The sequence below is a fragment of the Dactylosporangium sucinum genome, from assembly GCF_014647515.1.
GTDB classification, from domain to species: domain Bacteria; phylum Actinomycetota; class Actinomycetes; order Mycobacteriales; family Micromonosporaceae; genus Dactylosporangium; species Dactylosporangium sucinum.
The window spans coordinates 1-44,333 of the sequence record NZ_BMPI01000087.1 but is presented as its reverse complement, the minus strand read 5'-3'; the positions used below and the strand labels follow the sequence as shown (position 1 = coordinate 44,333).

At 71.2% G+C, this 44,333-nt stretch carries 45 protein-coding genes; 23 read left to right on the top strand and 22 right to left on the bottom strand.

The annotated features are described in order from the left end of the window. Positions 1 to 70: 70 nt before the first annotated feature. The 5 genes from IEZ31_RS49300 to hisN form a co-directional block, all read right to left on the bottom strand. Positions 71 to 1,330 (bottom strand): MFS transporter, encoded by a 1,260-nt coding sequence (locus IEZ31_RS49300; protein WP_190257067.1) that lies wholly within the window; start codon positions 1,328 to 1,330, stop codon positions 71 to 73. Continuing rightward, positions 1,331 to 2,590: an aminotransferase class I/II-fold pyridoxal phosphate-dependent enzyme gene (locus IEZ31_RS49295; protein ID WP_190257074.1), complete on the bottom strand. Its 1,260-nt coding sequence runs from the start codon at positions 2,588 to 2,590 to the stop codon at positions 1,331 to 1,333. A 47-nt stretch (positions 2,591 to 2,637) separates the two neighbouring features. Beyond that, the gene (locus IEZ31_RS49290; RefSeq protein ID WP_229837049.1) at positions 2,638 to 5,637 is read right to left on the bottom strand and encodes a putative bifunctional diguanylate cyclase/phosphodiesterase; all 3,000 of its coding nucleotides are present in this window, start codon (positions 5,635 to 5,637) and stop codon (positions 2,638 to 2,640) included. Between the two features lie 153 nt (positions 5,638 to 5,790). After that, the gene (locus IEZ31_RS49285) at positions 5,791 to 6,669 is read right to left on the bottom strand and encodes a hypothetical protein (RefSeq protein WP_229837051.1); all 879 of its coding nucleotides are present in this window, start codon (positions 6,667 to 6,669) and stop codon (positions 5,791 to 5,793) included. 82 nt (positions 6,670 to 6,751) lie between these two features. Continuing rightward, the gene (hisN, locus tag IEZ31_RS49280; protein WP_190257065.1) at positions 6,752 to 7,570 is read right to left on the bottom strand and encodes a histidinol-phosphatase; all 819 of its coding nucleotides are present in this window, start codon (positions 7,568 to 7,570) and stop codon (positions 6,752 to 6,754) included. A gap of 52 nt (positions 7,571 to 7,622) precedes the next feature. Here hisN and IEZ31_RS49275 point away from each other — a divergent pair, with 52 nt between their 5' ends. Then, positions 7,623 to 8,162: a DUF2087 domain-containing protein gene (locus IEZ31_RS49275; RefSeq protein ID WP_229837048.1), complete on the top strand. Its 540-nt coding sequence runs from the start codon at positions 7,623 to 7,625 to the stop codon at positions 8,160 to 8,162. Here the strand turns inward: IEZ31_RS49275 and rsgA are convergent. After that, entirely contained in the window at positions 8,139 to 9,209 is a 1,071-nt protein-coding gene (gene rsgA, locus IEZ31_RS49270; protein ID WP_190257063.1) for a ribosome small subunit-dependent GTPase A, read from the bottom strand. The two genes, IEZ31_RS49275 and rsgA, sit on opposite strands and share 24 nt — an antisense overlap. Further along, a complete protein-coding gene (gene aroA, locus IEZ31_RS49265) occupies positions 9,158 to 10,453 on the bottom strand; it encodes a 3-phosphoshikimate 1-carboxyvinyltransferase (protein WP_190257062.1) in 1,296 nt (431 codons plus the stop codon). The genes rsgA and aroA overlap by 52 nt, the downstream gene beginning before the upstream one ends. 102 nt (positions 10,454 to 10,555) lie before the next feature. Between aroA and IEZ31_RS49260 the strand changes: the two genes are divergently transcribed. From IEZ31_RS49260 to IEZ31_RS49230, 7 genes are all read left to right on the top strand, one after another. Beyond that, complete coding sequence (locus tag IEZ31_RS49260; protein ID WP_190257061.1) at positions 10,556 to 11,272, top strand: SOS response-associated peptidase; 717 nt, start codon at positions 10,556 to 10,558, stop codon at positions 11,270 to 11,272. Between the two features lie 169 nt (positions 11,273 to 11,441). Next, positions 11,442 to 11,867, top strand: coding sequence for a WhiB family transcriptional regulator (locus tag IEZ31_RS49255; RefSeq protein WP_190257060.1), 426 nt, complete (start codon positions 11,442 to 11,444; stop codon positions 11,865 to 11,867). A 149-nt stretch (positions 11,868 to 12,016) separates the two neighbouring features. After that, positions 12,017 to 12,556 carry an alpha/beta hydrolase family protein gene (locus tag IEZ31_RS49250; RefSeq protein WP_373294823.1) on the top strand — a complete coding sequence of 180 codons (540 nt, stop codon included), beginning with the start codon at positions 12,017 to 12,019 and terminating at the stop codon, positions 12,554 to 12,556. 302 nt (positions 12,557 to 12,858) lie between these two features. Continuing rightward, positions 12,859 to 13,659: a sigma-70 family RNA polymerase sigma factor gene (locus IEZ31_RS49245; protein WP_308429525.1), complete on the top strand. Its 801-nt coding sequence runs from the start codon at positions 12,859 to 12,861 to the stop codon at positions 13,657 to 13,659. A 4-nt stretch (positions 13,660 to 13,663) separates the two neighbouring features. After that, complete coding sequence (rsrA, locus tag IEZ31_RS49240) at positions 13,664 to 13,948, top strand: mycothiol system anti-sigma-R factor (protein ID WP_190257058.1); 285 nt, start codon at positions 13,664 to 13,666, stop codon at positions 13,946 to 13,948. Between the two features lie 64 nt (positions 13,949 to 14,012). Beyond that, on the top strand, positions 14,013 to 14,234 hold the full coding sequence (locus IEZ31_RS49235; RefSeq protein WP_190257072.1) for a biotin/lipoyl-binding carrier protein: 222 nt from the start codon (positions 14,013 to 14,015) through the stop codon (positions 14,232 to 14,234). Further along, positions 14,231 to 14,737 (top strand): GNAT family N-acetyltransferase, encoded by a 507-nt coding sequence (locus tag IEZ31_RS49230; protein WP_190257057.1) that lies wholly within the window; start codon positions 14,231 to 14,233, stop codon positions 14,735 to 14,737. The genes IEZ31_RS49235 and IEZ31_RS49230 overlap by 4 nt, the downstream gene beginning before the upstream one ends. Here the strand turns inward: IEZ31_RS49230 and IEZ31_RS49225 are convergent. Then, positions 14,675 to 15,370, bottom strand: coding sequence for a TetR/AcrR family transcriptional regulator (locus IEZ31_RS49225; RefSeq protein ID WP_190257056.1), 696 nt, complete (start codon positions 15,368 to 15,370; stop codon positions 14,675 to 14,677). The genes IEZ31_RS49230 and IEZ31_RS49225 overlap by 63 nt on opposite strands. Positions 15,371 to 15,459: 89 nt before the next feature. Here IEZ31_RS49225 and IEZ31_RS49220 point away from each other — a divergent pair, with 89 nt between their 5' ends. Beyond that, positions 15,460 to 16,983, top strand: coding sequence for an MDR family MFS transporter (locus IEZ31_RS49220; RefSeq protein ID WP_190257055.1), 1,524 nt, complete (start codon positions 15,460 to 15,462; stop codon positions 16,981 to 16,983). A 128-nt stretch (positions 16,984 to 17,111) separates the two neighbouring features. After that, positions 17,112 to 18,146, top strand: coding sequence for an SIS domain-containing protein (locus tag IEZ31_RS49215; protein WP_190257071.1), 1,035 nt, complete (start codon positions 17,112 to 17,114; stop codon positions 18,144 to 18,146). Here IEZ31_RS49215 and IEZ31_RS49210 read toward each other — a convergent pair. Continuing rightward, a complete protein-coding gene (locus IEZ31_RS49210; protein ID WP_190257054.1) occupies positions 18,130 to 18,573 on the bottom strand; it encodes a hypothetical protein in 444 nt (147 codons plus the stop codon). The two genes, IEZ31_RS49215 and IEZ31_RS49210, sit on opposite strands and share 17 nt — an antisense overlap. A 23-nt stretch (positions 18,574 to 18,596) precedes the next feature. Here IEZ31_RS49210 and IEZ31_RS49205 point away from each other — a divergent pair, with 23 nt between their 5' ends. The 5 genes from IEZ31_RS49205 to IEZ31_RS49185 all read left to right on the top strand — a co-directional run bounded on the left by IEZ31_RS49205 (position 18,597) and on the right by IEZ31_RS49185 (position 24,224). Next, a complete protein-coding gene (locus IEZ31_RS49205; RefSeq protein ID WP_190257053.1) occupies positions 18,597 to 20,096 on the top strand; it encodes a sensor histidine kinase in 1,500 nt (499 codons plus the stop codon). A 390-nt stretch (positions 20,097 to 20,486) separates the two neighbouring features. Then, a complete protein-coding gene (locus IEZ31_RS49200; RefSeq protein ID WP_190257052.1) occupies positions 20,487 to 22,214 on the top strand; it encodes a nitrite/sulfite reductase in 1,728 nt (575 codons plus the stop codon). Positions 22,215 to 22,407: 193 nt separating this feature from the next. Further along, positions 22,408 to 23,127 carry a phosphoadenylyl-sulfate reductase gene (locus IEZ31_RS49195; protein WP_190257051.1) on the top strand — a complete coding sequence of 240 codons (720 nt, stop codon included), beginning with the start codon at positions 22,408 to 22,410 and terminating at the stop codon, positions 23,125 to 23,127. After that, entirely contained in the window at positions 23,106 to 23,861 is a 756-nt protein-coding gene (locus IEZ31_RS49190) for a sirohydrochlorin chelatase (RefSeq protein ID WP_373294822.1), read from the top strand. Before IEZ31_RS49195 ends, IEZ31_RS49190 begins: the two co-directional genes overlap by 22 nt. A 36-nt stretch (positions 23,862 to 23,897) precedes the next feature. After that, positions 23,898 to 24,224: a TFIIB-type zinc ribbon-containing protein gene (locus tag IEZ31_RS49185; protein WP_190257049.1), complete on the top strand. Its 327-nt coding sequence runs from the start codon at positions 23,898 to 23,900 to the stop codon at positions 24,222 to 24,224. A gap of 501 nt (positions 24,225 to 24,725) precedes the next feature. On the opposite strand, the gene IEZ31_RS49180 is transcribed toward IEZ31_RS49185, so the two are convergent. Both IEZ31_RS49180 and IEZ31_RS49175 read right to left on the bottom strand, forming a co-directional pair. Further along, positions 24,726 to 24,983, bottom strand: coding sequence for a WhiB family transcriptional regulator (locus tag IEZ31_RS49180; protein WP_190257048.1), 258 nt, complete (start codon positions 24,981 to 24,983; stop codon positions 24,726 to 24,728). Between the two features lie 379 nt (positions 24,984 to 25,362). Then, positions 25,363 to 26,301 carry a diacylglycerol/lipid kinase family protein gene (locus IEZ31_RS49175; protein WP_190257070.1) on the bottom strand — a complete coding sequence of 313 codons (939 nt, stop codon included), beginning with the start codon at positions 26,299 to 26,301 and terminating at the stop codon, positions 25,363 to 25,365. An 85-nt stretch (positions 26,302 to 26,386) separates the two neighbouring features. Here IEZ31_RS49175 and IEZ31_RS49170 point away from each other — a divergent pair, with 85 nt between their 5' ends. Both IEZ31_RS49170 and IEZ31_RS49165 read left to right on the top strand, forming a co-directional pair. Further along, entirely contained in the window at positions 26,387 to 26,770 is a 384-nt protein-coding gene (locus tag IEZ31_RS49170; protein WP_190257047.1) for a hypothetical protein, read from the top strand. Positions 26,771 to 26,807: 37 nt separating this feature from the next. Beyond that, positions 26,808 to 27,533 carry a FadR/GntR family transcriptional regulator gene (locus tag IEZ31_RS49165; protein WP_229837047.1) on the top strand — a complete coding sequence of 242 codons (726 nt, stop codon included), beginning with the start codon at positions 26,808 to 26,810 and terminating at the stop codon, positions 27,531 to 27,533. A gap of 3 nt (positions 27,534 to 27,536) precedes the next feature. On the opposite strand, the gene IEZ31_RS49160 is transcribed toward IEZ31_RS49165, so the two are convergent. The 3 genes from IEZ31_RS49160 to sodN all read right to left on the bottom strand — a co-directional run bounded on the left by IEZ31_RS49160 (position 27,537) and on the right by sodN (position 28,951). Further along, positions 27,537 to 27,953, bottom strand: coding sequence for an ATP-binding protein (locus IEZ31_RS49160; RefSeq protein WP_190257046.1), 417 nt, complete (start codon positions 27,951 to 27,953; stop codon positions 27,537 to 27,539). A 38-nt stretch (positions 27,954 to 27,991) separates the two neighbouring features. After that, entirely contained in the window at positions 27,992 to 28,483 is a 492-nt protein-coding gene (locus tag IEZ31_RS49155; protein ID WP_444542480.1) for a GNAT family N-acetyltransferase, read from the bottom strand. Positions 28,484 to 28,546: 63 nt separating this feature from the next. Then, positions 28,547 to 28,951, bottom strand: coding sequence for a superoxide dismutase, Ni (gene sodN, locus IEZ31_RS49150; protein ID WP_190257045.1), 405 nt, complete (start codon positions 28,949 to 28,951; stop codon positions 28,547 to 28,549). A 69-nt stretch (positions 28,952 to 29,020) separates the two neighbouring features. Here sodN and IEZ31_RS49145 point away from each other — a divergent pair, with 69 nt between their 5' ends. The 3 genes from IEZ31_RS49145 to IEZ31_RS49135 all read left to right on the top strand — a co-directional run bounded on the left by IEZ31_RS49145 (position 29,021) and on the right by IEZ31_RS49135 (position 31,570). Beyond that, positions 29,021 to 29,335, top strand: a complete 315-nt coding sequence (locus IEZ31_RS49145) for a S24/S26 family peptidase (RefSeq protein ID WP_190257044.1) — start codon at positions 29,021 to 29,023, stop codon at positions 29,333 to 29,335. Positions 29,336 to 29,446: 111 nt separating this feature from the next. Then, positions 29,447 to 30,616 carry an NAD(P)-dependent malic enzyme gene (locus IEZ31_RS49140; protein WP_190257043.1) on the top strand — a complete coding sequence of 390 codons (1,170 nt, stop codon included), beginning with the start codon at positions 29,447 to 29,449 and terminating at the stop codon, positions 30,614 to 30,616. 9 nt (positions 30,617 to 30,625) lie between these two features. Continuing rightward, positions 30,626 to 31,570 (top strand): zinc-binding dehydrogenase, encoded by a 945-nt coding sequence (locus IEZ31_RS49135; protein ID WP_190257042.1) that lies wholly within the window; start codon positions 30,626 to 30,628, stop codon positions 31,568 to 31,570. Between the two features lie 89 nt (positions 31,571 to 31,659). Here IEZ31_RS49135 and IEZ31_RS49130 read toward each other — a convergent pair whose 3' ends face one another. Continuing rightward, a complete protein-coding gene (locus IEZ31_RS49130) occupies positions 31,660 to 32,538 on the bottom strand; it encodes an alpha/beta hydrolase family protein (protein ID WP_229837044.1) in 879 nt (292 codons plus the stop codon). Positions 32,539 to 32,611: 73 nt separating this feature from the next. On the opposite strand from IEZ31_RS49130, the gene IEZ31_RS49125 reads away from it, so the two are divergent. Next, on the top strand, positions 32,612 to 33,244 hold the full coding sequence (locus IEZ31_RS49125) for a Pr6Pr family membrane protein (RefSeq protein WP_190257040.1): 633 nt from the start codon (positions 32,612 to 32,614) through the stop codon (positions 33,242 to 33,244). Here the strand turns inward: IEZ31_RS49125 and IEZ31_RS49120 are convergent. The 7 genes from IEZ31_RS49120 to IEZ31_RS49090 form a co-directional block, all read right to left on the bottom strand. Beyond that, positions 33,200 to 34,738 (bottom strand): FAD-binding oxidoreductase, encoded by a 1,539-nt coding sequence (locus IEZ31_RS49120; protein ID WP_190257039.1) that lies wholly within the window; start codon positions 34,736 to 34,738, stop codon positions 33,200 to 33,202. The two genes, IEZ31_RS49125 and IEZ31_RS49120, sit on opposite strands and share 45 nt — an antisense overlap. A 134-nt stretch (positions 34,739 to 34,872) precedes the next feature. After that, positions 34,873 to 35,883 carry an alpha/beta hydrolase family protein gene (locus tag IEZ31_RS49115; RefSeq protein WP_190257038.1) on the bottom strand — a complete coding sequence of 337 codons (1,011 nt, stop codon included), beginning with the start codon at positions 35,881 to 35,883 and terminating at the stop codon, positions 34,873 to 34,875. 307 nt (positions 35,884 to 36,190) lie between these two features. Beyond that, positions 36,191 to 36,370 (bottom strand): DUF6104 family protein, encoded by a 180-nt coding sequence (locus IEZ31_RS49110; RefSeq protein WP_190257037.1) that lies wholly within the window; start codon positions 36,368 to 36,370, stop codon positions 36,191 to 36,193. 64 nt (positions 36,371 to 36,434) lie between these two features. Further along, complete coding sequence (locus IEZ31_RS49105; RefSeq protein WP_190257036.1) at positions 36,435 to 40,109, bottom strand: multifunctional oxoglutarate decarboxylase/oxoglutarate dehydrogenase thiamine pyrophosphate-binding subunit/dihydrolipoyllysine-residue succinyltransferase subunit; 3,675 nt, start codon at positions 40,107 to 40,109, stop codon at positions 36,435 to 36,437. A 192-nt stretch (positions 40,110 to 40,301) separates the two neighbouring features. Continuing rightward, positions 40,302 to 41,204 carry a DUF2705 family protein gene (locus IEZ31_RS49100; RefSeq protein ID WP_190257035.1) on the bottom strand — a complete coding sequence of 301 codons (903 nt, stop codon included), beginning with the start codon at positions 41,202 to 41,204 and terminating at the stop codon, positions 40,302 to 40,304. Then, on the bottom strand, positions 41,201 to 42,115 hold the full coding sequence (locus IEZ31_RS49095; RefSeq protein ID WP_190257034.1) for an ABC transporter ATP-binding protein: 915 nt from the start codon (positions 42,113 to 42,115) through the stop codon (positions 41,201 to 41,203). The genes IEZ31_RS49100 and IEZ31_RS49095 overlap by 4 nt, the downstream gene beginning before the upstream one ends. 80 nt (positions 42,116 to 42,195) lie before the next feature. Then, the gene (locus tag IEZ31_RS49090; RefSeq protein WP_190257033.1) at positions 42,196 to 42,597 is read right to left on the bottom strand and encodes a DUF3052 domain-containing protein; all 402 of its coding nucleotides are present in this window, start codon (positions 42,595 to 42,597) and stop codon (positions 42,196 to 42,198) included. Between the two features lie 92 nt (positions 42,598 to 42,689). Here IEZ31_RS49090 and IEZ31_RS49085 point away from each other — a divergent pair, with 92 nt between their 5' ends. Further along, positions 42,690 to 43,454 (top strand): GNAT family N-acetyltransferase, encoded by a 765-nt coding sequence (locus tag IEZ31_RS49085; protein ID WP_190257032.1) that lies wholly within the window; start codon positions 42,690 to 42,692, stop codon positions 43,452 to 43,454. A 4-nt stretch (positions 43,455 to 43,458) separates the two neighbouring features. Beyond that, entirely contained in the window at positions 43,459 to 44,265 is an 807-nt protein-coding gene (locus IEZ31_RS49080; protein ID WP_190257031.1) for a lysophospholipid acyltransferase family protein, read from the top strand. Positions 44,266 to 44,333: the final 68 nt, after the last annotated feature.

Here is a 44,333-nt window from a genome sequence, read left to right as displayed (position 1 = left end):
CTGCGCTCCGGACGCCTGAGCGTTCAACTGAGCCCATGATTCGCGGCCTCTCCGCTTCGCTCCGAGCCGCTCATGCGGACCGGGTCGTCAGGCCGCGGGGAGTGCGCATGCCCGGGAGGTAGAGGAACGCCAGCGTCACGGCGGCGCCCAGCACGCCGGCGCCGATCAGGGTCTCGCGCACGCCGATCGCCGTCGCCACCGGGGCCGCCAGCGCGTACGACAGCGGTACCAATGCGATCGAGATGAACCAGTCGACCGAGCTCACCCGGCCCATCAGCTCCTCCGGGACCAGTCGCTGTTTCGCCGTGGCCCAGGCGATCGTGCCCGCCGCCTCCAGGCCGTTGACGAGGGCGCACGCGATCGCCAGGTGCCACGAGGCCGTGGCCACGCCGTAGCCCGCCACCGCCAGCGTCGCGAGGGTCCACGTGAGGTAGATGAACACCATGTACTGCCGTGGGACGCCCCGCTGGCCGACGACCAGGGCCGCGGCGATGGCGCCGATGCCGCCGCTCGCCAGTACCAACCCTAGATCACCGGCGGTGCCGTGGAGCTCGTTCTTCACCACGAAGGGCAGGAGAACCTCGGTCGGGCCGATGAAGAGGAGGTACGCGAAGGTCGCCGCGACGAACGTGCCCCACAGCCAGACGTTGCGCCGGACGAAGCTCATGCCCTCCTTGAAGTCCGCCCAGACGGAGGACGGCTCATCCTCCGGAATGGAAGGCACGGAACGCATCAGGAGCAGGCACAGCGCGGACACCGCGAAGGTCACCGCGTCCACGGCGAACGCCAGGCCGCTGCCGCCGACCGCGATCAGGATGCCGCCGAGCGACGGCCCGGCCATCTGCATCGCCGCCGGGCGCACGAACTGGTCGAGGGCGTTGGCCTGGACGAGATCCTTCGCGGGGACGATCTGCGGTACCAGCGAGTCGAACGCCGGCCCGAAGAAGCCCGACGCCGCCCCGTAGACCGCCACCAGCCCGACGACGTGCCAGAGCTGCAGCCCGCCGGTCAGGCTCAGCGCCGCCAGGACGGTGAGCACCGCGCCCCGCACGAGGTCCGTGCCGAGCATGATCTTCCGCCGGTCGAACCGGTCACTGACCACGCCGCCGAAGAGCAGCGTCACGACCTGGGGCAGCGAGAGGGCGAACCCGACGACGGACATCGCCGCCGGGGCGCCCGACAGCGCGTACACCTGCCAGGCCAGGGCGACGAGCAGGATGCCGTCGCCGATGAGCGAGGTGCTCATCCCCGTCCACAGCAGGCGGAAGTCCCGCCCGCGGAGGGGGATGAGCAGCGCCGGAAGCTCGCGAGGGGCGCGGTGCCGTCCCATCTACGCGGCGTCGCGCAGGCGCAGGCCGGACGCGAGCTCGGAGAGCACCGCGTTGAGCTGGTCCAGCTCGGCGTCGGTGTTCGCCGCCGTCACCTGCACGCGGAAGCCGACCTGGTCGCGGGGGACCAGCGGGTACGCGGCCAGGGTGACGTAGATGCCCCGGTCCCACAGGAACTGGCCGACCTCCTGGATGTCCTCGCCCTGCGCGAGCGGCAGCTCGATGATCGGCGTGGTGCCGGTGTTCGGCGTGTAGAGGCCGAGCGCGCGCACGTGGTTGAGCACTTTCATCGTTTTGCGGTACAGGTCTGCGCGAATGGCGTCGCCGCGCTGTTCGTTTACGTCCATTCCGGCCATCACCGTGGCGAGTGAGGCGGTCGGGGACGGGCCGGAGTAGAGGTACGGCGGGGCCGCCACCTTGAGGTGGTTCTTCAGCCAGGTCGGCAGGGCCAGGAACGCCATGAGCGAGGAGTACGACTTGGAGAAGCCGCCGACGAGCACGATGTTGTCGTACGTTTCGCCGGCGTAGCGCACGATCGCGTTGCCGCGGGAGCCGTAGGGCGACGTCTCGTGCTCGGAACGCTCACCGATGACGCCGAAGCCGTGCGCCTCGTCGACGTACAGCAGCGCGTTGTTCTCCCGGCAGACCTGGGCAAATCGGGCGATGTCCGGGGCGAGGCCGGTCATGCTGTTGACGCCGTCCATCGCGACCAGGCGGGTCACCCCGGCCGGCGCGGCCTTGAGCAGCTCCTCCAGGTGGTCCGGGTCGTTGGCGCGGAAGCGCTGGACGGTCGCGCCGAGGCCCTTGGCGTTCATGCAGCCGTCGTAGATCGTCTTGTGCGACTGCGAGTCGAGGAAGATCATGCCCTTGCCGGCCAGGATCGGGATCACCGACATGTGGATGTGCGTGATCGTCGGCAGCAGCAGCGTGTCGGGCGCGCCGAGCAGCTCGGTCAGCCGCTCCTCGATCTCGATGTACGGCTTCGGGTTGCCGAGCAGCCGCGACCAGCTCGGGTGGGTGCCCCACGTGCGGATGTACGGGTCGACCGCGTCCATGATCTGCGGATCGAGGTCGAAGCCGAGGTAGTTGCACGAGGCGAAGTCGGACAGCCAGTGGTCGCCCACCCGGATCCGGCGTCCGTCGATCTCCTCGATCGTGGCGTCGTACATCGGGCTGCTCGTGCGCAGCCGCTCCAGGTCGTCCCAGCGCCCGTCGCGACGGACGTAGGCGGCCTTCGTGCTGTGCAGGGGGTGGACGGTCATCCAGGTGCCTTTCATGCGCGAATTTCGAGTACTTCGGACGTAACTGGTCAGGCCATCGCCGCGAACGGCGACGCCTTCGGGATGAGTGCGAACGCGTCCGGCTCGGACAGCGGGCGGGCGAACAGGTACCCCTGGCCGTACGGGCAGCCGACCTGCCGCAGGGCCTCCCGCTGCCCCGGCTCCTCGACGCCCTCGGCGACGACGGAGAGGTTGAACGTCTGCGCGAGCTGCACGATCGCGTTCACGACCGCCCGCTGCTGCGACGACGACAGCATGTCGTCGATGAAGGACTTGTCGATCTTCAGCACGTCGATCGGCATGTGCTGCAGGTAGGACAGCGACGAGTACCCCGTGCCGAAGTCGTCGATGGCGAGCCGCACGCCCATGGCGCGCAGCGCGTCGAGGTCGGCCCGGACCTGGTCGTCGTTGCGCAGCAGGAGGCTCTCGGTGATCTCCAGCAGCAGCGTGCCCGGCTCCACCCCCGAGGCGTGCAGCATCTGCCGCACCTCCTCGACGAACCCCGGCGTGCGGAACTGCCGCGCCGACACGTTCACGCTGATGTACCGCAACGCCCCCGGCGCCGTCGCCCGCTGCCACCGGCCGGCGGTGTTCAGCGCCTGCTGCAGCACCATCCGCCCCATCGGCACGATCAGGCCGCTCTCCTCCGCGACCTCGATGAAGTGCCCGGGCGCGATCATGCCGCGCGTCGGGTGGTTCCACCGCACCAGCGCCTCGAAGCCGAGCGGCACGCCGGTGTCGAGGTCGACGATCGGCTGGTACTGCAGCATGAACTGCTGCTCCTTGACCGCCTGGTCGAGGGCGGCGCGCAGCTCCAGCCGCTCCAGCACCGCCGTGTGCACGTCGGACTGGTACCGCCGCCACTGCCCCTTGCCCGCGCCCTTGGCGACGTACAGCGCGAGGTCGGCCTGCCGCATGAGCTCCTCGGCGGTGCTCGCGTCGACCGTCGTGGACAGCCCGACGCTGCTGATCCCGTTGACCGTCTCGCCGGCCACGGTGAACTGCTCGCCGAGCGCGATCACGATCCGCTCCGCCGCGAGCTCCAGGTCGGCCATCGAGTCGCTCTCGATGAGCGCGGCGAACTCGTCGCCGCCGAGGCGGGCGACCGTGTCGGTGTCGCGCAGCTCGCCGCTGATCCGCTCGCCGACCGCCTTGAGCAGCGCGTCGCCGACGGCGTGCCCGAGCGTGTCGTTGACGATCTTGAAGTCGTCGAGGTCGACGAAGACGACGCCGACCAGGCTGCCGTCGCGCGTGGCGCGGGCGACGGACTGCTCGACCCGGTCCTGGAAGAGCACCCGGTTGGCCAGCCCGGTGAGCGAGTCGTGGAACGCCTGCCGGATGAGCTGCTCCTCCAGCCGGCGGCGCTCGGTCACGTCGCGGACCGTCAGCACGAGGCCGCCGACCGTCGGGTCGGCGCGCAGGTCCCGGCAGTCCACCTCGACCACCAGCCCGGTGCCGTCGACCCGCTCGGCGCGGGCGTCGGCCGTGACGTGGGCCTGGCTGCCGCCGCGCACCTGGGCCAGCAGTCCGGCGAGCCGCACGTGCTCGTCGCGGGCGATGAACTCCCACAGCTCGTAGCCGGCCAGGCGCTCGTCGCCGAAGACCGGGCCCGCGGAGGGGCTCGCGTACTGGATGACGTCGTTGTCGTCGACGATGAGGATCACGTCGGCGGTGTTGTGGATCAGCGTGCGGAAGTACGCCTCGCTGCTGCGCCGGCTGACCTCCGCGCTCAGCGTGATCCGCTCCAGCGCCATGGCGGCCTGCGCGCCGAGCACCTCGAACGTCGGCTGGAGCGCCTGGAGCGCCTCGGTGGGGCCGGCGAGGTACAGGACGTCGTTCTCGATGCCGAGCGGGTGGCGCAGCACCGAGCTGAACTCGCGCAGCTGCGCGCGCAGCTCCGGGCCGAGCCCGGAGACCCGGATCAGGCCCGGCTCGTCGGCGCGCTCGGCGCGGACGACCACGACCTTGTGCGGGGTGCCGGCCGGCAGCAGCCGGGCCAGCGAGTGGCGGACCGCCGAGACCGCCTCGCCGGCGTCGGCCGCCGACACGAGCGTCGCCGTGGCCTCGCGCAGCTCGCGCTCGCGCGCCAGCGACTGCCGGTGGTCGCCCATGACGCCGGCCAGGCGGGTCAGGACGAGCACGAACATGACGGCCGACGCGGTGCCGATGACGGCCGCGTCGCGGAACGCCTTGCCGATCGAGGCCTCGACGAGCAGCAGGCTGGGTGCGATCAGCGATGCGGCGCCGAGCAGCGCGATCCGGCGGACGCTCAGGTCGCCCGACGTCGAGCGGGTCGGCTCGGTCATCCGCACCATCGACGGGTGCAGGGCGGCGGCCGCCCAGCCGAAGTAGCAGAGCACCCAGCCGAGGTCGGTCGGCCCGCCGACGTGCCAGTTGCCGTTGAGCTGGATGAGGCCGTAGATCACGTCGGCGATCAGGAGGCCCGCGGTACCGAGGCCGAGGAAGTTGATCGAGCCGAAGGGCTTGACGCCGCCGGTGAGCAGGCGGGCGAAGACGGCCAGCGTGAGCACGTCACCGAGCGGGTACGCGACCGAGACCAGCTTCTGCAGCAGCGTCAGCTCGTCGTTGCGGACGTACGGGTCGATCAGGAACAGCCAGGACAGCAGGGCCAGGCCGATGGTCAGGGTGGCCGCGTCGAGCAGGCTCTCCCGGTTGTTGCGGCCGGTCCGGGAGCGGATGAAGCCGAGCAGGCCGGCGGCGACGAGCGGGTACATCGCCAGGTAGAGCGCGTCGGGGAAGGACGGGAAGGGGTTCTCCAGCCCGAACACGTCGGTGGCCACGTTGTACAGGAAGTCGCCGGCCCCGAACATGAACAGCGCGGTGGCCAGCATGAACCACGGCCAGCGGCGGCGCGGCCGGTGCACGAGCACGCCGACGACGACGCCGGCGGTGCTGGAGAGCCCGATCGCCCCCCACCACAGCATGTGCATCCCGGGCCACCGGTAGAACGCCACGGTGAGCAGCCCCATCCAGACCGCGAACCAAGCGCTGAGGGTGCGTGCCAGCACGGTGCCCGCCTCCTTCCGCTCCGACCCGATCTGCGACATGCCAGATCGGCCCGGCGGGCGGGCGCTGTACGAGAATGGGGGTGCCAGTCGGGTCCACCGAGTTGCCGGAGGGGTCCTCCGGACGGTCGACGCGGGCTGTCCGCCCGGTTGCCGCTACCGTCGGTGACTGGCGGGCAGGATCTCCAGGTGCTTCGGCGTGTGGGCGCGGTGCGCCGGCTCGGGCTGAAGCTGGTGATGATGCTGCGGCTCGGCATAGAAGCTCAGCCCGATCACGCTGCCCAGCGTCACCACGAAGCCCAGGGCCACCAGCCACTCGCGGCCCGGCCAGACGCCGTCACCGAGCACCAGCAGGCCGATGAGGGCGGCCGGGACCGCGCCGGCCGCGTCCATGGCGGCGACCGCGGCCGTCGTCGAGCCCCGCTGCATCGCCAGCCCCAGCAGGAGCTGGCCGACCAGGGAGTGGGCGATCAGAAGGTACGAGAGGGGATCCATGACGAACTCGGTGATCGAGTGCGCCGAGGCGAGCGGCCGGGACGCGACCGCCGCCGCGCCGAACGCCACCCCGGACAGCGATCCGAGGACGACGGATCCGGGCGCGCCGTGCAGGCGGCCGGCGAAGAAGCCCACGACGCCGATGGCGACCAGCACGAACGCCAGGCCGGCCACGCCCTCCATGCCGAGCTGCCGGGACGGCGACGGCTTGGCGGCCAGCACGAGCGCGGCGATGCCGACCGTCAGCATCAGCAGCAGCAGGACCTCGGTGCGCGGCAGCTTCCACTTGAGGATCAGCACGCCCAGCACGGTGGTCACGCCCAGGCCGGCGGCCATCGCCGACTGCACGAGGAACAGTGGCAGGTCGCGGCGGGCGAAGAAGGCGAGGGCGAATCCGGCGAACTGGCAGCCGACGCCCATGAGATACGACTTGTGGCGGCCGAGGCGCAGCAGCAGCATCGGGTGGAAGCCCTGATGCAGGTCAGTCCGTGCGGCGGCCACGGATTGCAGCAGGTTGGCCACGCCGTAGGCCGCGATCATCGCGCCGAGGAACAGCCAACTCCAAGATGCCACCCGTGGAGGATAGACCCCGCCGGGTGCCCGGGCATGCGGACGCTTCGGTTTACCCTGACAATCCGGACAATCTGCTGCTCCCCAAACGGGTGAGCACGTCCTCGTGCAGGTGACCGTTTGTGGCAATGGCGCTGCCGCCGCCCGGCCCGGGGTTGGCCTGCAGGTCGGTGAACGTGCCGCCGGCCTCGGTGACGATCGGCACCAGCGCCGCCAGGTCCCACAGCGACAGCTCCGGCTCGACCATGATGTCGACCGCGCCCTCGGCGAGCAGCATGTAGCCGTAGAAGTCGCCGTACGCCCGCTGGCGCCACGTGCGGCGCATGAGGTCGAGCATGCCGTTGAGCCGCCCGGCCTCCTCCCAGCCGCCGAGGTCCGAGTAGCAGAACGAGGCGTCGGCCAGGCGCCGGACGCCGCTCGTGCGGATCGGGGTGGCCGCCGCGGTGTGCCGCCCCGCGTACGCCCCGTGGCCGAGCGCGCCCCACCAGCGTCGCCCCAGGGCCGGCGCCGACACCAGGCCGACGACCGGCTGGTCGCCCTCCATGAGCGCGATGAGCGTGGCCCAGATCGGCACGCCCCGGACGAAGTTCTTCGTGCCGTCGATCGGGTCGATGACCCACTGCCGGCTGCCCGGCCCGGCCGCCGCCTCGGTCGCGCCGTACTCCTCGCCGAGCACGCCGTCGCGCGGGCGGGCCCGGCCGAGCGTGGCCCGCAGCGCCTTCTCGACCGCGGTGTCGGCGTCGGTGACCGGGGTCAGATCGGGCTTGGTGGAGACGTGCAGATCCTGTGCGCGGAAGCGGGGGACGGCGATCGCGTCCGCGGTGTCGGCGAGGAGATGAGCGAGGGCCAGATCGTCCGCGTAGCGCGCCATGCGCGGAAACTTAGCCGACGATCGCCACCTCTTGGCAGTACTGTCGCCGTTTGTGATCCCGACCCCCGCCGCCCTGTGCGGTCTGCTGGCCGAACCGGAACGCCTGCGCGTCTTCGCCGCCGTGGTGCTCGGCGCGTCCACGCCCACCGCGGTCGTCACCGCGTCCGGGCTGCCGGCCCGGTCGGTCGAGGCCGCGATCCGCCGGCTCCAGCAGGGTGGCCTGCTGGCCGTCACCGACGGCACGCTCGTGCCGCTCGCCGAGGCGTTCAAGGACTCGGTGCGGTCCTCCGTCCCGGTCGAGGACGTTGTTCCGCTCGGCCCGGACCGGCAACGCGACCAGGTGCTGCGCACGTTCATCGTCGACGGGCGGCTGAGCCAGATCCCGGCCGCGCACGGCAAGCGGCTGGTGGTGCTGGAGCACATCGCGTCGTCGTTCGAGCCCGGCGTGCGGTATCCGGAGCGGGAGGTCAACGCGATCCTGCGGGCCTGGCACGACGACCACGCCGCCCTGCGCCGCTACCTCGTCGACTCCGGCTACCTGACCCGGGCCGACAACGTCTACTGGCGCTCAGGCGGCCCCGTCGACGTCTAGGACGCCCTCCTTCGAGGCCAGCAGCCGCCGGAACGACTCCAGCCGGCGCGGGTCGGCGCCGCCCTCGGCGACCAGCCGGTCGAGCCCGCATTCGCCGCCGGCCCCGGTGTGGTCGCAGTTCGGCGGGCAGCGGGTCGAGGCCTCGACCAGGTCGGGGAAGCCGTGCAGCAGGCTGTCGGCCGACACGTGGGCCAGCCCGAACGACCGGATCCCGGGTGTGTCGACGATCCAGCCCCGGTCGTCCGGCAGCCGGAGGGCCAGTGCGCTGGTCGACGTGTGCCGGCCCTTGCCGACGGCGCTGACCCGCCCGACCGCCCGGTCGGTGCCCGGCACCAGCCGGTTCACCAGCGTCGACTTGCCCACCCCGGAGTGCCCGATCATGACCGACACCTTGCCGCTCAGCTCGGCGACGAGCGCGTCGAGCGGCTGGTCCGGCCGGCACAGCACGTGCGGCAGGTCGAGGTCGGCGTAGTAGCCGAGGATCGCCTCCGGGCTGGCCAGGTCGTTCTTGGTCAGGCACAGCAGCGGGTCGATCTCCGCGTCGTACGCGGCGACGAGGCAGCGGTCGATGAACCCTGTCCGTGGCGGGGGATCCTGCAGCGAGCTGACGATGACCAGCTGCTCGGCGTTGGCGACCACGACGCGCTCGAAGCGACCCTCGGTGCCGCCCTCCTCGTCGTCGGCCGTCCGCATCAGCACCGACTCGCGCTCGTCGATGCGGACGATCCGCGCGAGCGTGTCGGGCCGGCCGGACACGTCTCCCACGATCTGCACGTGGTCGCCGACCACCACCCCGTGGCGGCCCAGCTCACGGGCCCGCATGGCGGTGACGGTGGTGCCCGTGCCGCGGATGTGGCAGGTGTACCGCCCGCGGTCGACCGCGACCACGAGCCCCTCGACGGCGTCGCTGTGCTTGGGCCGCTGGCGCGTGCGCGGACGCGAGGAACGGCCCGGTCGCACCCGGACGTCGTCCTCGTCGTACTCGCGTTTGCGCGTCAGTCCGCCCCTCCACTGCCACCGTTGCCGCCGTGCACCATGGTCGACCATAGCCGGGGAAAGTCCGGCAGCGTCTTCGCGGTGCATGCCACGTCGTCGAGCCGCACGTCGCTGACGGCGAGCCCGATGACCGCGCCGGCGTGGGCGAGGCGGTGGTCGTCGTTCGTCCGGAAGGTGGCTCCCCGCAGCGGCCGGGGCCGGATCCGCAGGCCGTCGGCCTCGGGGGTTACGTCGGCGCCCAGCCCGCCCAGCGCCTCGGCGAGGGCGGTCGTCCGATCGGGGCTGCCGCGCAGGCCGTACAGATGCGACGGAGAGTCGGCGACGGTGGCGAGCGCCGCCAGCACCGGCGTGGCCTCCGTCACCCGGGAGACGTCCGCGACGAGCCCGTGCACCGCGCCCGAGCCGCGCATGACCAGCCCGTGGGTGGTCAGGGCGGCGGCCCCGCCCATCAGCTCGAACATCTCCAGCAGGGGCCCGCCCGGCTGGCGGCTCGCCGCCGGCCAGCCCTCGATCGTCACCGCCCCGCCGGTGACCAGCGCGGCGGCCAGGAACGGCGCCGCACCCGACAGGTCCGGCTCGATATCCCAGGCCCGTCCGTTGAGCCGCCCCGGTTCGACGGCCCAGACGTCCCGGCGGCTGTCGTCCACCCCGGCCCCGGCGGCGCGCAGCATATGCACGGTCAGGTCCAGATGCGGCTTGCGGACCGGCGGGCCGACGTGTCGCACCACCACCCCCCGGTCGAACTCGGGCGCGGCCAGCAGCAGCCCGGACACCAGCTGACTCGACGCCGAGGCGTCGATCGTCACGTGCCCGCCGGCGACCCGTCCGATTCCGTGCACGCTGAGCGGCAGCCGGTCGTGCTCGGCGTCGATCCGCACCCCGAGCGTCCGCAGCGCGTTGACCAGGGGCGCGAGGGCCTTCTTGCGGGCGCGCGGCTCGCCGTCGAACCGCACGGTGCCATCGGCCAGCGCCGCGATCGGGGGCAGGAATCGCATCACTGTGCCGGCGAGGCCGACGTTCACACGCGCCGGCCCACCTAATGGACGCGGCCGGAGGACCCAAAGGTTGTCATCCACGGTCGAGACGTGGCCGCCCATGGCCCGCAGTCCGGTGGCCAGGAGTTCGGTGTCGCGCGCCCGCAGCGGCGCGCGGAGGGTGCTGGCCCCGAGGGAGAGGGCGCCGAGCACGAGCGCCCGCGCCGTCATGGACTTCGATCCGGGCAGCCGGACAGCGGCACGGATCGGCCCGGGTGCTGTGGGCGCGATCCAGGGGATATAGGCGCTCGCGTATGGCACGCGTACAGTGTGCAGGCCGGTCCTTACGGTCAGCGACTGGGTGGTCCGCCGTGTGTCGAAGACCCTCCCGTTTTTGTCGGTGGGCGTCGGTACGGTGGCGGCATGTGTGGGAGGTATGCGACCAGCCGCAGCAGCGTCGACCTGAGCGCGCTGTTCGAGGCGGCCGACGAGACCGACGGGCTCGAGCCCGACTACAACGTGGCCCCGACCGACCCCGTGCCGATGGTGCGGATCTCGTCGTCGGCCGGCGGCCGGGTGCTGAGCTCGGCGCGCTGGGGGCTGGTGCCCTCCTGGGCCAAGGACCCCAAGGCGGGCGCCCGCATGATCAACGCGCGCGTCGAGACGGTCACCACGTCGAACGCGTTCGCCCAGTCCTTCGCCCGCCGCCGGTGCCTGGTGCCGGCGGACGGCTGGTTCGAGTGGGTGCGCGACGGCAAGGCCAAGCAGGCGTATTTCATGACGCTCGGTGACGCCGAGCCGTGCGTCTTCGCCGGGATCTGGACCGTCTGGGGCCAGGGCGACGACCGCCTCCTGACCTGCAGCATCGTGACGGCGCCGGCCGTCGGCGACCTCGCGCTCGTCCACGACCGGATGCCCCTGCTCCTGCCGTCCGACCGCTGGGACGCCTGGCTGGGCGCCCCGGCCGGCGAGGAGCTGCTCGCCCCGACGCCGTCCTCGCACGTCGCGAGGCTGGAGTTACGGCCCGTAGGCGCGCGGGTCGGTGACGTCCGCAACGACGGCCCCGACCTCGTCGATCGGGTGGCCGCCCCGCCGCTGCGGCCGAGTGACGTGCAGCCGATCGATCTGACCCTGTTTTAGGAAGGATGTCCGGAAACAGATCCGGCAGGTTTTGTCGATCGGCGTGAAAACTCTTGTATTTACGGTCGTTTGTGCGATACAACACAGCGCCGGTGGGTCTATGTCGGATGGGGGCATCCCGACGTACACCCGCCCCGCTGTTGTTTGACCCACGGGGGAGGTGGGTGTAATGACCCGGGCGCGGATGCCACGCCCGCACGAAGTCGCGGCCGCTCGACGAGACCCGCGACTGTTGCGAGCCTTCAATGAACAACAGGGCGACGGAGCCTGGCGCATGAGGGGTGCCTGCCAGACGGTCGACCCGGAGACCTTCTTCCCGGCACCGAGCGAGCCCGCGGACGCCGCGGTCGCGCTGTGCCGGACCTGCGACGTCCAGGGCGCCTGCCTGGCCTGGGCGCTGGAGGTCGGCGACTGCCACGGTGTGTGGGGAGCCACAACTCCTCGTGAGCGGCGTGCGATGCTCGTGGCATGGCGCAGCGAGGTGGCGGGGCAGGTCCTGCCGGGCACGGTGGCCAGCCTGCCGTTCCTGCCGATCCCGCGGCCCCGCCGCATGGAGGCCGAGCAGCCCGACCCGGTCGGCGCGGCGAGCGGCTGACGCCCGCCGCGTCACCCTCGGGTGGTGTCGCGGGTGGTAGTGCGCGGCCGCTCAAGGTCTCCAAGGCGGCGATCGGCCGCGCCCGGGGGCTGAGCGCCGTCCGGGAGGCGGTCGAGACCGCGTTCGGGACGGCGCTGTACGACCTCGACGTGCCCCGGGCCTTCGACGGCACCCTGCTGGTGCTCGGGCACGGGGCCGGCGGGGACGTCGACGCCGCCGACCTCGTCGCCGTCCGCGATGCGGTGCTGGGCGCCGGGGGAGCCGTGGCCTTGGTCACCCAGCCGTATCGGGTGGCCGGGCGACGCGCGCCCGCGCCCGCCCGGCAGCTCGACGTGGCCTGGCTCGCGGTGCTCGCCGCGCTGCGGGAGCGCGTGCCGGTGCGCACGCTCGTGGTGGGCGGGCGGTCGAGCGGGGCCCGGGTCGCCTGCCGGACGGCGCGGGAGGGCGGCGCCGACCGCATCCTCGCGCTCGCCTTTCCGCTGCACCCGCCGGGGAAGCCGGAGAAGTCGCGGGCCGAGGAGCTGCGGACCGGGGTGCCGACCCTGGTGATCAACGGCGACCGGGACGCGTTCGGGGTGCCCGACGGCGGCCCGGCCGTGATCGTCGAGGTGCTGCCCGGCGAGACCCACGCGCTGTCGAAGCGCCCGGAGGCGGTGGCGGCCCTCGCCGCACCGTTCGTGACCGCCTGACACATTCGCCCGTCCGAGATCGTGACGGCCGCTGAGCTGCGTCGTTTGAGGAGTGTGACCGGCGCTGGCCGGCACGACTCCACACCGCAGATCGCTCAGATCCGCAACCTCCCAGGCCCTTCCTGTTCCCGGCGGCCTGACCGGTCCCAAGGCTCCACGTGGTCCGGCCGCCGGGACAGGCCGGGTTGGGCCCGGCCACCGGGCCGGCGCCCCGTAGCCGGAATGACGGGCGTGTCTGCGTTGTTGCACGGGGGGTGCGGCGCCCGCCGAAGGCGCCGAACGGTGGAGGGAAGACGAACAGCGTGGCGACACTTGAGCGTTCTGACCGGCGCGCCCGGGATCTGCTCTTCAGCCCGGCGTGGCCCGCGGTCACCGATGCGGAGCCCGATCCGGACTGGCAGCCCGTCACACGGGAGCGGTTGACGGGCGCCACAAACTCAGAACTCGCACAGCAACTCGGCGTATCCTCGGCGGGACGGTCGAGGGTGGGAGTCGCGCGAGTGGTCAGCAGCGAGAGCACGGAGCAGCAGCGCGTGCGGTTCGAGCGCGACGCGTTGCCGTTCATCGACCAGTTGTATGCGGCCGCGCTGCGGATGACGCGCAACCCGTCGGACGCCGAGGACCTCGTCCAGGAGACGTTCCTCAAGGCCTTCGCGGCGTTCCACCAGTTCGAGACCGGCACCAACCTCAAGGCCTGGCTCTACCGGATCCTCACGAACACCTACATCAACTCCTACCGGCGGCGGCAGCGGCAGCCCGTGCAGGCGCCCACCGAGGAGATCACCGACTGGCAGCTCGCCGAGGCCGAGAGCCACACGTCCAGCGGCCTGCGTTCGGCCGAGACCGAGGCGCTCGACCGGCTGCCCGACTCCGACGTGAAGGAGGCGCTGCAGTCGCTGCCCGAGGAGTTCCGTCTGGCCGTCTACCTGGCCGACGTCGAGGGCTTCTCGTACAAGGAGATCGCCGACATCATGAACACGCCCATCGGCACCGTGATGTCGCGACTGCACCGCGGGCGGCGCAACCTGCGCCGGTCGCTCGAGGCTTATGCTGCCGACCGGGGATTCACCCGCACCCCGTCCGCTGAGCCGAGCGAGGTCTGAACCGATGAGTTGTGGAGACCCGCACGAGACCGACTGCAGTGATGTGCTCGCCGAGGTGTATCTGTATCTCGATCTCGAGTGCGCCGACGACCGCCGGGCGGTGATCCGCGAGCACCTCGACGAGTGCTCGCCCTGCTTGCGCGAGTTCGGCATCGAGCAGGAGGTCAAGGCTCTGGTGGCCCGCTGCTGCGGCTCGGAGCTGGCCCCGGTCGAGCTCAAGCAGCGCCTCCGCTCGAAGCTCAGCGAGCTGGTGGTCAACGCCGAGGCCCGCGAGCTGCGCCCGGACTAGAAGACATCCCGATATGCTGCGGGGCGCGGAGCGCATGCACCCGCCCCGACGTGACCCGGAGGAGATCGGGATGGCCGACGAAGTCCGCGCCGAGATGGTGGCCAACGTCTGGAAGATCACGACGCAGGTCGGCGCCGAGGTCAACGAGGGCGACACGCTCGTGATCCTCGAGTCGATGAAGATGGAGATCCCGGTCGTGGCCGAGTCCGAGGGCACCGTCAGCCAGATCTCCGTCCACGAGGGCGACGTGGTGCAGGAGGGCGACCTGATCGCGGTGATCGGGTGACGATCGTTGTCCGGCCCGTCGAGCCGGACGACTTCGCCGAGGTCTCGCGCCTGACCGTCGAGGCCTACCGGGCCGACGGCCAGCTGGAGGACGACGCCGGCGGCTATGCGGTGGCGCTCGCCGACGTGGCCGCCCGGGCGGCGTCGGCCGAGATCCTGGTGGCGGCCGACGGCCAGCAGCTGCTCGGCTCGGTGACCTTCGCGCTGCCCGGCTCGCCCTACGCCGAGGTCTCGCGCACCGGCGAGGCCGAGTTCCGGATGCTCGCCGTCGATCCGGCGGCCCAGCGCCGCGGCGCCGCCCGCCGGCTGGTCCAGGCCTGCATCGACCGCGCCGAGGCCCTGGGCTGCACGTCGCTGGTCATCTGCACCCGCGACGTCAACCGGGCCGCGTTCGCGCTCTACGACACGTTCGGCTTCACGCGCGACCCGAGCCTCGACTGGTCACCCGTGCCCGGCGTCCGCCTGCTCGGCCTCCGGCTCCCACTGCAGGTGCTCGCGCACTAGGACGTCCACGAGCTCGTGAGCGACCGAAGAGGCGCCGCTCATGAGCTCGAGCGCGACCTCCAGCGCAGCCTCGCGCCGCTCCCGCTCGGTGCCGGGGCGCTCGCGCAGGATGAAGGTGCTCGCGTGGATGGTGAAGACCGCCATCGCGCGGCGCAGCTGCTGGGCGAGCGGCTCGGCCGGGTCGACCAGGAACTCGAAGACGCGCATCATCTGCTCGCGCATCTGCTTGCCGGCGGCCATCGTGTTGATCAGCGTCTGGTTGCGCTCGAAGAAGCGGATGACGTTCTCGTTGGGCATCCGCTCGTGCAGCTGCGCGTAGCGCCGCAAGAACTCCAGCCGCATCCGCTCGTCGCGCGACTGCGTCGCGGCCCACTCCAGCAGCTCGTCGACGGCCGCGATGCGCCGCTCGATCAGGCTGCGGACGATGTCGTCCTTGGTCGGGAAGTGGTAATAGAGCGCCGCCTTGGTCACCCCGAGCTTCTCGGCGATCTCCCGCAGCGAGGTCTTGTCGTATCCCTCTTCGATGAACATCTCGAGCGCCACCTGCTGAATGTGGGCGCGCACGTCCGCGGCGTCGTCGTCGCCGAGCCGGATCCGGTTGCGACCCCGGACCACCCGCACGTTCTCGTCCATCGTCCCAATCCTACTTGACGGCCGGTCAGTAGCAAGCTTACCGTGCGGCTAGTAAGTTAACTGACCGGCCGACTAGTAAGCGGGGAACGATGTCCGACAAGACCATCCGGGTCGTGCTGCCCGGGCTGCTCATGGCGATGCTGCTGGCGATGCTCGACAACGTGATCGTGGGCACGGCGATGCCGCGCATCGTGGGTGAGCTCGGCGGCGTCGACCACCTCTCCTGGGTGGTGACCGCCTACGTGCTCGGCACGACCGTCTCCACCCCCATCTGGGGCAAGCTCGGCGACCTCTACGGCCGCAAGACGGTCTTCCTCACCTCGATCGTGCTGTTCCTGGCCGGCTCGGCGCTGTGCGGCATCGCGCAGAACATGCCGGAGCTGATCGGGTTCCGGGCGTTCCAGGGTCTCGGCGCCGGCGGCCTGATGGTCGGCGCGATGTCGGTGCTCGGCGACCTGGTCCCGCCCCGCGAGCGCGGCAAGTACCAGGGACAGTTCGCGGCCGTCATGGCCGTGGCCATGGTCGGCGGCCCGCTCGTGGGCGGCTTCATCACCGACCACGCGAACTGGCGCTGGGCGTTCTTCGTGAACCTGCCGCTGGGCGGCGCGGCGCTGGCCCTGCTCGCGCTGCGGCTCGACCTGCCGAAGCGGCGGACCGAGCACCGCATCGACTGGATCGGCGCGTCGCTGCTGTCCGTGGGCGTGACGGCGCTGGTGCTGATCACCACCTGGGGCGGCAACCAGTACGCGTGGGCCTCGGCCCAGATCCTCGGCCTGGCCGCGCTGGCCGTCCTGACGCTGGCCGCGTTCCTGCTGGTGGAGCGGCGCCACCCGGAGCCGATCCTGCCGCTGTCGATCTTCGCCAACCGCAACTTCACGATGGTCGCCGGCATCGGGTTCCTGGTCGGCTTCGCGATGTTCGGCGCGATCACGTTCCTCCCGCTGTACCAGCAGATCGTCCAGGGCGCCTCGGCCACCAACTCGGGCCTGCTCCTGCTGCCGATGATGGCCGGCCTGCTGGTCACCTCGCTGGTGGTCGGGCGGGTCATCACCAAGACCGGGCGGTACCGCGCGTTCCCGATCATCGGCGGCGTCGTCATGGTCGGCGCCATGGTGCTCCTCGCCCAGCTCGACTCGGACACCTCCAAGGTCATGTCCGGCGTCTACATGACCGTGCTCGGCCTGGGCATGGGCTTCCTCATGCAGACGTCGATGCTCATCGCGCAGAACAGCGTCGAGCTCAAGGATCTGGGCGTGGCCAGCAGTACCGCCACCTTCGCCCGGTCCATCGGCGGTGCGTTCGGCGTGGCGGCCTTCGGCGCGGTGTTCAACCACCGGCTGCACGACGTGCTCGGCGAGCGGCTCGGCAGCCAGGCGGCCGACCGGCTGGCCAGCGGCAGCGGCGGCGCGACGATCGACCCGTCGACCCTCGCGCAGCTGCCGGCGCCGGTGCGCTCGGCGGTCATCGACGCGATCTCCGGCGGAGTGTCGAGCGTGTTCCTGTGGTCGATCGCGGCGGCCGTGCTGATCCCCGTCCTCGCGCTGTTCATCCGCGAGGTCACGCTGCGCGGCTCGGAGACGCCCGAGCGCACGCTGGTTGCGCAGGAAGGGTAGTTTCGCGCACAGTCTGCGCGAAGTTGGCGGTGAAACTGGCGTCTGGTGCGCGAAACTGCGAGACTATGCGCAGGATCGCGCATCAGACGAAATGGAGTTCCACCGTGACCGAGCAGCCCGGTGCCGGTATGAAGGCCGACATCGCCGACCAGCCCGAGGTCTTCGCTCGCCTGCTCGACGAAGGCGAGCGGGTCGCCCAGATCGCCGGCGTCGCCGCGAAGATCGCCGAGTGGCGGCCGCGCAGCGTCGTCTTCACCGCCCGCGGCACCTCGGACCACGCCGCCCTCTACGCGGCGTACCTGACCGAGATCCGCCTCGGCATCCCGGCCGGGCTGGCCTCGCCGTCCGCGATGACCGTCTACGGCGCCCGCCCCGACCTGCGCGACACGCTCGTCGTCGGGGTCAGCCAGAGCGGCGGCTCGCCCGACCTGCACGAGGTGCTGCGGGTCGCCAAGGAGCAGGGCGCGCACACCCTCGCCGTGACCAACAACCCCGGGTCGCCGCTGGCCGGCGTGGCCGAGCTGCACGTCGACGTCGCCGCCGGCCACGAGGTCGCCGTCGCCGCCACCAAGACGTACACGGCCGAGCTGCTCGCGCTGCTCCTGCTCGTCGAGAGCGTGCGGGGCGGCGGCGCGCTACCCGCCGAGGAGGCCGCCGAGCTGCGCCGGCTCCCCGGGCTGGCGGCCGAGCTGCTGGCTGACGACACCGCGACCCACCTCGCCGCGCGATACCGCTTCGCCGACCGCCTGGTCACCACCGGCCGCGGCTACGCCTACCCGACGGCCCGCGAGACGGCGCTCAAGCTCATGGAGACCTCCTACGTGGCCGGCCTGGCGTTCTCCGGCGCCGACCTGCTCCACGGGCCGCTCGCGATGACCCAGCCCGACGTGCCGGTGCTCGCGGTCGTCGGCGGCGGCCCCGCCGGCACCTCGATGCGCGACGTGGTCGGCCGGCTCAGCGAGCGCCGCGCCGACGTGGTCGTCGTCGGCCCGGAGGCGGTCGCGGGGGCCACCGCGCACATCCCGACGCCGGCCGTCGACGAGCGCTACGCGCCGCTGCTCGACATCCTCCCGCTGCAGCGCCTGGCGCTGGCCCTCGCGCTGCACCGCGGGGAGAACCCGGACGCGCCGCGCGGCCTGAAGAAGGTCACGACGACGCTGTGACGGTGACGACCGCGGGCTTGCCCTCGGTCAGCTCCCGGGTCTGGAACGTCTGCGCCGGCCGGTCGCCCACCAGGATCTGGTAGGACGGCCGGCTGCCGGACAGGTTCTTCATCCGGAACGCGAAGTTGCAGCGGAACCCGTCGGACGCCTGCGCCAGCACGCCGCTGTCCAGCGAGCTGACCGCGATGACCTTGCCGTCGGCGTCGGCGGCGCGCACCGTGGCGCCCGCCACGACGTCGGGCACCGAGGTGGGCGCGAGGCAGGGCGTGCCGGGAACGCCGCTCGCCGCTCCGCCGACGCTCACGTACCCCTGGAGCTGGAACACGTCGGGTTTGCTCGTCTCGGCGTGGCGGCCCGCCCAGCCACATCCGCCGAGACTTCCGCCGACCGAGAGCACCAACACCAGGGGAACCAGGAGACGCCGCACGCGGCAACCTTAGTCTTGTTCCCGTGTCGACCCTGCGTGATCTCGTCGAGGAGCACACCTCCCTCGAACCCGAGGACATCGAGCACCTGCACCGCCTCGCCGGCGACTGGCAGATCGTGTCCGACCTCTCGTTCGCCGACCTGCTCATGTGGGTGCCGACCGGCGACCGGGGGGAGTACCTCTGCGTCGCGCAGGTGCGCCCCACGACGGCGCCGACCGCCTACCAGGACGACCAGGTCGGCCGGCGAGCCGGCGGCCCCGAGGTCGCGCACCTGGCCATCGTGCGGGCCCAGGGGCGCATCTGGCGGGAGGGGGATCCGGTCTGGTATGGCGACATGCCCGCCCGCCACGAGGCGATCCCCGTGCGCCGACGCGGCCAGGCGAGGGTCATCGCCGTCATCGGCCGCGACACCAACCTCAGCACCGCGCGGACCCCCGCCCAGCTGGAGCTCAACTACCTGACCACGGCCGACGACCTGGCCCAGATGATCGCCGACGGCAGCTGGCCGCCGCCGCGGCACCCGGGCGAGACCACCAGCGCGCCGCGCATCGGCGACGGGCTGGTCCGCCTCGACGCCTCCGGCAAGGTCACCTACGCCAGCCCGAACGCGCAGTCGGCGTACCGGCGGCTGGGACTCGCCGCCCACCTGGTGGGCGAGAGCCTGGCCGAGCTGACCGGCCGGCTCGTCGACGACCCGCTGGAGGGCGCCGACGCGACCGAGCGCGTGCACGCCGCGCTGCGGGGCGACGCGCCGGCCCGCAAGGAGCTGGAGGCCCGCGGGGCCACGGTGCTCATGCGCGCGCTGCCGCTGATCCCGGCCGGCGTGCCGATCGGGGCGCTGGTGCTGGTGCGGGACATCACCGAGGTACGGCGGCGCGACCGGCAGCTGATGACCAAGGACGCGACGATCCGCGAGATCCACCACCGCGTCAAGAACAACCTGCAGACCGTCGCCGCGCTGCTCCGCCTGCAGGCCCGCCGGGTCGGGGTGCCGGCCGCCCGGCATGCCTTGGAGGAGTCGGTACGGCGGGTGGCCTCCATCGCGCTGGTGCACGAGACCCTCTCGATGTCGTCCGAGTCCTCCGACGAGGCGGTCGAGTTCGACGGCATCGTGGAGCGGGTCGCCGCGGCCGCGGTCGAGGTCGGCGCGACCAGCTTCAAGGTGAGCCTGCGCCGCGAGGGCGACTTCGGGGTCCTGCCGGCCGAGATCGCCACCCCGCTGGTGATGGTCCTCAACGAGCTGCTGCAGAACGCCGTCGAGCACGCCTTCGACCCCGTGCCCCGGGGCGCGGCCCCCGAGGTGGTGCTGTCGGTGCACCGGTTCCGCAGGCAGCTGCACGTGACCGTCGCCGACAACGGGGTGGGCCTGCCCGACGACTTCGACCTGGACTCCAGCGAGCGGCTCGGGCTCCAGATCGTCCGGACCCTCGCCACGGGCGAGCTGCGGGGCACGATCGAGCTGCGCCAGCGGGCCGGCGGCGGGACGGAGGCCGTCATGGTCGTTCCGATGACGAAACGGTGAAACCTACCGCAGTGTGAGACAGGGGCGAATCGGACGGCGCCGGAGCGGGCGATACTCCTCCGCAATTCCTATCGAGTGAGTCGGTTGTTTGTTACCTCCCGATGAACTCGCCCTGAGAGAACCCTCACGTCGACGTGGCGTAAGGACCGGTCGACGTGGAAGACTGCACGTCATGCACGCTGCTTCTCTGCGGCTCGTCTGCCGCCGACACGTCGACTACGGTCGCGTGCGCAGCGCCATCTGTCCGGCTTGCTGAACGCCGCCCGCCTTTTTTCCCGGGTGCGCGACTTCGCGCCGGAATTTCTCATGACATCGACGTCATCCATCTCGGCTCAGCCGATGATCGGCCGGCGCTCCGTCGCGTGCTCTCAAACCTGAGAGGACGCCGCCATGACGGTGGACACCGTCCCGGCAGACAACGCCACTCCCGCCGCCCGTCCCGCCCGTGGACGCGGTGCCGCTGGTGGGCGCCCTCGTGGTGAAGGCCAGTGGGCCCTCGGTCACCGCGAGCCGCTCAACCCGAACGAGCGCAGCAAGAAGGACGACAACCCGCTCAACGTCCGCGCCCGCATCGAGAACATCTACGCGCACCGGGGCTTCGACTCGATCGACCCCGCCGACCTGCGCGGACGGTTCCGCTGGTACGGGCTGTACACCCAGCGCCGCCCCGGCATCGACGGCGGCCGGACCGCGATCCTGGAGCCGGAGGAGCTCGACGACCGCTACTTCATGCTGCGCATCCGCAGCGACGGCGGCCAGCTCGACCTCGCCCAGCTGCGCACGATCGCCTCGATCGCCCAGCGCTTCGCCCGCGACACCGCCGACATCACCGACCGGCAGAACATCCAGCTGCACTGGATCGAGATCGAGAACGTGCCGCGGATCTGGCAGGAGCTGGAGGCCGTCGGCCTGTCCACCACGGAGGCCTGCGGCGACACCCCGCGGGTGATCCTGGGCAGCCCGATCGCCGGCGTCGCCGAGACCGAGGTGCTCGACCCGACCGAGGCGATCACCGAGATCAATCGGCGCTTCGTGGGCGACCCGTCGCTGTCGAACCTGCCGCGGAAGTTCAAGTCGTCGATCTCCTGGCTCGCCGACACGCCGTACGAGGCCAATGACGTCTCGTTTGTCGGCGTGATCCACCCCGAGCACGGACCCGGCTTCGACCTGTGGGTCGGCGGCGGCCTCTCGACCAACCCGATGCTCGCCCAGCGCCTCGGCGTCTGGGTGCCGCTGCACGAGGTCGCCGACGTCTGGCACGGCGTCGTCCAGGTCTTCCGCGACTACGGCTACCGCCGCCTGCGCTCCCGCGCGCGGCTCAAGTTCCTGCTGGCCGACTGGGGTGCGGCGAAGTTCCGGGAGATCCTGGAGCAGGAGTACCTCAAGCGCGCGCTCGTCGACGGACCCGCGCCGGACCTGCCGGAGAAGCCGGTCGACCACGTCGGCGTCCACAAGCAGTGGGACGGCAACTACTTCGTCGGTGCCGCCCCGATCGCCGGGCGCAGCTCCGGCACGCAGCTCGGCCGGGTCGCCGACCTGGCCGAGGAGCACGGATCGGGCCGGGTGCGGCTCACGCCGTACCAGAAGATCCTCGTCCTCGACGTGGCCGAGGATCGCACCGAGTCCCTGGTCAAGGGGCTGCAGTCGATCGGCCTGGAGCCCCGCCCGTCCGCCTGGCGCCGCAGCACCATGGCGTGCACCGGCATCGAGTTCTGCAAGCTCGCGATCGTCGAGACCAAGGCCCGCGCCGCCGAGCTGGTGGAGCACCTGGAGCGCAAGGTCGCCGAGCTCGACGCGGACATCTCGATCCACCTCAACGGCTGCCCCAACGCCTGCGCCCGCACGCAGGTCGCGGACATCGGCCTCAAGGGGATGCTGGTCCGCGACGACGCCACCGGCGAGATGGTCGAGGGCTTCCAGATCCACCTGGGCGGCGGCCTCGGCATGGCGGCCGGGCAGACGGCCGGCTTCGGCCGGAAGCTGCGTGGCCTCAAGACCACCGCCGTCGACCTGCCCGCGTACGTCGAGCGGGTCGCCCGGCACTACCTGGCCGGCCGCGAGGCCGGCGAGTCCTTCGCACGCTGGGTGATGCGCGCACCGGAGGAAGAGCTCCGATGAGTGAGCGCATGGCGCCGCTGTACTGCCCGTACTGCGGCGACGAGGATCTCCGGCCACACGAGGACACCCATGGCGCGTGGGACTGCCGCAGCTGCGCGCGGGTTTTCAGCTTGAAGTTCCTGGGATTGGCGGCATCTGCCCTGTCGGCCGCACAGCCGGCGGCATCAGCGGCATCGGCTTTGGAGGCGAAGCGATGAGCACAGCCACGACCACGAGTTCCCGTTCGCGTGAAGAGATGATGGCGCTGGCCAAGGACGCGTCGGCGCGTCTGGAGAACCAGCCCGCGGAGAAGATCGTCGAGTGGGCCGCCGGCGAGTTCGGCGACCGGTTCTGTGTGACCAGCTCGTTCGCCGACGCCGTGCTCGCCCACGTGGTGTCGCGCGTCGTGCCCGGCGTCCCGGTGATCTTCCTCGACACCGGCCTGCACTTCGCCGAGACGCTGCGCGTGCGCGAGGTCGTCCAGCGGACGCTCCCGGTGACCGTGCGGTCGATCCGCCCGCGGCAGACCGTCGCCGAGCAGGACGCCGAGTTCGGCCCGCGGCTCTACGCCCGCGACCCCGACGAGTGCTGCTTCCTGCGCAAGATCGAGCCGCTGGAGCGGGCCCTGAACGACTACGACGCCTGGGCCGCCGGCCTGCGCCGCGACGAGTCGCCGAGCCGCGCCAACACGCCGATCGTGAGCTTCGAGCAGGCCCGCGGCAAGATCAAGGTGTCGCCGATGGCGCAGTGGACGCAGGCGGACGTCGACGCGTACATCTCCCGCCACAACGTCCCTGTGAACGCGCTGATGCGGCAGGGCTACGCGTCGGTCGGCTGCTGGCCGTGCACCCGGCGGACCCCTCCGGGCGGCGACCCGCGCGGCGGACGCTGGCCGATGTTCGACAAGACCGAGTGCGGCCTGCACGCCGGATGAGCTCCGCTGTTCTGCTCGTTGCACACGGCTCGTCCGATCCGCGAGCGGCGGCGACCACGCGGGCCCTGGCCCGCGCCGTCGCCGCCCAGCGGCCCGGCCTCGACGTCCGCAGCTCCTTCCTCGACCACGCCGGCCCGCGACCGGGCCACGTGCTGGTCGACCTCGAACGGATCGGCCACCGCTCGGCCGTCGTGGTACCGCTGCTGCTGACCTCCGCCTACCACGGCCGCGTCGACCTGCCGGCCGTCCTCGACGAGGCCCGCGCCGACGGCCTGCGCCTCGACCTCGCCGTCACCGACGTGCTCGGCCCCACGGCCGGCCGCGTCCCGCCGCTGCTGCTGTCGGCCCTGCGCCGTAACCTGCCCGCCGTCGACCACGACGGCGTCGTCCTCGTCGCCGCCGGCACCCGCGACGACCTGGCCCGCCACTCGGTCGACGTCGCCGCGTCGGCGCTGGGCGCGCTGCTGGGCGTGCCGTGCCGCGCGGGCTTCGCGTCGGGCTCCCCGGTGACGCCGGCGGTCGCGGTCTCGTCGCTGCGCTCGGCCGGCTGCGCTCGCGTGGCGATAGCGTCGTACTTCCTGGCCCCCGGCCGCCTCCACGACCAGGCCGTGGCCTCGGCGCTGTCGGCGGGCGCCCTCGCCCCGGCGTCCGCACCCCTGGGCGACAATCTGGACGTGGCCCGCCTGGTGGCCTCCCGGATCGGCTACGCGGCCCCGGTGCGCACGGCGGCGTGACACCCGCACGTGGTGCGTGACGGTTACCGTAGACAAATGCAGATGACATGCCCGAAGTGCCGTGGCGAGATGCGACAGTACGAGCGCAGCGGCGTCACGGTCGACCAGTGCCTGGAGTGCCGGGGCATCTTCCTCGACCGGGGCGAGCTGGAGCGCGTGATGGACGCCGAGGCCGCCTGGAACCGCAACCGGCAGCCCGCCACCCCGCCGCCACCGCAGCCGAGCTACCCGCCCGCGCAGCCGTACCAGCCCCAGTCCCACGGCTACAGCAGCCACGGCAGCCACGGCTACGGCCACTACGGCCACCACAAGCGCCACAAGCGCCACCACCGGGACAGCTTCTTCGGCGAGCTCTTCGACTGAGCGCCCGGACGACGGGCGGGCGCCCGTGGCCGGCACCCGCCCGCTCCGTTCCGCCGCGGCCCTTCCGCGCGGCGGCCCTTCCCGCCGCACCCTTCCGCACCGCCCCGCCTTCCGCGATCTTGGACTTGTGGTCCCGGATTTGTCCGAAATAAAGGATATTTCGGGGACCGCAACTCCAAGATCGCGGAAGGCGGCGCGCGTGGGAGCGGCGCGGGCGGGAGGGGCGTGGACGGGCGAGGTGGGAGCGCCGTGCGGGCAAGCGGCGCCAGGTGGCAGTGCAGTCGGAGAGAGTGACGCCAGGTGGCAGTGCGGTCGGGAAGTGGCGCTGTGTGGCCGCTCAGGGCTCACGCCGACCCGAGCCCATGATCGTGGGAAGTATCTGGCTGCCGGGACAGCCATTTCCCTTGATCATGGGCGTGCGCAGCGCCAGTGCGGGGGTGTCGCGGGACGCAAAACGCCCCGGCCGGGTACCCGGCCGGGGCGGTTCGTCTTGGAAGGGTCTTATGCGGAGTGAGCGCGGACCCGGAGGCCACCGCGGCGCTTCATCAAGCGGCGCTCGTCCTCGCTCATTCCGCCCCAGACGCCTGCGTCCTGACCGGAGTCGAGGGCCCACTGCAGGCACTCGCTGGTCACGGAGCAGCGCTGGCAGACTGCCTTCGCCTGCTCAACCTGCAGCAACGCGGGGCCGGAAGTCCCAATGGGGAAGAACAGCTCCGGGTCCTCGTCGCGGCAGAGGGCATGGTGGCGCCAGTCCGACATGGCGGCAACACTCCTTGTTTTTCGCGGATCGTTGTTGGTGATTCCCTATATGCATCTCGTGTGACGGTTCGGCTAGGCGGAGCCTGAAGATCCGTAACACGTGTGCGGGCAACGCTCAGTGGTCGTTTCGCTTGTGAATGCTTTCACGAACTATCACGATGTCAAGGGGTCCAAACCAAAAAAATCCAAGTGGGTGAGCAAGCTCACGCACTGTTTGTCCGGGTTTGTGGCGATTGAGGACCCTGGATCGCAACAGTCAGTGACCAATGTAGTACGGTTCGGTCAACGACCGAAGGGCTTTTGGAGATGCGGTCGCGGTGTCTCTCTCGCGACTCTCTGCAACTTTCTCCCCCTTCGGTGGTAACACGCCGGGGGTGACTCAACACACTACGCGTAACGCCCCGGCGACGGACGCGAAATCCAACTTGTCGCACTCTCCGATGTACTCTCCGTCGACCTGGAAAGCGATCGGCCTGGCTGCAGTCAGCGTGAAGCCGGCGAGATCATGCAGCCGCAGGACCTGCTTTCCCTTCGCCTCCCGGCGGTTCGACAGGATCTGCGCCACAGCACGTGTGGTGCTCCCGACCTGCAGTTCCCGAAGGCCCAGCACATCCAGCCCCGTGTCGAACGAGGCGCGCGGATTCGGATCCACCGGCCGTTCGCCGATGTATGTCCATGGTGCCGTGTTCTGCACCAGCATCCACGTTAGCCCGGTCTGCGCCGTTTCGCCGGGGAGGTCGAGTGTCAGCAGCGGCACACGGCGATTCGTGGCGATGAACTGCGCCATGATGGCCCGGAAGTACAGCCACGGCGTCGACGTCGAGCCCTTGTGCCGGGCCTGGTCCACCCGCCGTACCACTTCCGCGTCGATCCCGAGGCCCGCGCAGAACGTGAAGTAGCGGTCGTCCGCCCGGCCGAGGCCGATGATCCGTTCGCGGCGGTCGCGCAGCGCCTCCAGGATGGCGCCGGTGCCCTCGGCCCAGTCGCTCGGCAGCCCCAGGGCGCGGGCGAAGACGTTGGTGGAGCCGCCGGGCACGACGGCGAGCGCCGGACGGTCCTGGGCCCGCTGCGCCGCCGGCCCCGAGTCGAAGGTCATCAGGCCGTTGACGGCCTCGTTGACGGTACCGTCGCCGCCCAGCGTCACCACGAGGTCCATGCCGTCGCGGGCGGCCTCCCGCGCCAGGTCGGCGGCGTGGCCCCGGCGCTGCGTGTAGGCGACGTCGAGCTTGACCTGGCTGCGCAGCGCCCGCACGAGGATGTCGCGGCCGCGTTCGGTGGTGGTCGTCGCATTGGGGTTGACCACCAAGAGCGCTCGCATGGGCGGCACTGTACCCCTTTCACTGCGCGATAAGGTTGGACCCGCACCGGCCGTGACACGGACCTCCACCAGGAAGGATGCCTCAGTGAACGACGAGCAGACCCCGGCGACGCTGCGGTGGGCGGTCCGGCTGCTGCTGCTGGAGGGCGCGGGGCTCGCCGTGCTGACGCTCCTGTTTGTGTACTGGGACCTGACCGCCGACTTCGCCGCGATCGAGATGGCGCTGTCGTCGACGGGCTACGTCGGGCTGATGGCCGCAATTTTCATCGGCGTGGGCATCGCGCTGCACCGGCGCAAGCGCTGGGCGCGCGGGCCGGGGATCGTCGTGCAGATGCTGCAGATGCCGATCGGGTGGACCATGCTCACCCACGGTCAGCCGTATGTCGGCGCCCCGCTGTTCGCCCTCGGCCTGACCGGGGCCATCCTGCTGTTCGCACCCTCGACGCGGGTCGCCCTCGGGGTCAGATGAACCCGCGGGATCGCCGCGTGTTCTACGCTCGGTGGTCGTGACGGTCGCTCCCGCATACCAGCTCCTCGCCGACCGCATCCGCGACGAGATCATGTCCGGCCAGCTGCGCCCCGGTGAGCGCCTGCCTACCGAGCCACAGCTGTGCGAGCAGTCGGGCCTGAGCCGCTCCACGGTGCGTGAGGCCCTGCGCCTGCTCAGCAGCCAGCACCTCATCGTCACCACGCGCGGCGTCAACGGCGGCAGCTTCGTGGCCGAGCCCGACGCCCTGGCGCTGGGCGACTCGCTGTCGGACGGAGTCGGGCTGCTGCTGGCCAACGGGGCCGTGCGGGGCGACGAGTTCCTGGAGGTGCGGCGGATGCTGGAGGTGCCGGCCGCCGGCCTGGCCGCCGCCCGCCGGCAGCCGCACCACCTGGCCGAGCTGGAGCGGGCGATGTTCGACCCGGACGTCGACGACCTCGACCGCCGCATCGAGGCGCACGCCGCGTTCCACCTGGCCGTGGCGGCGGCCTCGGGCAACGCGCTGCTGGGGCTGGTGGTGCGGCCGCTCTACACGGTCGCCGACCGGCGGGCCGTGGAGGCCGCGGCCCCGCTGCCGATGTGGCGCGAGATCGACCGCGACCACCGCGCGCTGCTGGAGGCCATCCGGGCCGGCGACGTGGACCGGGCGATGTCGATCGCCCGGGATCACATCGATCACGTCCGTCCGGCGGAGCTCGCCACGGAGCGCCGCAACGACCCGGTCCCGGGGGTCGACCGCCTCTAAGGCCTAGGTCGGGCGGCGCTTGGTCAGGCGGATGCTCGCCTGGTGCCCGTCGACGGTGGCCGAGACCTCGTCGGCGAGCGCGCTGAGCACCTGCCAGGCGAAGGACTCGCCGCCCGGGAGCCGCTCCTCGGGTGATCCCAGGGGGACGGTCGTCTCCACCGTGAGGGCGTCGGGGGTGACCGTGAAGCGGCAGGCGAGTTCGACCGTGTCACCCAGTTGGGGGGTCTCGCTCGCGACCGCGAGCAGCATCGCGCACGCCTCGTCGACCGCGATGCGCAGGTCTTCGATCTCGTCCAGCGTGAACTGCAGGCGCGCGGCCAGGCCCGCGGTGGCCGTGCGCAGCACGCCGAGATATGCGGGTGACGCCGGCACGGCGAGCAGCACGACGTCGTCGCCGTCGGCGCCGGACCTCTTCGACACAACCTGAGTCAACGCGATGAACCCCCTCGCACGCGACTCTACGGCGTTGCCGCACCCAGTGACGCGGCGAGTGCGGTCAGCGGGGCTCCCGCCAGCCGATAGGGGACCCAGTCGGACTTCGGGCCGGCGCCCAGGGCGTCGTAGAACTGCCGGGCCGGGTTCCAGTCGAGGACCGCCCACTCCAGCCGCGGGTAGCCGCGCTCCACGCAGACCTGGGCCAGCGCGGCGACCAGGGCCTTGCCGGCGCCGGTACCGCGGGCGGCCGGCCGCACGTACAGGTCCTCCAGGTACACGCCGTGGGTGCCCTCCCACGTGGAGTACGTGAGGAACCACAGCGCCATCCCGATCGGGAGGTCATCCGATGACACGGCGACGTGGCAGAAGACCCGCGGGTCGGGGCCGAACAGCGCGGCGGTCAACTGCTCCTCCGTGAGGTGGCACTTGTCGAGCTCGCGCTCGAACTCGGCCAGCTCGTAGACCATGGCGACGACGGCGGGCACGTCGGCGGGAGTGACGGGACGAATCAACACGGCTCCAAAGAAACGCCCCCACCCGGCGCGGGCGCCGGATGGGGGATGAAAGGTCGAGCAGGCTCAGGCCTGCTTGGTCTCCCAGAAGATCTTCGCAATCTCGTCGATCTTCGCGAGGAGCTGCTCGCCGACGGCCGGGTCGACGGAGCCCTTGGCGCCCGAGGCGCCGGCCAGCTTGGTGGCCTCGTTGAAGAGCGAGTGCAGCTGCGGGTACTTCTCGAAGTGCGGCGGCTTGAAGTAGTCGGTCCACAGCACCCACAGGTGGTGCTTGACCAACTCGGCGCGCTGCTCCTTGATGATCAGTGCCCGGGTGCGGAACTCGGGGTCACTGCTGGCCTGATACTTCTCGGCAATGGCTTTGACGGACTCGGCCTCGATCCGGGCCTGCGCCGGGTCGTAGACGCCACACGGCAGGTCGCAGTGGGCGCTGACCACGGTGCGCGGCGTGAAAATCCGCGACAGTCGCATCGAACCCTCCAGGGTGATTTGCGATGATCCTCAGTGCTGACCCTACTCCTATCCACGTTCGGGGATTTCATGCGGCTGCCGTGGTTTGCGGCACTAGTGAGCGGCCCCTCCATGGCTCCCGCTTTGCGTCACGGCGACCGTGTCCTTATCGTGCGGACGGCACACGCTCGCCCGGGTGACATCGTGGTGGCACGGTTCCGGAGCCGTCCCGACCTGCTGGTGGTGAAGCGTGTGCAGCGTGCGGATGGCGACGGGTGGTGGGTCGTGGGAGACAACCCGTTCGCCAGTGACGATTCCGAGCGGTATGGTCGCGCCGACATCATCGGACGTGTGACATTTCGCTGGTGGCCACAACCGGTGCGCTTCCGGCGAGCCCGGGCGTAAAGTGTTGCGGATACGGGAGACCCCCGCCGCAGCCTCTGTTCCCGCGCTTTCCACCCGCGCCGCGCGTCATCTCTGCACAGTCAGCCTGGCAACCGTGGCAAAGGAGCCCCCGTGCCTACTTCCGTGTCCGATCCTGTCTTCGATCTGCATCACGGCGGCAAACTGGCCGTTCAGTCGACCGTCCCGCTGTCCACTCGCGAGGACCTCTCGCTGGCCTACACGCCGGGTGTGGCCCGGGTCTGCGAGGCGATCGCCGCCGACGAGTCGCTCGTCCACCGGCTCACGTGGGTGGGCAAGGCGGTCGCGGTGGTGACCGACGGCTCCGCGGTCCTCGGCCTGGGCAACATCGGCCCGCGCGCCGCGATGCCGGTCATGGAGGGCAAGGCCGTGCTGTTCAAGCAGTTCGGCGGGGTCGACGCCGTGCCGATCTGCCTCGACACGCAGGACCCGGACGAGATCGTGCGGATCGTGACCGCACTGGCGCCGTCGTTCGGCGGCATCAACCTGGAGGACATCTCGGCGCCGCGCTGCTTCGAGATCGAGCGGCGGCTGGAGGAGGCGCTGCCGATCCCGGTGTTCCACGACGACCAGCACGGCACCGCGATCGTCGTGCTCGCCGCGCTGCGCAACGCGGCCAAGGTGCTCGACCGCAAGCTCAGCGACCTGCGGGTCGTGGTGAGCGGCGCGGGCGCGGCCGGCGTGGCGGTCACCCGGATGCTGATCAGCGGCGGCGTCGCGGCCGGCGACATCATCGTGCTCGACTCGCGCGGCTGCATCCACAGTGGACGGACCGACCTCAACGCGGCCAAGGCGGCGCTGGCCGCCGACACCAACTCCGGCGGGGTGACCGGCGACATCGCGGCCGCGCTGCGCGGCGCCGACGTGCTCGTCGGCGTCTCCGGCGGCACGATCCCGGAGGCGGCGCTGGCCGGCATGGCGCCGGGCGGGGCGATCTTCGCGCTGGCCAACCCGACGCCCGAGGTGCACCCGGAGATCGCGACGCGCTACGCGAGCGTGGTCGCCACCGGCCGCAGCGACTTCCCCAACCAGATCAACAACGTGCTCGCGTTCCCCGGCATCTTCCGCGGCGCGCTCGACGCCGGGGCGACCCGGATCAGCGACGGCATGAAGGTGGCCGCGGCGACCGCGATCGCCGAGGTGCTCGCGCCCGAGGAGCTGTCGACCGGCTCCATCGTGCCGAGTGCGCTCGACCCGCGGGTGGCACCGGCGGTCGCCACGGCTGTGGCGGATGCCGCTTTGCGCGACGGCGTCCTGCGTTAGGGTCGCGGCATGCGTGCCGCCTTCGCGACCGGCTTCGATGATGCCGACCCGCTCGCCGTGCTCACCATCGGCGACGCTCCCGAACCGACGCCGCTCGACGGCTGGGCCGTGGTGGAGGTGCGCGCGAGCGCCCTCAACCACCACGACCTGTGGTCGCTGCGCGGCGTCGGGCTCCGGAAGGAGCAACTGCCGATGATCCTCGGGTGCGACGCCGCCGGGATCGGGCCCGACGGCAGCGACGTGGTGGTGTACCCGGTCGTCTACACCGAGAAGGGCAGCTTCTCGATCCTGTCGGAGCACTACCAGGGCACGATCGCCGAGCGGGTGACCGTGCCGGCGTACAACCTGGTGCCGAAGCCGGCCGAGCTGTCCTTCGCGGAGGCGGCCTGCCTGCCCACGGCGTGGCTCACGGCGTACCGCATGCTGACCACCCGCGGCCGCCTGGAGACCGACGGCGCGGTCCTCGTGCAGGGGGCGGGCGGCGGCGTCGCCACCGCCGCCGTGCTCATCGGCCGGGCCCTCGGCGCGCGGGTGTATGCCACCAGCCGCGACGCCGAGAAGCGCGAGAAGATCGCGGCGCTGGGCGCCACCGCGCTGGAGCCCGGCGCGCGGCTCCCCGAGCGGGTCGACGTGGTGATCGAGACGGTCGGCGAGGCCACCTTCGAGCACTCGATGAAGGCGGCCAAGACGGGCGGCCGGATCGTCGTCTCCGGCGCGACCAGCGGTCACCTGCCGAGGGTGGACCTGCGCCGGGTGTTCGCGCTCCAGCTGGAGATCCTCGGCACGAGCATGGGCACGCCGGACGAGCTGGCCGACCTCATGGCGCTCATGGCGCGCACCGGGGTCCGCCCGGTCATCGACTCGGTCGTGCCGTTCAGCGACGTGCGGAAGGCGTTCGAGCACCTGCACTCGGGCGACATCTTCGGCAAGGTCGTCATCGATCACACCGCCTAACCCCTTCGCGTCGATCTTGCAGTTGTGGTGCCTGACAAACCCGGGCATTCAGGGAGTGTCCTGGCACCACGACTGCAAGATCGACGCGTTCAGAGGTGGGAGTCCAGGTCGACCGTCGGTTCCAGGGACTGGCGGGCGGCCTGGTCGCCGTACAGCTCGAGGCGCAGGAACGCCAGCGTGCTCGTCGCGACCGTCTGGTAGGACGCCGAGCCGGGGGTGAGGTACGGGTTGTTGTGGTCGCCGCCGGGGACCGTGAGCATCGCCTTGGACCACGGGACCGCGTCGTAGGCCGCCTTGCCGGAGGCGTAGGACACCAGCGGGTCAGCCGTGCCATGGACGAAGAGCATCGCAGCGGGTGTACCGCTGAAGTCCAGGCCCACGCCCAGCCCGCTGCCGGCCAGGACGATCCCGGCCCGCAGCCGCGGGTCGCGGTCGACCGCGAACAGGCCGACCGTGGTGATCGCCCCCGCCGAGTGACCGGCCGCCGCCAGCCGGTGGGCGTCGATGCGCTTGCCGAGCGGACCGGCGAGCACCTGCCTGAGCACGTAGCTCGCGTCGGCCGGTTGGTTCAGCACGTCGTAGGCGTCGAGCTTGGCGCCCTTGGTCGTGTTCGGGTACGCGGGCGCGATGACCACGAAGCCGGCCGACGCCCACTGCCGCAGCAGCGAGGCGAAGTGCTCCGGCGCGCCGTTGAGGCCGTGGCTGAAGAGCACCGCGGGAGCCTTTGCCGGCCGGTCCGGCAGCCAGATCACCGTCCGTAGCGTGCGGCCGGCCCTGGAGTACGTCACCTCCTGCTGCGTCACCGAGACGCTCCCGGTCGGCTCGGCCAGCGGCGCCGGCAACTGGACGGCGGCGAGCTTCGGCGCCGTCGCGGTGGCCGTGGGGGAGGAGTCGACCCAGTGCGAGGAGGGCTCGCCGGTGCAGCCGGCGAGGAGGGACACCGCCAGCAGTGCCGCGACTAGGCGCATGGGACCAACGGTACGAGCAGCCGTGGCGATCACCGTCTTTCCCACCGGGCGAATTCCGGCTAGGTTCCCGCCCATGACCGTCGTCTTCCGCGCGCTCACCGCCCTGAGTGCCGTGGCCGGGATCGTCGCCCTGTTGCTCTACACCCACGACGGCACCGTGTTCGTCTACTTCACGGTGCAGAGCAGCGTCATCATCGCCGCGGTGTGCGCGCTGGCCACGGCCCGGCCGGTCCCCGCCTGGGTGCGCGGCGGGGCGACGCTGTTCAGCTGCATCACCGGCAGCGTGTACCACACGCTCCTGGCCAACCCGTCCAGCCCGTTCTTCATGGCGGACAACGGCCGGAACACGGTGCACAACCTGCTCCTCCACACGGTCACCCCGCTGCTGGCCGCGGTCACCTGGCTGCTGGTCGACCGCGCGCCCGTCCGCTGGTGGTACGCGGGGGTCTGGCTGGGTTATCCGCTCGCGTACCTCGTGTTCGCGCTGATCCGGGGCCTGTTCGTGCACGAGTACCCGTACCCGTTCCTCGACGTCGACGAGCTCGGCTACGGCGGCGTGACGATCACCTCGCTCGGCTTCACCGTCGCGTTCTTCCTGCTCGGGTTGTTGTTGATCGGCCTCGGCGCGCTGGTGCGGCGGTTCCTGCCGTGGGCCGAGGTTTCAGACCAGCACGCCCGGGTTGAGGATCCCGCGGGGGTCCAGTGACCGTTTCGCGGCCCGCAGCGCGCCGGCGAACAGCGGCGAGCGCTCGCCGTCGTACCACGGCCGGTGGTCGCGCCCGACCGCGTGATGGTGGGTGATGGTGCCGCCGCTGGCCGCGATCGCGTCGCTCACCGCCGTCTTGATCTCGTCCCAGATCTCCACCTCGGCACCGCGGCGGGCCGGGGTGATGACGGTGAAGTAGGGCGCCGGCCCGTCGGGGTAGACGTGGGTGAATCGGCAGGTGACCACGGCGACGCGGGTCGGAGCGGCGGCCTGGACGGCGGCCACGACGGCCGCGTGCAGCTGCTCGAACCGGCTCCACGTGCACGCCGTCTCCACGGTCTCGACGACGAGGCCGAGGCGGATCAGAGCGTCGCGGGTGTACGGCGCGCGCAGGAACGCGGCCCGGAAGGTGTCCCCGGCCGGGTCGTGCTCGCGCTCGGTGCCGCCGTGCGCCCGGCAGATCTCCAGCGCGACGGGCAGCAGGGCCGCGGACGGGCCCTCGAAGCCCAGCAGCAGGCGGGCCCCGCCGTCGCGCGCGCCGGCGTTCAGCATCGCCTCGGCGGGGTCGAGCAGGCGGCAGTTGCTGGGGCGCAGGCCGGCCTGCACGAGGTCCCTCACGGCGGCCACGGCTTCGAGGTACACCGGGAATCCCAGGCTCGCGGAGACCTTCCGCTCCGGTCGCCGGGTCACCCGCAGCCACGCCTCCACGATCACGCCCAGGGCGCCCTCGGAGCCGAGGAACAGGCCGGTGGCCGCCGGGCCGGCGCCGCTGGAGGGCACGCGCGGCGACTCGACCGACCCGAGCGGGGTGATCACGCGCAGCGCCTCGACGAAGTCGTCGATGCGGGTGGGGCCGGTCGCGTAGTGCCCGCCGGCACGCGTCGCCAGCCAGCCGCCGACCGTGGAGAACTCGAAGCTCTGCGGGAAGTGCCGCAGCGTCAGGCCGTGCGGGCGCAGCGCGTCCTCCAGCGCCGGGCCGAAGACGCCGGCCTGGACCCGCACCGCCTGGTTGACCTCGTCGATCTCGGCGATCCGGTTGAGCCGGCCGAGATCGAGGGAGATCCACGGGCCGTCGCCGCGGTACTCCACGCCGCCGACCACCGACGTGCCTCCGCCGTACGGCACCACCGCGGCGCCGACCGCCTCCGCCCAGTCGAGGACGGCCACGACGTCGTGCGCCGTGCGGGGGTAGCAGACCAGGTCGGGCGCGTGCTCAAGCTCGCCGTGCAGGGCGCGGACGACGTCGCGGAAGGCCTTGCCGTAGGCGTGCGCGGCCCGCGCCATCGAGTCGGACGCGAACGCCTCCTCCATCATGGACGGCGGCACGAGCCGCGGCGGGCCGAGCAGCGGGTCGAAGGGGATCGGCAGGACCGAGCCGTCGATCGGCATCCAGGGCCGTAATGCCTGCTCCGCCAGCTTGCGGCAGGCGGCGTCGTCCAGCGCCTCGTCGGCCCAGCCCCAGCCCCACCACGACTTCTCGCGCCAGCGGCTCACGTGGGGGACTGTGCCACAATCCGACACTGTTCGGCCACTGTCGGCAGTCGCGACCTCGGTATTCTGTCGGCCATGTCTGATGACCGCATGGATCCGAGTCAGAACACCCAGGCCTTCCAGGCGTGGGTCGACAATCAACCGGCGGCAGAACCCGCCCGCTCCAAGGTCTTACCGGTCGCGCTCGCCGTCGCCGCCGCCGCGGTGGTGGTCGTGGTGCTCGTCGTCGTGTTCGCGCTGTAGATCCCGACCTGCTCGAACTGCGTCACGCCCGCAAGGGTGGCGTCCTTCTCCAGCCGTTGCCGGGCCGCGTCGTCTCCGTTGAGGCCCCACAGCAGGAAGTCGAGGATCGTCGCCATCGCCTGGGTGTGGCCCCGCTCGGCGTCGCCGGTGCCGGCGCCGTGCTCGCCGCCCTTGATGGTCAGGAACGCCTTCGGCCACGGGTCCTTGCCGTACGATTCGCGGCCCTGGCTGTAGGCCACCACCGGGTCCTTGTCACCGTGCACGAACAGCAGCGGCACCGGTTCGCCCTGGTACGTGGAGGTGGGCCGGCCCGCCAGCAGCACGCCGACCCTGAGCCGCGGGTCGCGCTTGCCGGTGAACAGCCAGTTGGTGGTGGTGCCGCCACCCGAGTGCCCGATCGCCCCCATGCGCTCGGGGTCGATGCTGTTCGCCAGCGGATTGCCCGGCAGGAGCATCTGGCTGATCACGTACGAGGCGTCCGTGGCCTGGTTGGGGACGTCGAGCTTGTTGAACTTGGGCCCGTCCTTCTTCGTGAACGGATACGCCGGCGCGACGACCACGTAGCCGGACTCGGCGAGGAAGCGGGTCACCGACTCCTGCATCTGCGGGTTGCTGTAGAAGCCGTGGCTCCACAGCAGCAGCGGGAACGCGCCGCCGGCCGGGGTCGCGTCGGCCTGCGCCTTGCCCTTGCTCCGCCGGCCCTTGGCCGGATACCAGACCATCGTCGGCAGTGGACGGTCCTTGCCGCGCGCGAAGCTGAACTTGCGCAGGCCGACGGGGTAAGCGCCGGGCGCGGCGGCCATCTGCGCCGCCCCCACGGCCGTCGTTGCGGGCGCCTCGGTGGCGGCGCCGGAACCGACGAAGACGCCGCCCGCGACGAGCAGGGCGGCGGTCAGGAGCGACACGGTTGCAGTTCGATTGCGACGCGGGGGCACGTAAGGAATGTAGGTGTGACCTGCGGTATTCCGTTATCGCCCGTGTGGTGACATTCGATTACCTTCATGGGCTACATCGCTCTCACGCTCGAATGACCCATTTGGCCGACACGAATGAGACAGCCGGGCGATGCGCGGGCATTGTTACGCATTTATCCGAAATTTCGGACATGGCGCGGACGTGGTGGTCCGGGACGCTCATGATCGATGGAGAGTCCTGGTTGCTATGACAGCCGGAACTCTCCATCGATCATGAGACTGCGCGGTGCGGGCGGCCTCAGTCGTCGTCCTCGTCGTCGAGGCGGGCCAAGTAGACGGCCAGGCGCTCGATCGGGGTCTCGAACTCCGGGTTCTGGTCCACGAAGTCGCGAAGGCGTTCGGCCAGCCACTCGAGGGTGACCTCCTCCTCGCCCCGGCGGGTGGCCAGTTCCTCGATGCCGCGGTCGGTGAAGTACACGATGGGTCTCCGGAAAAAACGGGGGAGGGCACGGCATGCCGTGCCCTCCCAGAAGAACTGCAGGTCAGCGCTTCGGCAGGGCGGCCTCGATCAGGGCCTGCTGCTCGGCGTCGTGGAGCTTGGTCGAGCCGACGGCCGGCGCGGCCGCGGCCGGGCGGGAGATCCGGCGCAGGCCGACGCCCTGCAGGTGCTCCAGCAGGTTGAGGGCGATGAACGTCCAGGCGCCCTGGTTGGCCGGCTCCTCCTGGACCCAGGCGAAGTCCTCCGCGTTCGGGTACTGCTCGAGCGCGGCGCGCAGCTCGTCGACCGGCATGGGGTACAGCTGCTCGACCCGGATGATCGCGGTGTCCGTGATGTCGCGGTCGGCGCGGGCCTGGAGCAGGTCGTAGAAGACCTTGCCCGAGCAGAGCAGGACGCGCTTCACGGCGTTCGGGTCGAGGGAGGTGCCCTTGATGCCGGGGTCGGCGACAACCGTCTGGAAGGTGCCGTTGGTGAAGTCCTCGACCGGCGAGACGCAGAGCCGGTGCCGGAGCAGCGACTTCGGCGTGAAGACCACCAGCGGCTTCTTCTTCGGCGACAGGGCCTGGCGGCGCAGCAGGTGGAAGTGGTTCGCCGGGGTGGTCGGCACGGCCACGCGCATGTTGTCCTCGGCGCACAGCTGCAGGTACCGCTCCAGGCGGCCGGACGTGTGGTCCGGGCCCTGGCCCTCGTGCGAGTGCGGCAGGAGCAGCGTCACGGCGGTGCGCTGGCCCCACTTGACCTCGCCGGAGGAGATGAACTCGTCGACGATCGACTGGGCGCCGTTGACGAAGTCGCCGAACTGGGCCTCCCACATGACCAGCGCCTCGGGGTTCTCGACCGAGTAGCCGTACTCGAAGCCCATCGCCGCGAACTCCGACAGCAGGGAGTCGTAGACGAACAGCTTGCCGCCATTGTCGATCAGGGCCGACATCGGCATGTAGTCGGCGCCCGTCTCGGCGTCGACGATGCCGGCGTGCCGCTGGACGAAGGTGCCGCGGCGCGAGTCCTGGCCGGACAGGCGCACGGTGACGCCGTCCCTGACCAGCGAGCCGAACGCGATGACCTCGCCGAAGCCCCAGTCGATGTCGCCCTCGACGGCCATCTTGGCCCGCCGGTCGAGCAGCTGCTGGACGCGCTTGTGCGGGGTGAAGCCGTCGGGCAGCTTCACGTGCGCCTCGCCGATCGCGCGCAGGACGCTCTCCTCGATCGCGGTCTCGAGCTGCGGCTCGGGCTCCGGCTCGCGCAGCCGGGTGAGCCGGGCGGCCGGGCTGGAGGACGCGTCGCGGGTCGCCTTGAAGACCGTCTCCAGCTGCTCGTGGTAGTCCTTGAGCAGGGCCTCGGCCTCGGTGATCGGGATGTCGCCGCGACCGATGAGCTCCTCGGTGTAGATCTTCCGGACCGAGCGCTTCTGGTCGATGATCGCGTACATCAGCGGGTTGGTCATCGACGGGTCGTCGCCCTCGTTGTGTCCCCGGCGGCGGTAGCAGACCAGGTCGATGACGACGTCCTTGTTGAACGCCTGGCGATACTCGAACGCGAGCCGCGCGACGCGGACGACGGCCTCGGGGTCGTCGCCGTTGACGTGGAAGATCGGCGCCTGGATCATCCGGGCGACGTCGGTCGAGTACAGCGACGAGCGCGAGTACTCCGGGGCGGTGGTGAAGCCGACCTGGTTGTTGACGACGACGTGGACGGTGCCGCCGGTGCGGTAGCCGCGCAGCTGCGACAGGTTCAGCGTCTCCGCCACGACCCCCTGGCCGGCGAACGCGGCGTCACCGTGCACGAGCAGCGGCAGGACCGTGTAGCCCTCGAGCTTGAGGTCGATCTTGTCCTGCTTGGCCCGCACGATGCCTTCCAGCACCGGGTTGACCGCCTCCAGGTGCGACGGGTTGGCCACCACGGAGACCGTCGTGGCGTGCTCGCCGTCGGGGGTGGTGAACTTCCCGGTCATGCCCAGGTGGTACTTCACGTCGCCGGAGCCGTGCGCCGACTTGAGGTCGAGGTGGCCCTCGAACTCGGAGAAGATCTTCTCGTAGGGCTTGCCGACGATGTTGGCCAGCACGTTGAGCCGGCCCCGGTGCGCCATGCCGATGACGACCTCGTCGAGGCCGCTGACCGCGGAGTTCTGCAGGATCTCGTCCAGCAGCGGGATCAGCGACTCGCCGCCCTCCAGCGAGAAGCGCCGCTGACCGACGTACTTCGTCTGCAGGAAGGTCTCGAAGGCCTCGGCGGCGTTGAGCCGGTTGAGGATGTGCTTCTGCTCGTCGGTGTCGGGCTTCTGGTACGGCTTCTCGACCCGCTCGGCGATCCAGCGCCGCTCCTCCGGGTCCATGATGTGCATGTACTCGACGCCGACCCGGCGGCAGTAGGAGTCGCGCAGCACGCCGAGCACGGCCCGCAGCTTCATCTTCTGCTTGCCCGCGAACCCGCCGACCGGGAAGACGCGGTCGAGGTCCCACAGCGTGAGCCCGTGCTCGAGCACGTCGAGGTCGGGGTGGCGGCGGATGCGGAACTCCAGCGGGTCGGTGTCGGCCATCAGGTGGCCGCGCACGCGATACGCATGGATGAGCTCGATGACCCGGGCGGCCTTGTCGATCTGGCCCTCGGAGGTGCGGGCCACGTCGCGGACCCAGCGCACCGGCTCGTAGGGGATGCGCAGCGCGGTGAAGATCTGGTCGTAGAACCCGTGCTCGCCGAGCAGCAGCTCGTGCATGACCTTCAGGAACTCGCCGGACTGCGCGCCCTGGATGATGCGGTGGTCGTACGTGCTGGTCAGCGTGATGATCTTGGAGATGCCCAGGTCGGCCAGCGTGTCGTCGGACATGCCGGCGTAGGGCGCCGGGTACTCCATGGCGCCGACGCCGATGATCGTGCCCTGCCCGGTCATCAGCCGCGGCATCGAGTGCACGGTGCCGATGCCGCCCGGGTTGGTCAGCGAGATCGTGGTGCCGGCGTAGTCGTCCATGGTCAGCTCGTTGCGCCGGGCGCGGCGGACGACGTCCTCGTAGGCCGACCAGAACTGGCGGAAGTCCATGGTGTCGGCGGCCTTGATGCTCGGGACGACGAGCGCGCGGGAGCCGTCCGGCTTGGCCAGGTCGATGGCGATGCCGAGGTTGACGTGCTCGGGCTGGACCAGGTTGGGCTTGCCGTCGACCTCGGCGAACGAGTTGTTCATCTCGGGGTGCTCGGCGAGGGCCCGGACCAGCGCGTAGCCGATCAGGTGGGTGAAGCTGACCTTGCCGCCGCGGCCGCGGGCCAGGTGATTGTTGATCACGATGCGGTTGTCGGACAGCAGCTTCGCCGGGACCGCCCGCACGCTCGTCGCGGTCGGCACCTCCAGCGAGGCGTCCATGTTCTGCACGATGCGAGCCGCGACGCCGCGCAGCGGGGTCGTCCTGGCGCCGCCGACCGGTGCGGGGGCCTCCTTGGTCGGCGCCGGCTTGGTGGCCGGCTTCGGCTTGACCTCCGCCTGCACTGCCGCCTTGACCTCCGCCTTGGCGGGGGCGGGTTTCACTGACGCCGGCTTAGCCGCGACGGCGGGCGCCGCCTCGGCGGCGGCGTCCGGGCTGGGCTTGTAGTCGGCGAAGAAGTCGTGCCACGCGGAGTCCACGCTGGCCGGGTCGGCGAGGTACCGCTGGTACATGTCCTCGACGATCCACTCGTTCGGGCCAAAACCCGCCAGCGGGTTCTCCTGCGAGTTGGTCGCTTGGGTCGACACGGCTCTTGATCGCCTCTTCCAAACGCGAGTTCTAGGGGTTTCCGATGTCCGGGTCAAGGCTACGCGCTGCCTAACGCTCGTTCGTCGCCGACGCCGCCGGAGTGACCATGTAGACGAGGGCCCGGTGTCTTCCCATACAACTGTGGCCGCCGGATGGCGGCCACAGCTGTCCTAGATCTTGCGCAAAACTTGCTAGGCGACGTCTCGCTTGCGGGTGATCAGCGTGCCGATGGTGCCGAGGATGACCGCCCAGGCGATCAGCACGACGGCGCCCGCCCAGCGCGGCGGCAGTTCGGTGTCGCCCAGCTGCGACGCCAGCGAACCGACCACATGCTGGGACGCGAGCGGCGGGATGTACACGGCGCTCTCGAAGACCCAGTCCTCCTTGATGACGTACTCGCGGATCAGCGCGAGCACGATCAGCGCCGCGTAGGTGCCGATGGTGTACAGGGCGGTGGCCGTGATCGTGGCGCCGATCTGGCTGCGGATGAGCACGCCGATGCCGATGCCGAAGATCGCCCACAACATGTACACGAGCAGGTTGAGCAGGATCGCCTGTTGCGCCGTCCAATGGCCGAGGCTGTTGCCGACGCCCTCGCCGCTGAAGAACGCCACGCCGATGGCGACCGAGATGGCCGTGGTCAGCAGCCAGAAGGCGAATCCCATGATCGCGGCGGTGACCAGCTTGGCCACGATGACCTTGGTGCGCTTCGGCGTCGCGAGGAAGGTGGCCGTGGCCGTCTGGTGGTAGAACTCGTTGGTGATCAGCAGGATCGCCATGAGCATGACCAGCATGAGGCCGAAGAACTGCCCCGACGTGTAGACGTTGGCGGCGATCTTGGCCAGGCCGGCCCCGGAGTGGGCCGCGGCGATGCGCTCCTGCTCCTGCCGCTGGTACTCCTCGAACTGCGCGCGGTCCGCGTCGCTCATGCCGGGCGGCGGCTCCTGCGAGACGTAGGAGTCGTCGAGCTGCGAGTTGGCCTGGAGCGAGTTGATCCACAGCGCGAGGCCCGTGAACGCCACCGAGCAGAGCAGGAAGATCCACCACATGTTGGTGGTGCGGAGCTTGATCAGCTCGGCGCGGATGAGCCTCATCGGATGGTCGCCCTTCCCTGCGTCAGTTCCAGGAACACGTGCTCCAGGTCGGGGCGCTCGGCGACCAGCTCGTGCAGCTCCACGCCGGACTGCAGGGCCAGCCGGCCGACGGCCGGGGCGTCGAGGCCGGTGATCAGGTGCGCGTCGCCGCCGTTGGGGTTGATCGTCCCGCCGGCGCCGCGCACGGCCGTCACCAGCTCCTGGATGTTGGGCGTGCGGACCCGGACCTGCGGGCCGGTGGCCGTCGCGCCGACGATCTGCTCGACCGGGCCCTGCGTGACCAGCTTGCCGGCCGCGATGATGACGATGTCGTCGGCCAGGATCTCCATCTCCGACAGCAGGTGGCTCGACACCAGCACGGTGCGGCCCTGCTTGGCCAGGCCCTGGAGCAGCCCGCGCATCCAGCGGATGCCCTCCGGGTCGAGGCCGTTGGCCGGCTCGTCCAGGATCAGCACCTGCGGGTCACCGAGCAGCGCCTGCGCGATGCCCAGCCGCTGCTTCATGCCCAGCGAGTAGCCGCGGAACTTGCGCTTGGCCGCCGGCGTCAGGCCGACCAGCTCCAGCACCTCGTCGACGCGCGACGCCGGGATGCCCGCCGCGGCCGCGACGCACCGCAGGTGGTTGCGCGCGGTGCGGCCCTTGTGCGCCGCCGAGGCCTCCAGGATGGCGCCGACCAGCCGCAGCGGCTCGGCGACGTCGGCGTAGCGGTGGCCACTGATCGTGGCCGCGCCGGACGTCGGCGTGACCAGGTTGAGCACCATGCGCAGCGTGGTGGTCTTGCCGGCGCCGTTCGGACCGAGGAACCCCGTGACGCGACCCGGTTCGACCACGAACGACAAATTGTCGACGGCTCTGACGTTTTTGTACTGCTTGGTCAGGCCGGAGACGACGATCTGCCCGTTGTTGGACAACGTGCCGCTCCCTCCCCTTCGAAGTAAGCCGTCAATATGGCATGCCTAGGCGACGCCGATGACCCCGCCCCGGGTTGGCGCTAGCGGTCCGCGACGCGGATGACGTTTTTGAGGCCCGACCACGTGTCGTCGATCGCGCACACCTTGACGTCCACCCGGCCGTTGGCCAGGGCGTGCTCTCGCACGACATTCTCATCCAGGTCGGTTGCCAGGCCGGACGAACGCTTCGGCCAGGCGATCCACAGCGCCCCGGCCGGCGGCGTGAGCCGGTGCAGCACCGCCCAGCGCCGGCGCAGGCGGGCCTGATCAGGGCAGAAGCAGACGATGACGTCGTAGAGGCCGGGGCTGCTGCGCCGGTGCAGCACCACGTCCGCCGGCAGTTCGGTCAGCTCGAACCCCGCCGGTGCGCCGTCGAGGAGCACCCGGTGGCCGGCGTTGACGCCGAGCTTCTTGGGCAACGGTGTGCCTGAGTATCCCGCCATAGCTGATCACGGTAACCACAGTTCACCCGCCAGCCATGCAGGCAACCAGTCATCGTCAGCCATCCGCAGGGGTCGACCTCTACACCGAACGCATGACCATTCTCGCCGTCGCCGCCGGCCCGCAAGAGCTGGGCGACACTTCTCGGTACACCCTGCTGGTGGCCACCGACGGCGCCCAGGTGGAGGCCGCACAACGGCTCCGCTACGACGTCTTCGCCGGTGAACTCGGCGCCACCCTGCACAGCCCCGCGCCGGGGCTGGACGTCGACGACTTCGACGAGTTCTGCGACCACCTGATCATCCGCGAGGAGCTGACCGGGCAGGTCGTCGGGACCTACCGCATGCTGCCGCCCGCCCGCGCGGCCGCCGCCGGTGGCCTCTACGCGGAGACCGAGTTCGACCTCGCCGGGCTGGCCCCGCTGCGCGGCGACCTGGTCGAGACGGGCCGCTCCTGCGTGCACCCCGACCACCGCAGCGGCGCCGTCATCAACCTGATGTGGGCCGGCATCGCGCGGTACATGCACCTGCACGGCCACCGCTGGCTGGGCGGCTGCGCCTCGGTCCCGCTGTTCGACGGCGGCGTCACCGCGGCCGGCGTCTGGGACCTGGCCCAGCGCAAGCACCTGGTGCCGCCGGCCTGGCGGGTGCGCCCCCGCAACCCGTGGTCCTTCGAGGGCGTGGAGCTGCCGGCCAAGGTCGACGTCCCGCCGCTGCTCAAGGGGTACCTGCGGCTGGGCTCCTGGGTGGGCGGCGCGCCCGCGCACGACGCGGACTTCGACTGCGCCGACTTCTACGTGCTGCTCTCGCTGGACCGGGTCAACCCGCGGTACATGCGCCACTTCCTCGGGCAGGGGTAACGCGATGGCTGTCATGGACAGCCTCTGGCTGCCCCGTTCGACGTGCGGGGCGGACTGCCTGGCCGACCGCCCGGCCGGCACCGTCCCCCGCGTGATCATGGTGAAGCGGATCGTCGCCACCGGGTCGGTCCTGCTCTTCGCCGCGCTCTGCGTGCCCGTCCTGGCCCTGCTGCCGCAGCGCGGCCTGGTCGCCGCCCAGCGCGGCCTGGCCCGCGCGATCCTGGCCGGCCTGGGCATCCGTCATTCGGCCACGGGCAAGATCCCGCAGCGCGGCGCCCTGCTGGTCGCCAACCACGTCTCGTGGCTCGACGTCGTGGTGATCCTGGCGCACACGCCGGCCCGCCTGCTGGCCAAGCGCGAGGTGCGGGCCTGGCCGCTGATCGGCCGGCTGGCCGCCACGCTCGGCACCGTCTTCGTCGACCGCTCGAAGCCCAAGAGCCTTCCGGCGACGGTCGCCCAGGTCCGCGCGAACATCGCCTCCGGCGGCGTCGTCGCGGTCTTCCCCGAGGGCACGACGTGGTGCGGGAAGATGGGCGGCGCGTTCCGGCCGGCCATGTTCCAGGCCGCGGTCGACGCCGGCGTGCCGGTGGTGCCGGTCCGCCTGACGTTCGCCCAGGCCGGCACGGTGTCGACGGTCGCGGCGTTCATCGGCGACGAGACGCTGCTGCAGTCGCTGAAGCGCGTGGTCGCGGCCCGGGATCTGTCGGTGAGCTTGCGCGCGCACCCGAAGCTGCACCCGGCTCCGTGCGACTCGCGGACCCACCCTCGCCGCGTACTGGCCCGCGCCGCCACCGCCATGGTCGCCGCCTAGGAGACCGCTGAATAATCCGGCGTGCCGTCGCACCGGTTTGATCGGGTTTGGTCGATAATAGGTGGGTG

Bases quoted from the DNA above. Each gene is read 5' to 3' on its own strand.
- IEZ31_RS49300 (WP_190257067.1), bottom strand. From the start codon at position 1,330: ATGGGACGGCACCGCGCCCCTCGCGAGCTTCCGGCGCTGCTCATCCCC.
- IEZ31_RS49295 (WP_190257074.1), bottom strand. From the start codon at position 2,590: ATGACCGTCCACCCCCTGCACAGCACGAAGGCCGCCTACGTCCGTCGC.
- IEZ31_RS49285 (WP_229837051.1), bottom strand. From the start codon at position 6,669: ATGATCGCGGCCTACGGCGTGGCCAACCTGCTGCAATCCGTGGCCGCC.
- hisN (WP_190257065.1), bottom strand. From the start codon at position 7,570: ATGGCGCGCTACGCGGACGATCTGGCCCTCGCTCATCTCCTCGCCGAC.
- rsgA (WP_190257063.1), bottom strand. From the start codon at position 9,209: ATGGTCGACCATGGTGCACGGCGGCAACGGTGGCAGTGGAGGGGCGGA.
- IEZ31_RS49260 (WP_190257061.1), top strand. From the start codon at position 10,556: ATGTGTGGGAGGTATGCGACCAGCCGCAGCAGCGTCGACCTGAGCGCG.
- IEZ31_RS49255 (WP_190257060.1), top strand. From the start codon at position 11,442: ATGACCCGGGCGCGGATGCCACGCCCGCACGAAGTCGCGGCCGCTCGA.
- rsrA (WP_190257058.1), top strand. From the start codon at position 13,664: ATGAGTTGTGGAGACCCGCACGAGACCGACTGCAGTGATGTGCTCGCC.
- IEZ31_RS49225 (WP_190257056.1), bottom strand. From the start codon at position 15,370: ATGGACGAGAACGTGCGGGTGGTCCGGGGTCGCAACCGGATCCGGCTC.
- IEZ31_RS49220 (WP_190257055.1), top strand. From the start codon at position 15,460: ATGTCCGACAAGACCATCCGGGTCGTGCTGCCCGGGCTGCTCATGGCG.
- IEZ31_RS49215 (WP_190257071.1), top strand. From the start codon at position 17,112: ATGAAGGCCGACATCGCCGACCAGCCCGAGGTCTTCGCTCGCCTGCTC.
- IEZ31_RS49200 (WP_190257052.1), top strand. From the start codon at position 20,487: ATGACGGTGGACACCGTCCCGGCAGACAACGCCACTCCCGCCGCCCGT.
- IEZ31_RS49195 (WP_190257051.1), top strand. From the start codon at position 22,408: ATGAGCACAGCCACGACCACGAGTTCCCGTTCGCGTGAAGAGATGATG.
- IEZ31_RS49185 (WP_190257049.1), top strand. From the start codon at position 23,898: ATGCAGATGACATGCCCGAAGTGCCGTGGCGAGATGCGACAGTACGAG.
- IEZ31_RS49180 (WP_190257048.1), bottom strand. From the start codon at position 24,983: ATGTCGGACTGGCGCCACCATGCCCTCTGCCGCGACGAGGACCCGGAG.
- IEZ31_RS49175 (WP_190257070.1), bottom strand. From the start codon at position 26,301: ATGCGAGCGCTCTTGGTGGTCAACCCCAATGCGACGACCACCACCGAA.
- sodN (WP_190257045.1), bottom strand. From the start codon at position 28,951: ATGCGACTGTCGCGGATTTTCACGCCGCGCACCGTGGTCAGCGCCCAC.
- IEZ31_RS49145 (WP_190257044.1), top strand. From the start codon at position 29,021: ATGCGGCTGCCGTGGTTTGCGGCACTAGTGAGCGGCCCCTCCATGGCT.
- IEZ31_RS49135 (WP_190257042.1), top strand. From the start codon at position 30,626: ATGCGTGCCGCCTTCGCGACCGGCTTCGATGATGCCGACCCGCTCGCC.
- IEZ31_RS49130 (WP_229837044.1), bottom strand. From the start codon at position 32,538: ATGCGCCTAGTCGCGGCACTGCTGGCGGTGTCCCTCCTCGCCGGCTGC.
- IEZ31_RS49125 (WP_190257040.1), top strand. From the start codon at position 32,612: ATGACCGTCGTCTTCCGCGCGCTCACCGCCCTGAGTGCCGTGGCCGGG.
- IEZ31_RS49100 (WP_190257035.1), bottom strand. From the start codon at position 41,204: ATGAGGCTCATCCGCGCCGAGCTGATCAAGCTCCGCACCACCAACATG.
- IEZ31_RS49090 (WP_190257033.1), bottom strand. From the start codon at position 42,597: ATGGCGGGATACTCAGGCACACCGTTGCCCAAGAAGCTCGGCGTCAAC.
- IEZ31_RS49085 (WP_190257032.1), top strand. From the start codon at position 42,690: ATGACCATTCTCGCCGTCGCCGCCGGCCCGCAAGAGCTGGGCGACACT.
- IEZ31_RS49080 (WP_190257031.1), top strand. From the start codon at position 43,459: ATGGCTGTCATGGACAGCCTCTGGCTGCCCCGTTCGACGTGCGGGGCG.